Consider the following 57,274-nt stretch of genomic DNA (forward strand, 5'->3'; position numbering starts at 1 on the left):
GCGCACACTCATCGTTGCCATGGGGCTCTTCCTGGTCGGAGCCGTGGCGGCCGGCCTTTCCGTCGACCCGTACACCCTCGGCGCGGCCCGGCTGCTCTCCGGGCTCGGCGTGGGCGGTGCCGTCACGACCGCCCTCGCCCTTTCCCGCTCCCAAGGGCACGCGGGACAGGCGGGAGTCATCGTCACTCTCACCATGGCGGGAATCCCGCTGGGCGGCACGATCGCCGCTCTGGCGGGAATTCCGATTCTGCCCGCCCTGGGTTGGCGGGCGATGTTCTTCGTTGGCGCGGTGCTCACGGGGGTGATTCTGCTCATCGTCATCGCCGTGCCGCTCGAGCCGCGCGGCCGCGCGGCATCTGCCTCGTCCGGGCGATCGAGACCGGGCATCGCGGCGCTGTTCCATGATCGTCGAGCAGTGTTCGCCCTCGTCGTCGCCCTCGCCGCAATCCCCAACATGTTCACCTGGTACGGCTTGAACACCTGGCTCGTCGCCGTCATGGGCGACCTGCACTACTCGCTCACCAACGCCTTGCTGTTCTCGTTCACCTTGACCGGGGGAGCGATCGTCGGCTCCTTTATCACGATGCGCTGGGCGGACGTTTGGGGAATCGCGAAGGTGGGCACCATGATGGCGAGTCTCACGGTCCTGGGGCTCGTCGGGATCTCGACGGGGCCGAAGACACTCGTGTTCTCGCTCGTCTGCGTGGTCCTCATGGGGGTAGGCGGGCACTCGACGATGAACCTGATCAACGCCGCCACCACGAACCTGTTCCCGCCTCACCTCCGCGCCACAGTGCTGGGATGGGCGAACGGCACCTCGTACATCGGCGCGATCGCCGCACCGACCGCGGGGGGACTGATCCTCGCTTCACCGGTCGGGCCCGTTGGCGTCTTCATCCTCTACGCCGTTTCGGCCGCACTGGCCGCATCGGCGATGCTGGCCCTGGCGGTCGTCACCTCACGGCGCGTCGCGACTCCCTTGGGCGGAGGCGCCTGATGTCGATCACCACACGCGGGGCGGTCGTCGAGGAGGCCGGTGCTCCGTTCACCATCGAGAACCTGCAGCTGGAAGCGCCACGCGAAGGGGAAGTCCTCGTTCGCATGGTTGCGACAGGGCTCTGCCACACGGACCTCAACGTCGCAGGCGGCAAGGTCCCGTTCGCATTCCCGGCTGTGCTGGGGCACGAGGGCGCCGGTGTGGTCGAACAGGTAGGCGATCGAGTGCGTCGGGTCGCGCCGGGCGACCGCGTCCTGCTGTCCTTCACCTCGTGCGGACGATGCCGGCAGTGCCGAGCAGGCCGGATCGCCCTGTGCGACTTCCATCTGCCTTGGAACCTCCTGTCAGGCCGGAGACCCGACGGCACCACGGCGATCACGCGCGACGGCCAGGAGCTGTCCGGGCACTTCTTCGGACAGTCATCGTTTGCGGAGCGAGCCGTCGTGAGCGAGCGAAGCCTGGTCCGTCTGCCCAAGGGGTGCTCGGATGCCGACCTGGCGACGTACGCGCCCCTGGGGTGCGGGTTCCAGACCGGCGCGGGTGCCATTCTCAACGTCCTTACGCCCAAGCCCGGCGAATCCGTGGTGATGGCCGGTGCCGGTGCGGTGGGTCTTGCGGCCGTGATGGCGGCGGCGCTGACGCCGGCGAGGCAGATCATCGTGCTCGACAGGGTGGCCTCCCGACTCCAGCTCGCCCTCGAGCTCGGGGCCACGCACGTCGTCGACACGACGGATCGGGACGCGTCTACCGCAATCAGGGAGCTGACACGCCGAGGCGCTGATGTCGCGGTCGACTCGACCGGGAACATCGCGGTTATCGAGTCGCTCCTGGATGCTCTGGCCATCGGCGGCCGGTGCGGACTGATCGGCGCTCCTGCCGCCGGTAGCAGAGCGAGCCTGGACGTGAACGCCTTCCTCCCCGGGCGCTCCGTCGTCGGGATCACGGAGGGAGCCTCGGATCCCGAGACCTTCATCCCGGAACTCATCGAGCTGCACAAGGCCGGAAGGCTCCCCATCGATCGCCTCCTGCGCAGCTTCCGCTTCGATGAGATCGACGCGGCCGTGCGCGCGACCGTCAGCGGAGCCGTCGTGAAACCGGTTCTGCTCTTCTGATCCACGGCGTAGTGGAGAGAGGAGGGGAAGTGAGCAGTCGCTCGCCTCCCCTCCTCTGTTGTGCCCGCCTACTTCGAGTTCCAGTAGTCGCAGTGGTGCGACTTCTCGAAGGTGGAGATCATCGCGCTTCCGCCGGCCTTCCGGGTCTTCAGCTCGAGGACGCCCGTGCCGTCGAACGTCTCCCACGCCGCTGTCTTCTTCGCGGTCGGGTTGCCGTTCGTCGCGAACGAGGTCCAGCGGGTCACCATCTCGTCGGCGAGGGCGGTCTGGTCGCTGTTCAGCGATCGCTGTGCGGCCTGGTAGTTGAAGAGGTATTGCAGCTCGGTCGTGTGGGTTGCGCCGAGCGGCCGGGTGGAGGGCGGGAACGGGTCGCCGAGGCTTCTCCAGCCGGGCGCCGTCTCGTCGGCGAACTCGTAGAAGTGGACGTCGGCGCCGGCGTTCGTCAGGACCTGCGCGCTGTCGAACGCGGGGCAGGCGATCAGCTGATCGCCCACGAGCCATCCGAGCGACATGCTCGGGTCATCGCCAAGATCTGCCGGGTACATCTGCTGCAGCTGAGCGGCTTCGGCGGCGCCGTACTGATCCGTCACCTTCTTCTCGTAGTCCGCGGGGGAGAGCGGGTAGCTCCCCGATTCGAACCCGAGCCATTCGTCCCGGTTCGCGCCGATCATGACCGGGACGTCGGCGAGTGCGCCGGCGTGGGCCGCATCCAGCGGCGGCACGGGCTCGTCGGGGCCGCCAGCGACAGGATGCGCGATCTGGAACCCGGTGGTCGCCTGGACGATCGTCGCCGGGTCGACGTGGCGCAGGCAGGACATATCCGCCGGGGCACACCCCCACTTCGCCGCGAAGTCGGACGCTGTCGAAGGACCGGTGGGGATGTCGCAGCCGCTGGATTCGACGACGGCTTTGTGGAAGAGTGCGCGCGCAGTGGGGGAGGCGAGCTGGAAGCAGACGGAGTTGCCGCCAGCGGACTCTCCCACGATCGTGACGTTCTTCGCGTCGCCGCCGAATTTCGAGATGTTCTGCTGCACCCATTTCAGCGCCTGCTGCTGGTCGAGCATGCCCCAGTTGCCCTGCGCACCGAACTGCCCTTCGGATGCGGTCCCGGGTGTGCCGAAGAATCCGAACAGGCCGACGCGGAAGGCGGGGATCACGACGACTGAGGAGCCAGTGGCTGCGAACCGGTGCCCATCATAGATGTTCGGGGTGCCGTAGACGTGTCCGCCGCCATGCAGAAAGACCACGACTGGCAGCTGCTTGGCGTCCGGCTTCGCGGGCGTGTACACGTTGAGGTATAGGCAGTTCTCGCTGAGGGATCCGTCCGAGTCGCCGTTGGTGCCCTGCGGGCAGTCAGGTCCGGGTTTGGTGGCGTCGAGCGTTCCCTCCCATGGCTTCGCCTGCTCGGGGGCGCGCCACCGCAGGTCGCCGATGGGCGGCGCCGCGTAGGGGATGCCGAAGTAATCGGTCGTGGTGGCGGTGTTCAGGCCGGTCAGCTTTCCCTGGGCGATCGTCACGGCCGGGGCGTCTCGGTTCGGCCCGCCGCTCTGATTGTTCGCGGGCGCCGAGGAGGCGTAGCCGCTGAGCGCCAGCGTCAGCGACGCGGCGGCGGCCATGGCCGGGAGCAGTCGTGTCAGCGACGACCTCATTGTCGGATGCATGGGTGCGGTTCCCTTCGTCATTGTGGAGGAACAGGGGCGTGGAGAAACGGGGTGCGTGGCAGCGCTGCAGGCGAGGCGGTTCAGCTGTGTGCAGGGGGCAGCGGTCAGGGCTTCAGAACGATGCGCCCGACGGGCGCGGCGCCCGACTCGTGCAGGGCGTGGGCCGCAGCGGCTTCGGCCAGGGGAAAGCGGGCGGCGATCCGCGGTCGGATCAGGTCCTGCGCGAGAAGATCGAGCACAGCGAGCGCATCGGCATGACGCGCGCCGCGGATGCCGATCATGGTCAGCTCCTTGTGGGTGAAGTCGTTGACGCGGATCGGCGAGGGAGCGTCGCGCGGTACCTGGGTGCCGGACGCGGGGGAGAAGACACCGCCCAGCCGCAGTGCGTCGATCGCGAGGCGGATCTGCGCCCCGTCTCCGGTGTAGTCGACGGCATGGCTGACGCCGTCCGTCCCCGACCATCTGCGGACCTCGTCGACCACGGTCCTCGGATCATCGGTCACGATGACATGCTCGACACCGAGTTCGTGCAGCGCGTCGGCCTTGGCAGCATGCCGGGTCGTGGCGATCACGCGAGCACCCGACAGCCGGGCGAGCCGGATCGTCGCCTCGCCCATGCCGCCGGTCGCGCCGCACACCAGCAGGGTGGCACCCACGTGCAGGTGCAGGCGGTCATGCACCAGCCGATGCGCCGTGCCATAGGACCACAGCGTCACCGCAGCCAGCTCCAGCTCGACGTGCGGGGGGAGGGGGATCCAGAGCCGCTCGTCCCGCACGACGTACTTCGCGTAGGATCCGAGCCCCACGTGCCCCGGCACGTCGATTCCCGAGGAGAGGTTCCCGAGACCCCGATAGGTCTCGGCGTCGTACGGGTTCTCCGGATGCACTACGCCGACCACGCGGTCGCCGGGAGCGGACCTGCGGACCTGCGGACCCACGGCGATCACGACTCCGGCGCCTTCTCGACCGAGCTGCTGCGGCAAGGGCAGCGCGCCACGTCCGGGCAGGGTATTGCCGGAGAGCCGACCGGCGCGGTACTTCACGTCCCAGCCGGAGACCGTGGCGGTGTCGATCTGCACCAGCACATCGGCGGGCCCGATCGGCGCGAGCGGATAGTCGGCGAACACCAGGGCGTCGGGTCCGCCGACCGCGTGCACGCGTACTGCGGGCGTGCTCTGCAAACCGGTCACCATTGTCCGGTCACTCTTGCCTGGTCGCGATCATCTCGGTGCTGTCACCGTGTCCGCGAGCCGTGCCCGGGCAGGCATCAGTGCCCGCCCTCCATGGCGCGGCGGTCGATCTCTTCCTGGTCTGCGACATAGGGAGTGCCGTGGGTGTGGAAGGTCGGGACGGTCTTCATGCCCCAGGCCTGCCCTTTCGCGCGCTCCGCTTCGCTCCATTCCACGACCGGCCAGTCTGGATCCAGGAGCAGGCGGGCCTGCGCATTGGCGAATTCGATGCGGTTGCCGCCGGGTTCCCACACGTACAGGAAGAACGTCTGGTTTATGGCGTGCTTGTACGGTCCGTACTCGATGTAGATGCCGTTCTCGAGGCAGATGTCGGCCGCCTTGAGGATGTCCTCGCGGGAGTCGGGAGAGAACGCGAAGTGGTGGAAGCGGCCGCGCTCCCCCGTCCAGTCGGCGGAGTAGACGACGTCGTAGGACTTCTGGTGGAACCGGAACCACCAGGCGCCGTAGCCGCCCTTGTCCAGACAAACTCGCTCGGACTCGCGGGCCATCATCACGTCTCGCCAGAACTCGCCGGCGGCGTTGACGTCGCGCGCGAGGTAGTTGATGTGGTCGAGGCGGCGGGCGTTGATACCCCGCCCGGGGTATGCGGCGGCCTGGTTCTTCAGGGCGGGCCGATCCTCGTCATCGGGGACGTAGAGGTCTGTGTCGTAGTAGAGGGCCATGAGGTGCCCGTCCGGATCCTCGAACTCGAAGGACCGGCCGACTCCGACTTCGGGATCGCGCCAGCCGTGGCCGAGCCCGGCCTTCTCGATCGCCGCGACCCGGCGCAGCAGTGCCTCTTCGCTGCTGGCCCGGTACAGGGTGCGTCCGACGCCGTTCGTGTCGGACGCGGTGAGCTTGAGGGAGTACTGCTGGTATTCGTCCCAGCAGCGCAGATAGGCGGAGTCGCCGACGCGGGCGACTTCGCGCATCGCGCAGATGTCGCGGAAGAAGTGCAGGCTCTCCTCGAACTTCGGGGTGAACAGCTCGACGGCGCCCAGGTGGGCGAGGTCGTAGTTCTCGGGAACGGCCATGTCATGCCTCTCGGTTGGTCAAATGCGGGCCTGGTGCCCGGAGTGGTGGCTCGGGCTACCGGCGGGGTCGGGGGAAGACCCGGCCGTCGAAGATCTTGCGTGCGGTGCGCAGGGAGAGCGAAGCGGCGCGCCAGTGGCCGTCCGCGTCGCGCGTGACGCGCACCTCGGCGGGGAAGGATCCGCTGGGATGCTCCAGCAGGGTCGGTCCGGTCTCCGGAAGGCGGGCGTATGCGGATCCCACCGCGCCGGGGATCCGGATCCCGGCGGCGACCGACGCGGCCATGAGCACGCCGATCGAAGGGTGCAGCCGGGCCGGGATGAACGCCCGCACCGAGATCGCGCCATGGTCCGCGGGCGGTGCGACGAGGACCAGCTTCGGCACGGTCTGCGCTGCGACGTCACCGAGGCCCAGGAGCGGTCCCGCGGCGAGACGGATCCGCTCGAGCTCCGCGGCGAGACCGGGCCGCGCCTCGAGCTCCTCGATGGACTCGGTTCCGGTGACGCCGAAGTCGGCCGCGTCCAGGAGCACGACGGGCATGCCGTTGTCGATCAGGGTCGCAGTGTGGTCGGCGACCTGGTCTGTGACCCGGCTGGTCGGCAGCAGCCCCTTGCCCGGTCCCGCGGACACCTCGAGCTCGATCGGGCAGGCGGTGCCCGGCACGCCGTCGATGTCCACGTCGCCGTCGTAGTCGAGCACGCCATCGCGCGTGCTCAGACGCACGCGGGCGCGGTCGCCCGTGTTGATCAGGCGGACGACGGCCTCGGTCGCCGGGGCGGTCGCCGGGATCAGGCCGCGCTCAACGGCGAACGGAACGACGGCCGCGAGCAGGTTTCCGCAGGTCTGCGCGTCGCCGACGAACGGCTCATCGACGGCGACCTGCAGGAACAGGTAGTCCAGATCGGCGCTGGGATCCTCGGAGCACGAGACGATCGCGACTTTGCTCGTCAGGGGGTGTGCGCCGCCCAGCCCGTCGATCTGGGTCGGGTCGGGGCTGCCCATGATCCGCAGCAGCAGGTCGTCACGGAGAGCTGGGTCGGACGGCAGGTCCTCGGGGAGGAAGAAGGCGCCCTTCGAGGTGCCGCCGCGCATCAGCATGCACGGCACCCCCTCGTCCTCAGCGCGCACCCAGGTACTCCTGCTGCGTGAGGTATACGACGCCGAGCTCCGCGAGTAGGGGACGCAGGCCCTTGCGATCCAGGCTGAGCTCGGTGCCGGCGGCGTAGGCCGTGCGATCGGCCGCCTCCTTCGCGACCCGCGCGTCCGCTGCGACCAGCACGTCGGCCGCCCGGCGGCGAGGGACGATCACCACGCCGTCATCATCGGCGACCACGACGTCGCCGGGCTCGACGTTCACCCCGTCGACGACGATCGGGACGTTCACGGATCCTGCCGTGGCTTTGACCGAGCCCTGCGCATGCACGGCGCCGGACCAGGCCGGGAACCCCATCGCGCGCAGATCTGCAGTGTCGCGGATGCCGCTCGTGGTGACGATGCCGCGTGCGCCGCGCGCCTGCAATGCGGTTGCGAACAGATCGCCGAACAGGCCGTCCGTGCACGGGGAGGTCGTGGTGACGACGAGGATGTCGCCAGTCTGGCATTGCTCGATCGCGGCGTGGATCATGAGGTTGTCGCCCGGCCAGTTGAGCACCGTGACCGCGCTGCCGGCGACGCGCGCGCCGGTCTGGATCGGGCGGATGCCGGGGCCTACGACACCAGTGCGGCCAAGGGCCTCGTGCACGGTGGCCACGCCGTGCACGCCGAGCGCATCGACGACTTCCGTGTCGACGCGGGCGATGTCGGTGATGATGAGGCCGGTGCTCGGCATGGCGGCTCCCTGGTCAGGGTCGGTCCGCGAGGGCCCGTCGCGGCGGTCCTTCACTATAGGCGTGAGGAGGATAGAATTGTCAACAATATTGCTGACGATATTTGGAGCGTTCGATGCGACGTGCGGGAACGCCCGTGCGGCACAATCGGAGAACGCGAGGAAAGGAACGCTGTCGTGACCGAGGGCCCGGAAGTGCGCGAGCAATTGCGCGACGCGATCCTGCGAGGCGACTACGCCCCCCGTCAGCGCCTGATCGAGGCGGAGCTCGCGTCCGAGTTTGGAGCCAGCCGCTTCGCTCTGCGCAATGCCCTCATCGCGTTGGCCGCCGAGGGGCTGATCGAACTGCAGCCGAACCGCGGGGCGCGGATCCGTGAGATCAGCGTCGAGGAGGCCGTCGAGATCACCGAGATCCGCCGAGCTGTGGAGGGTCTCGTCGCGGCGCGGGCCGCGGAGCGCGCGACGGACGCCGATATCGAGTTCCTGCGCGGGCTCGGCGATGACATGCGGCGCTCGGTCGATGAGGGGGAGCTGCTGCGCTACTCCGACCTCAACGCGACCCTGCACAGCACCCTGCGCGAGATCGCGCAGCACACCACGGCGACCCGCATGCTGCTGCAGTTGAACGGGCAGATGGTGCGTCACCAGTTCCGGCTCTCCCTGCGCCCCGGACGCCCCACGCAGTCGCTGCCGGAGCACCTCGCCATCATCGACGCCGTCGTCAGCCGCGATCCGGCCGCCGCAGAGGCTGCCATGCAGGCGCACGTCAGCAGTGTGATCCGCACCCTCAGCGCGCCGGAGGACGCGGAACCTCGTCGCGCCTCGGCGCGGTCGGATCAGGCCTCGACGCCGTCGTGACCCGCTCGCGCCGAGCCGGAGCCGCGGAGCCCTGCGACCTCCGTCTCCGGCGCATCGAGGATCCGGTTCAGTCCGTGATGTAGCTGGGCCAGCTCGGAGGGGGAGATCCCGGCCGTGAGCGCGGCCTCGAGGTCGTCGACCCTCGGGCGGAGCCGGTCGAGTTCGCTGCGCCCGAGGTCGGTGAGCGCGACGACGTTGCGGCGTGCGTCGGCGGCGGACCTGCGCCGGGAGAGCAGGTCGCGGCGCTGCATGCGCCGGACCAGATCCGCGATCGTGGAGCGATCCAGATCCACGGCATCGCAGAGCTCCCGCTGGCTCGTCTCGCCGCGTCCGGCGAGGATGGAGAGGATCGAGAACTGCACGCTCGTGGTCTCGGTCGAGACGATGCGCGACCACAGCGCGACGTGTCGCTGCTGCGCGCGGCGGATCAGATAGCCGGTGTGAACGGTGAGGGCCATGGGTACGATCATCGCGCCTCGCGCAGCACCCCGGCGAAGAAGGCGCCGAGCTCGTCGCGTGCCTCGAGCGGCAGGACGTGGGCGACGTACTGATCCGGGCGCACGACGACGAGCGCGCCCTCGGCGCCGATGCCGCGCGCGGTGAAGATGTCGTCGCGCGGATCCGTCGTCCAGATCTTCTCCCAGTCCTGCAGGCCAAGTGGGCCCGATCGCGGCGTGAGCAGCGACGGCAGGGCGGTGCGGTCGACATCGTGATGCGCGCCGCGGAAGATCCCGTGCACGTCGAACACACCGTCGATGTCCGCGCGGTCCGGGGTGAAGCGACGCACCGGGGACGAGTCGTCCTCGCCGAGCCACGTGAGTTGCGCCTGCATCGATGCCGGGTCGTTGCCCGCGAACGCGTACAGGCGCCAGCGGCCGTCCGCGCGATGCGCATGCCCGAGCTGGGTGCGCCGCGCATCGGCGACCCGGATGACGGGCGCGGAGTGGAAGCGCTCCCCGATGCCGAAGCCGGCGGCCAGGTGCTGATACGCGTCGGACCCGATGAGCGCGGACGGCGGGTAGACCGTGGCGAGACCGGCGAGGTAGCGGCCCTGCCGGGCGTATTCGGCGCGCAGCCGGCCGGAGGTCACGCCGCCACGCTCGGGATGGGCGGGGTCGACTGTGGGCTGGGCGATGAAGTCCGACCAGTACCTGTCGAAGTCGATGAGATCCTTGGCGACGGGCCGCCGCTCCTGGGCGTACGTCCCGAGCAGCGCCGCATCCGCGCGACCCTCCAGCACGGCGGCGAGCTTCCAGCCTAGGTTGAACGCGTCCTGCATCGAGACGTTCATGCCTTGGCCGGCCTTCGCGGAGTGCGTGTGGCAGGCGTCGCCCGTGATGAACACGTGCGGACCGCGGGATCCGTCCGCGGGGGCGTCGTCGAAGGCGTCGGCCAGGCGCTGGCCGACTTCGTACACCGAGGACCAGACGACCTGGCGCACGTCGATCGAGTACGGATGCAGGATCGCGTTCGTGGTCCGTGCGAGTTCGTCGGCTGTCGTCGAGCGGACGTCGGCGCCGCCGCCGGCGGGGATCTCGCCGAGGTCGACGTAGATGCGGACCATGTTTCCGCCCTCGCGGGGGATCATGATGAGGCTGCCCCGACCCGCCGACTGGACGACGTTCTTGGTGCGCCAGTCCGGGAAGTCAGTGGTCGCCAGCGCGTCGATCACGCCCCACGCGTGGTTGGCCGCGTCGCCTTCGAGCGCGACGCCGATCGCGCGGCGCACGGCGCTGCGCGCGCCGTCGCAGCCGACGACGTAGCGCGCCCGCACCGTGACCTCCTCGCCCGCCCGGTTGCCGGTCTTGCGCTGGAGCGTCGCGAGGACGGGGTGCTCGCCGTCGCGGACCTCGAGGCCGGTCAGCTCCAGGCCGTAGTCGGGTTCGAGGCGGCTCGCCGAGCTAGCGGCGTGCTCGAGCAGGAACTGCTGCATGCGGGCCTGGTTCACGATCACATGCGGGAACTCACTGAGGCCCTCCGGGGTGTCCTCGACCCAGCCGGTGCGCTCGATGCGATCGCGGTCCGCCTCCGACGGCGCCCAGAACCGCACTTCGTTGACCCAGTAAGCCTCCCGCAGCAGCGCATCGGCGAGCCCGAATGCCTCGAACATCTCGACCGTGCGCACGGCCACTCCGTCCGCATGGCCGAGCTCGAGCGGGCCCCCGCGGCGCTCGACGACGCGCGTGCTGATGCCGGGGAAGGCGGCGAGCTGGGCCGCGAGCACGGTGCCGGCTGGTCCGGTGCCGACGATCAGCACGTCGACGGTCTCCGGCAGATCGACGGGGCGGCTCAGCGCCTCGGGGGCGGCCGGATGGATGTCGGGGCTGCCTGCGCGGTAGCCGTCGCGGTAGAACTGCACGTTCGATCTCCTCGGTGAGATATGGCGGGGGGCGTGCACGGGAGGCTGCGCCGGGGCTGGTGGGCTCGACTATATCCTCAGTACCCCAACGAATTCAACTGTTGGACCACTACCGGACGGGGCCGGGCTCAGCCGCGTTCCGCGAGGCGGACGAGGTAGTCGTACCCGGCGCGAAGCTGCGCGGGCGGCCACACATTCCGCTTCTTCTCGGCGATCTCCGCCGGATCCGAGGATGACACGGCGCCGCCGGACCCAGCGGCGGCCACCGCCATGCGGCAGGCCTTGGTGAGCAGGACCGCGTGCATGACGGCCGCCGCCTCGTCCACCCCGACCGCCACGATCCCGTGGTTCGGCATCAGGCAGGCCGGGGCGGATCCGAGGGTGTCGGCGAGTGCGGAGCCGAGCTCGCCGGTCCGGACGAGATCGCCGGTGCAGGTGAAGCGCGGCACTTGCGGATCCGCGAACAGCACCCCCTCGTGGGAGAGCGCCGGCATCGGGATCCCCAGAGAGGCGAACACGTTCGCGTCTTCGGGGTGCGAGTGCACGGTGGCGGTCACCTCGGGGCGTCGGCGCATGATCTCGGTGTGGATCGGGTACTCGACGTGCCGCGCGCCGTCGCCCGCCAGCACATCGCCGTCCCAGCCGACGAGCAGGATCCGTGATGCGTCGATCTCGTCGAAGCCCCAGCCGGCGGCCTTCATCCATACGCCCCGGCCCTCCGGATCGCGCAGCGCCAGATGGCCCCACACCAGATCGGCCTGCCCGGCGGCGCCGAGCGCCCGATGTGCCCGTGCGGCGCGCTCGCGGATGTCATCGTCCATGCCCAGCCTCGTCCCGTGCGTGTGCGGCGACCCGGAGCAGGGCCGCCGTCTCAATTGTTATCCAAATTGTTGACAATTTGTTGACCAATCCGTCGCCGTGTGGTTGCGTAGTCGCTGTCGGGGCCGTCGTCGCCCCGGATCCTTCCCGAGAGGACCACCTGTGGCTCAGCAAGATCCTGCCCTGCTCGTCGTCAGCGCGCACGCCGGAGATTTCGTGTGGCGTGCCGGCGGCGCGATCGCGTCGGCCTCGATGCGAGGGGAGCGCGCCGTCGTGGTCTGCCTCTCCTACGGAGAACGCGGCGAGTCCGCGAGTCAATGGCTGGCGGGCAAGCCGCTCGAGGAGATCAAGGCCGTGCGGCGCGGCGAGGCCGAGGCGGCCGCCGCCGCGTTGGGCGCCGAGATCGAGTTCCTCGACCTCGGCGACTACCCGCTGGTCGAGTCCGAGCACGCGCTGCATGCCCTGGTCGACATCTACCGGCGCGTGCAGCCGACGGTCGTCCTGACGCATCCGCTCGCGGATCCGTACAACGGCGATCACCCGGCCGCGGCGCGCATGGCGCTGCAGGCGCGGGTGCTGGCGCAGGCGATCGGCGTCGTCGGGCTGGACGGCAGGGCGCCCTCGGTCGAGGAGATCATCGGGGCGCCTCCGGTGTTCTTCTTCGAGCCGCACCAGCCCGAGCAATGCGATTTCAAGCCGAACGTTCTGCTCGACATCACCACGGCCTTCGATCGCAAGCGCGCCGCGATGGAGTGCCTCCCCGCGCAGAAGCACATGTGGAGCTATTACACCGACCTCGCGGTACGCCGCGGGGTGCAGGTCAAGCGCAACGCCGGTCCGAACCTGGGCCTCGCGCACGACATGCGAGGAGAGGCGTACATGCGCTATCTGCCCGAGGTCACCACCGAGCTGCACTGACTTCCCGCAGCGAACCACCCGCACCACCGGATTGCACCATCTCAAGGAGGAGACATGGCACGTAAGACTCTCAAGGCTGCAGCGGCTTTCGCCGGCGTGGCCCTCACCCTCGGGCTCGCCGCCTGCTCGGGCGGCGGTGCTCCTGCTGCATCCACCCCCGCGACCGCGCCGACCGAGTCCGCCAACCCGGCGCTGAAGGCGCTCATCGAGAAGGCGAAGACCGAGGGCGCGCTCACGATCACCTGGGCCGTCTACAACGACGCGGTGAGCAGCAAGCTCATCGACGCGTTCAAGAAGCAGTACGATCTCGACATCCCGATCCACATCGCGTTCAACGACAGCGTCGACGCGGTCGCCGCCAAGCTCACCCAGGAGGAGGCGGCGGGCGTCACGCCCTCCAGTGACCTGTCGCTGACGACGTCGGCGACGGCGGCGACGATCGGCTCGTCGGGGTCGAAGCTCATCGAGCCCCAGGACTGGGCCTCGTTCTCGCCCTGGAACAAGGACTTCTCCGAAGAGGGGGGCGACTTCCTCGTGATCGGCCACCAGTTCCCCGGCTTCATCTACAACACGAACACGGTCGACAAGAAGGACCTGCCGAAGAAGGCCGACGACGTGCTCAAGATGACCAAGTACTCGATCGCCTCGACGCCGTACGGCGCGAGCTTCAACACGCTGGCGATCGGCATGGGCGGCCCGGACGCCGTCAAGGCGCACCTCGCGAAGTTCACGCCCGCCGGTCTGATCAACTGCGGCGAGACGAGCCGGATCGCCTCCGGCGAGTTCGATGCGATGTGGGTCGGCTGCGGCAAGTCGTTCGTCGACCAGGGGGTCAAGGACGGCGCACCGCTCGGCTTCGCCGGGGTCTCCGACGGCGCCATCGCGAACTCCGTCTACGTCGCGGTCCCGAAGAACTCCGCGCATCCGGCCGCCGCCGCGCTGTTCGGCGCCTGGCTGAACACCCCCGCGGCGCAGGCGATCACGTGGGACGGCTCCTCGGTCGACAACGCACAGCTCAAGGGCACGCACTCCGCGGAGTACCTCGCGAAGCTCGAGAAGGACGGCACCGATCCCACGATCGTGAACGTCGCGTACGTCGTCGCCCACCCGGAAGACTTCAGCCGCGAGTTCAAGGGCGCCATCGTCGGACTTCTGAAGAAGTAAGGCTGGATCAGCACCGATGCTCACCGACACCAGCACGATCTCGCAGGACGCGCTCCGCACCCAGGAGCGTCTCCTGCGGGGGAGCGAACTGCGCCCCGAGCGTGGCGCCAACCCGCTCACGCGGTTCTTCGTCGTCGTGGCGCTCTTCCCCGTCGTCGGGATCGTCGGGCTGCTCCTGGTGATCCTCTCGCTTGGGTTCCGCGAGAACGGGATCCCGAGCGGCGCGATCACGACGCGCAACTACGCGGCTCTGGTGTCGGATCCCGCTCTGCTGCAGGTGGTCCTGAACACGGTCGTGTACGTCGCGGTGACCGTGGCCATCGCGGTGGTGCTCGGCACGGTCCTGGCCCTGATCGTGGAGCGCACCGACTTCGGTCTCGCGCGCACCACCGGCGGCCTGATCCTGCTGCGCGTGCTGATCCCGAGCTTCTTCACCGCGATGGGGTGGCTGTTCCTGCTGCACCCCCGCATCGGCGCCGTCAACGTCTGGCTGAAGAACGCCTTCGGGCTGGATCACGCCGTGCTCGATGTCACCACCGTGGTCGGGATGGGCTTCGTGGAGGGGCTCAGCCTCTCCGGGCTCGTCTACATGATGGTCTCGGCGAGCCTGCGCAACATGGACGGGTCTCTCGAGGAGTCGGCGCGCACCGCAGGAGCGAGCGCCTTCACGGTGGTCCGCCGGATCACCCTGCCGCTGGTGACCCCCGCCCTGCTCAGCTCGTTCATGTTCGTCTCGACGATCGCGCTGTCGGCCCTCGACGTGCCGCTCGTGCTGGGGCTGTCGAACCGGACCCTCGTGTTCAGCTCGTTTCTGTACCTGCAGGCGAACCCCGCGGCGGGCATCTCGGACTACGGCGTCTCCACCGCGTTCTCGTCGATCCTCATCGTGCTGGCCATCGCGCTGAGCCTCTGGTACATGCGCGTGCTCCGCTCTGGCGGCAAGTACCGCGTGCTCACGGGGAAGGGGCATCGCCCGGTGCGCAACCGGCTCGGCACCGGGGCGCGGATCGCGGCGTGGGTCTACGTCGTGGGCTACTTCCTGCTGTCGATGGTGCTGCCGCTGCTGATGGTGGTCTGGGCCTCGCTGCTGCGCTACCTGCAGCCGCCGTCGCTCGAGGCGCTGAAGAACGTCACGTTCGACAACTACACCCAGCTGAACTGGGACAACCTGCTGCGCGGCTTCGGTAACAGCATCGAGATCTCGCTCGTCGCGCCCACGCTCGCCGTCGGCTTCAGCATCGCGATCTCGTTCCTCCTGATCCGCAGCCGGCTGCGCTCCCGGTTCGCGTTCGACCTGGCCGCGTTCTTCCCGCAGGCCGTGCCCACCACGATCTTCGCGCTGGGCGCGGTGGTCGTCGCGATCTACTTCTTCCGCGGCTGGCTGTACGGATCCGCGGTCCTGATCGCGATCGTGATGGCGCTGGTGCAGATCCCCCTCGCGAACCGCAACCTGTCCGCCGCGCTGCTGCAGATCCATCCGGAGCTGGAGGAGGCGGCGCGGATGTCCGGCGCCACCGCGTGGCAGGTGATGCGTCGCGTCACCCTGCCGCTGCTCATGCCGACGGTGCTGTCGTCCTGGCTGTGGATCGCGCTGCTCGCGATGCGCGATCTCACCGTGCCCGCGCTGCTCGCGTCGCCGGAGAGCGCGCCGCTGGCGCTCGTATCGTGGTCGCTGTTCCAGGGCGGCGCGATGGGCAGCGCCTCGGCGGTGACGCTGATCATGATCCTCGTCATGTCGCCGATCGTCGCGATCTACCTCTTCCTCACCCGTAAGAACGAAAGGCCCGGCGCATGACCGAGAACGCCCTTCCGCTGCAGGTGACCGGCCTGCGCAAGACCTTCTCCTCGAAGGTCGCGACGGTGCACGCCATCGACGACGTCGCCTTCGAGATCGCGGAGGGCGAGCTCTATACGCTGCTCGGCCCTTCCGGATGCGGCAAGACCTCGACGCTGCGCTCCGTGGCCGGGCTGGAGCACCCCGACGACGGCGAGATCTCGATTGCCGGACGCACGGTGTGCAAGGGCAGGCTGTCCGTTCCCCCCGAGAAGCGCGGCCTGGGCATGGTGTTCCAGAACTACGGCATCTGGCCGCACATGAGCGTCTTCGACAACGCCGCGTTCCCCTTGCAGGTGCAGCGCGGACGTCTCGGCAAGAAGGAGATCGCCGAACGCGTCGAGGAGGCACTGGCCGCGGTGCACCTCGAGGGCTTCGCCGGGCGCGCCTCGAACCAGATGTCCGGCGGGCAGCAGCAGCGCCTCGCCCTGGCCCGTGCGCTCGTCGGCCGTCCCAAGCTGCTGCTGCTGGACGAGCCCCTGTCGAACCTCGACGCGAAGCTGCGCGAGGCCATGCGCACCGAGGTCGTGAAGCTCCAGCGCGAGCTGGGCATCGCGACGCTGTTCGTCACGCACGACCAGGACGAGGCGCTCAGCATGTCCACCAGGGTCGCGGTGATGAACGCGGGGCGGATCGTGCAGGAGGCCAAGCCGCGGGAGATCTATCAGGATCCGGCGGATCGGTTCGTCGCGGAGTTCGTCGGGCGCACCAACTTCCTGGACGGGACGGTGCGCGGGGACGGCGTGGAGACCGCCGTCGGCACGTTCTGGACGAGCACGCCGGGTCACGCCGCCGGCGACGCGGTGTCGATCTCGGTCCGCCCCGAGGCCATCGCGGTGACCGCGCAGCGCCCGACCGACAGCACGCCGAACGTGGTCGAGGGCACTCTGGTGCGGTCCATGTTCATCGGGGATCGGCTCGAATGCCACGTCCGGGCGGGCGAGCACCGCTGGCTTGTCCGCGTCGACCCCTACTTCGCCCCGCGCGTCGACCAGACCGTCTGGCTGCAGCTGCCGCCGGACCGCATCATCGTCATCCCGGCCTGAGCCGCCGAGCACCCCCACCACGGAGGAATCCATGACCACCCTGACCCTCACCCCGCTCGGCCACTCCTGTGTGCTGATCGAGGTGCCCGGCGAGAGCGGGTCCACCCGGATCCTGCTCGACCCGGGCAGCCTGACCCCGCCGCTCGCCCCGATCGACGGCCTCGACGGGATCCTCATCACGCACGCGCACCCCGACCACCTCACCGCCGAGCAGATCCGCGCGGTGCGCGGCGACGCCGACGTCCCGGTCTACGGCGACGCCGCCAGTCGCGCGGTCGCCGAGGACGGTGGGATCGACGGGTTCCAGGCCGTCGAGCCTGGCTCCTTCAGGATCGGGGACGTGGAGATCGAGGTCTCCGCCTGGCAGCACGAGGAGATCTATCCCGGGGTGCCCCTGCCGCAGGATCTCGGCTACCTCGTGGCGGGCACCGTGTTCGCCCCCGGCGACGCGTTCGCGAACCCCGACCACGATGTCGAGGTGCTGCTGCTGCCCACCGGCGCACCGTGGATGAAGCTCTCCGAGACCATCGACTACCTGCGCGCCGTGGCGCCGAGGATCGCGATCCCCGTGCACGACGGAGGCCTCGCGCCCGCGCACCGGCAGATGCACCGCAGCCTCATGACCAGGTTCGCCCCCGAGGGGACCACCGTCCTCGCCCCGAGCATCGGAGAGGGCATGCACATCCCCGCCGCCTCGAAAGGATCCTTCTGATGACCGCTGTGGAAGAGCACTGGAGCACGTTCCCGTTCGACGAGCCACCGCAGAGCTGGAAGCGCGAGGAGGAGCTCCTCCTCGCGCCCCACCTGCCCAGCCGAAAGGTGGTCCGCGACGCCCCGCTGCAGGTCGTGCACTTCCCGCCGCAGTACGAGCCCACCAAGATGGGGCACCCGCGCCCCGTGTACGAGAGCCGGTACCTGCGTCTCGAGTGGCAGACCATGCCGGATTCCCGCCAGCCGTTCTACCACCGCAACACCGACGTCGACGAGCTGTCGCTGCAGGTGTCGGGGGAGCGCTCGCTCGTCACCGACCGCGGGACCGTCGAGATGCGCACCGGCGACTACGTCAGCATGCCGACGGGCACCGCGCACGACAACTACGGCCGCGGCGACATCCACGTCCTCTTCTACACCCCGGCCGGGGTGGAGGAGCTCGGCCCGGTCGACCGACGCAGCGAGGTCGTGATCCCGCCGTCCACCTGGGAGCCGACCGTCGTGAACGAGCTTGTCACCGAGTGCCTCGGCGGCCCCGAGCACGACATCGTGATGTACCCGGCGAACGAGATCGACATCTGGGAGAACGCGCTGCGCACCGAGGCCCGGCTCAACGTGATCCGCACCGACCCCGATGCGCGGGGCACGACCTGGCTGTACCGGTCGGAGAACATCATGATCGGCGAGACGCACCTGGTCGAAGAGCCGGGGCTGGACTACATCGTGCACCGCAACTGCGAGGAGATCCAGTACCAGATCAGCGGCGAGCGTCTCCTCGTCTCGCAGCGCGGCATGGTGCGGATCCAGCCGGGCGACTTCGTCAAGATCCCGATCGGCGTCGCCTTCACCAGCATCGTGCGCGAGGAGTCGAAGCACGTGCGGGTCTGCTCGGCGACGGCGTATCTGCAGCAGATCGAGGGGCAGGAGTGCGTCCGCGCCTTCGTGCCGCAGATCGCGGAGACCACGAGCGAGGCGGTGCCCGTCGACCTCGACGTCATCGCTGCGGAGAGGAACGGCTGGTGAGCACACAAGCCATCCCTGACACGATGCGCGCCTGGGTCGCGACCACCGCGGAGGCCCCCCTGGAGTTCCGCGAGGTCTCGGTGCCCGAGCCCGGTCGCGGCGACGTGCTGATCCGCGTCGTCGCCGCCGGCATCTCGCCGATGCTGCTGAAGCTGCTGCGCATGGGACGCTATGGGATCCTCCCGACGGTCCTCGGGCACGAGGTCGCCGGAGTCGCGGTCGCCGTCGGGGCGGATGTCGATCCGGCGATGCTGGGCCGGCGCGTGCGGGTGCACCCGATGCTCTCCTGCGGGCACTGTGAGTTCTGTCTGAGCGACCGTGAGCAGATGTGCGCCGAGTCGGCGATGATCGGAGCGGCCGCGCACGGCGGCTCGAGCCCGTGGTACCGGGAGTACCACGACGGCGGACTCGCCGACTACGTACGGGTGCCGGAGTTCCTCGTGGACGAGGTCCCCGACGACGTCTCGTTCGAGGTCGCGGCGAAGCTGCACGACCTGGCCAACGCGTATCGCGCGCTCATCGCCGCGCAGGTGCCCACCGGCGGCACGCTCGTGATCACGGCCGCGACCGGGGCGATGGCCACCGCGTCGATCCTGCTCGCGCCGCACCTCGGCGTGGGTAGGGCGATCCTCGTGGGCCGGTCCCGGGAGCGCCTCGAGCAGGTCGCGGCGCTCGGGGCGGATCGCATCGCGGTCGATCTGATCGCGACGGACGAGCTGCCCGCGGATTGGGAGCAGACGGACGCGCTGACCTCTGCCATCCGGTCTGTGGATCCCACGGGCCCTCATGCCGTGCTGGACTTCCTCGCCGTCGGCACCGGGGCCGCGCAGGCGCTGAAGTCGCTGCGGATGGGCGGCACGCTGGTGCATATGGGCGGGCTGCCCACGCCGATCGACGTGCCGCTGCGGGTCCTGATGAACTACCTCTGGACGGTCACCGGCACCCGTGCCTGCACCCGCGGGGACGTCCGCGCGGTGCTGCGCCTGCTGGCCCACGGCGCCCTGCGAGCGGACGCGCTCATCACCCACCGCTGGGCGCTCGCCGAGGCCGACCTCGCTTTCGACACCCTCATGTCCCGGCGCGAGCCGATCTGGATGGGCGTCGTCACCACCGAACGCTGAGCTCGCAGAGCCCCGCGCCGACACGACAGGGCACCGGCTCCGCCGAAACCCGAGAGAAGGACGCTCCATGACCGACGTCTCGCACGTGCGCATCCTCTGTGCCGGACAGAATTTCATGACCATCGGCAGTCTCATGGCCAACGGCATGGGCGGCTACCACGGGGTGCTTCCCCCGGGGAGCACCATCTCGGCGATCACCGGCACCCCGCCATCCGCACTCGCCCTCGCCGGTCCCTGGGAGGTGGCGCGCGGGACGTACGATTTCGGTATCACCACGCCCACCTGGCTGCTCGACCAGGCCCGGCGAGGCCTCGGCATGTTCGAGGAGCCGCTTCCACTGCGCGCGATCGCGGCGTTCCCGCACGATGACCGGCTCGCCTTCGCCGTTCGGGCGGAGACGGGCATCACCTCGCTCCGCCAGATCGTGGAGGAGAGGCGGCCGCTCAAGATCTCGATGCCGACCCGCGACCAGGGACACCCCGCCGGGTGGCTCCTGGACGAGATCTTCGCGCAGTCCGGGTTCTCCCAGGACGACATCGTCTCGTGGGGTGGTGAGATCCTCCGCGACCGTCCGCGCTCGCAGAACTCGCCCGACTCGATCCCCGTCGACCCCCGCTTCGACGCCGTGTTCGACGAGGCCATCATGACCCTGCGCTGGAAGCGGCTGACCACCGACTACGACCTGCGCTTCCTGCCGCTGGACGAGGACGTGCTGCAGTGGTGTGAGGAGCGCGGGATGCCGCGCGGCACGATCGCCCGCGGGCGCTTCCCCGGCGTGGAGGAGGACGTACCCACCGTCGACTTCTCCGGATGGGTGATGTACTGTGCCGAGTCGCTCGCCGACGACCTCGTCTACCTCGCGGTGCAGGCGCTCGACGAGCAGAAGGCGCTGATGACCGCGCGCTTCCAGATGAGCCCCACACCGCCGATGACGAGCGCGTTCGATCTGACGGCAGCGCTCGAGCTGGGCGGGATCCCGCTGCATCCCGGCGCCGAGCGCTACTACCGCGAACACGGCTTCCTGGCCTGACACGGTACCCGGCGGACGCCCGTGTCCGCCGGGTATCAGCCCTCGACGCGGGCGGACTCCTGCCGCACGTCGGCGTCGACGGAGGTGAAGCCGCGGACGGCGTCGTGCAGCACAGCCGCCGCGTCGACGACGCGCGCGCCCGTCCAGGCGATGTGCTGGTCCGGACGGACGAGAACGACGGGGCCGTCGTCGGCGACCGTGTGCAGGGGCAGGCCGATCCGCGCGGCCTCCGCGGCGAGGGCCGCGGTCTCCGCGGCCGGACCGAGCGCGGTGAACTCCCGCCCCAGCAGGTCGTGCACCGGGACACCGTGCAGCAGGCGGTGCGGCAGCCGCGCGCCCGCCTCGACGCGCGGCGTATAGACGCCTGCGGCGAACGGATGGGCGGCCGCGGGGCCGTAGGCATAGCCGAAGACGAGGCCGTCGGAGTGGAACTCGGGCGACTTCTCACGGCGAATCCTCGCGCCGAGATCCTCCGCGGCACCGCTCTCGGCGAGGTCGATCGACAGCGTTGCCATGTTGCGGGCCGCGATGCGGATCGTCTCGGCAGCGATCGGACGTCGTTCGGTCTCGTAGCTCTCGAGCAGTTCGGCAGGTGCCCAGCCGTGCAGTACGGCGGCGATCTTCCAGGCGGCGTTGACCGCGTCCCCGACCCCTGTGTTGAAGCCGTGTCCGCCCCACGGCGGGTTCTGATGCGCGGCATCGCCGACGAGAAGCATCCGCCCCGTCCGGTACCGGTCGGCGAGCAGCATGCGCGCTTGCCAGGGGTCGGTCGCGATGATCTCGACGTCGATATCGGCGCCGGCGAGACCGCGGACGATCGCCACGGCCTCGTCATCGGAGTCGATGCGCGCGGTGCCGGTCGAGATCGCCCACCAGGATCCGTCCATGTCGAGCGGACCGATGACGCCGGGGGAGGCCGGGTTGATCGCCCAATAGTGGATCGACGGCGGATGCGGGATGAGGCGCGCCAGGCGCCTCGAACGGAACGACACGTTCACGTTGGGCCGTCCGCCGGACTCGCCCTCGTAGCGGGCGCCCATGGCGGGGCGGACGATGCTGCGCGGTCCGTCGGCGCCGACCAGCCACTCGGCGGTCAGCGTGCGCCGGAGGCCCGAGGCCTCCTCGATCACGACGTGCGCGAGATCCGTATCCTGGCCCGCCTCGACCGCCGTCCAGCCCAGCAGCAGGTCGATGCCCTCGCGCTCGGCGATGAGGTCGCGCAGCGCGACTTCGACGAGTCCCTGGCTGATCTGCTGTCCGCGCTCAGGCGACACGTGAGAAGGAGTGGCCAGGCCCAGGCAGGCGACGATGTGCGTGATCTCGGCACCGGTGGCGGTCTCGGCGAAGGTGGCCCGGTGCGACCAGTCCGGACTCAACGGCGCGATCCGGCGGATGCGTTCCGCTCCGCCCCAGCGCCGCAGCAGCTCCATCGTGCGCGCCGAGGTCGTCTTCGCCCGCGGGCGGGAGTGCTCCACGACGACGCGCGGCTCGATCACGACGCAGCGAACGCCGTGGTGGTTCAGCTCGAGGGCCGTGGTGAGGCCGACCGGCCCACCTCCCACGATGATCACCGGATGGTCGGCCGTCATCGGATCTCCTGTCTTCGTCACGTCGGGCTGGCGAGCACTCGGTCGTCGTGGAGGCCAATGCGCCGGATCTGGCATGATCCTGGACTGCGGGTGGCGCGGAGACCGGGAAGGTTTCATTGAGTGGTAACGTCGCGCCATGACCTCGGAACCGCGGCGCGGCGGACGCCCCGCGCAGGGCGAGCCCGTGCTGGACCGCGCGTTCCGCCTCCTGGACGCGTTCACGGGTGCCGAATCCGCCCTCCGGCTGAGCGACCTCAGTGCGCGGGCGGGGCTGCCGATCAGCACCGCGTTGCGGCTGGCGCAGCGGCTGGCTCGGCTCGGCGCCCTGGAGCGCCTGCCCGACGGCACGTTCACGATCGGGATCCGCATGCTGACCTATGCGGCGCGCGCCCCGCGCGGGCACGGGCTGCGCGCGGTCGCTCTCCCGTACATGGAGGATCTGCACCGTGCGACCGGTCAGCACGTGCAGTTCGTGGTGCAGGAGGGCACGGATGCGGTCATCGTCGAGCGACTCTCCGCGCAAGACGCAGTGAAGGCTCTGTACGGCCCTGGCGCGCGCATTCCGCTGCACGGGACGGGGGCGGGCACCGTGCTGCTCGCGCACGCCCGTCCGGAGTTCGTCGCCGCCTATCTGGAGCGCCCGCTCGTGCTGGAACCGGAGGGGATCGTCGTCGAGCCCGCCGATCTGCGCGAGCGCATCGCGAGGATCCGCGCGCAGGGGTACGCGCAAATGGAACGGTCGGTGCCGGCTGCGGCGACCGTGGCTGCACCCGTGTTCGACCGCACGGGCGCCTGCGTGGCCGCCCTCTCCGTCGTCGGCATGCCGGGCTCGGTGGAACTGCGGATGGCGGGGCCCACCGTGGTCGCGGTCGCGCGGGNNCCCGCGCAGCCCCGGTCGTCGAGCACTGACGCGTCCCCGCGTGCTTCGCCGGGTCAGGGCGGCGCCGACTCGGAGCGCGATCGTCGTATTTCAATCATTGAAATCCTGGATCCGCATCTCCTCTCCCGTTTCCTACGGTGGGAACCAGCATTGAAGGAGATACAGACATGGGCGAAGACACCGGAGGCGTGCGGCCGAGGCTACGGTTCCAGGGCGACTGGGGCGGGGCCAACCTGCACCGCGCCTCGGGATGGCTCGCGCAGTGGGTGTGGGACAACAGCCACGATCATCGCTTCTCCGTGGTCTACACCGGGCGGGGCATGGGTGACAACGTCGCGGCGGTGTCCCGCGGCGACGTCGACATCGCGTTCGCCACTCCGGCAGCGTTCGCGAAGCTCGCTCTCGACGGACGCGGTCCGTTCCAGGACCGCCCGTTGGCGAACCTCCGCGCCCTCGCCGTCCTGCCGCATCGGGACGCGATGATCCCCGTCGTCCGCACGGACCTGGGCATCGGCACCCTCGCCGAACTCGCCGCCTCCGACCTGCCGCTCCGGGTCTCGCTCGGGGTCGACGATCCCGACGGCTTCATGGGCTTCGGCGCCGACATCGTGCTGCAGGCGGCAGGTGTCGACCTCGACAGGATCATTGCCCGCGGCGGCACGGTGACCCGTCACGAACAGCCCTTCGATGCGATCGCGGATCTGCGTGAAGGACGAGCCGACGTCATGGTCTCCGAGGCGATCATGACGCCTGACTGGCGTGCGCTCGCCACAGAGCAGGACGTGACCTTCCTCAGCCTGTCCGCCGCAGAGGCTGCCGCGCTGCAGGACCGCTGGGCGCTCGGCACCATCGAGATCCCGGCTGGCTACTTCCCCGGCACCGAGCATCCGATCACGGCGCTGGACTACTCCGACTGGATCTGCGTCACTACGACCGCGCTGGACGACGAGACCGCCGCGCTGCTTGCGCGGGCCGTCGTCGAGGACAGCGAGCAGTTCGCGCGCAGTTACCGCCACCTGCCGGTCGACTACTCGCCGTTGCGGTATCCGATCGACGCGCGCGCCGCCTCGACGACCCCGATCCCGCTGCATCGGGCCGCCGCCGCCGTCTACGCGGCCGCGCTCGAGTCCACCCAGACCGGCTCGCACGCCCAGAACGACTCATCCACCCGGAACGACTCACCTGGACAGAGAGAAGGGGATCGACGATGATCGCCGCCGTTGCCAAAGCCGAGGATCTCAGCCGGCTGTTCCTCGAGGAGGTGCCCGACCCGGTGCCCGGTGCGGACGATGTGGTCGTGCGCGTCGGCGCCGCGGCGTTCGCGGCCGGCACCTTCCGCCTGCTCCCCACACCGGCCTTCCCGCTCCTGCCCACGATCCTGGGGCACGAGATCGCGGGGGAGGTCGTCGAGATCGGCGCGGACGTCGACCCCGGGCTCCTCGGCGCGCGGGTCCGCGTGCATCCGCTGCTGGGCTGCGGAACCTGCGAATACTGCGCCGCGGACGACGAGATGCTCTGCGCGGAGCATTCGATGATGGGGCACGCCTCGTTCGGCCCTCGTGCCATCACGCATTATGAGCGCTACCACAACGGCGGTCTGGCCGAGAAGGTGCTGGTGCCGGCGGCCAACATCGACGTGCTTCCGGATGACATCAGCACCGACCTCGCCGCGAAGATCCACGACATCGCGAATGCGTACCGTGCGCTCACCAAGGCTCGGTTGCGGCCGGGCAGCACGCTCGCCGTCACGGCCGCGACAGGCGCGATGGGCACGTCGACGATCCTGCTGGCGCCGTACTTCGGTGTGTCCCGCGTCGTCGCCATCGGGCGGGACGCGGCCCGCCTCGAGGACGTGCGGCAGCTCGATCCTGACCGAGTGGTCACCGTCGAACTCGACGACGAGGACAGTCCGGAGACCGTGGTCGGCCGGGTCCGGGCTGCGGCGGGCGGTGGCGTCGACGCAGTGATCGACTTCCTGCCCAGCGGGAACGGATTGACGAAGGTCTTCGGCAGTCTCAGGGACGGCGGTCGGATCGTGCATATGGGCATGAACAGCGATCCTCTGTTCATCCCCCAGATCGCGATGTCGGTGCGCTGCATCAGCTTCATCGGGACGCGTAGCTGCACGCGCGCCGATGTGAAGGAAGTGCTGCGCATCGTCGCCGCCGACCCGGCGTCGTTCGAGCGCCTGATCACCCACCGTTATCCGCTGAGCCGCGTGAATGAGGCCCGCCGGGTCCTCGAATCCCGATCCGAACCGGTCTGGATGTCGGTCATCCACCCGGACGATGAGTCCGATTTCACCGCATCCCGAGGACGACAGGAGACGAGCGCATGACGCGCATCGAAGAGCACTGGAGCACGTTTCCCTACGACAAGGCGCCGCGAGTGATCCGTCGCGATGAGGAGGGCATCCTCACGAAGCCGGAACTCAGGTTCAAGCCGATTCTGGATCACCAGCGGATCCAGGTGATCCACTTCCCAGCGACCTTCGAGCCGACCGAATTCGCGATTCCGCGCCCGGTCTACGAGAGCCACTACCTCCGCATCGAATGGCAGACGATGCCGGGCAGCCGGCAGCCGTTTTACCACCGCAACACGGATGTGGACGAGCTGTCGTTCCAGGTCGACGGCACGCGCAGTCTCATCACCGAGCTCGGTCTGGCGACGCTCCGGCCGGGAGACTATACGCGCCTGCCGGTCGGCATCACGCACGACAACTACTCGCCGGACGACATCCACGTGCTCTTCTATTTCCCCGCCCCGGTCACCGAGCTCATCGGATCCCATCGGCAGAGCGAGATCGTGATCCCGCCACAGTCCTGGGAAGCGTCGAACCGGCCCGAGCTGGTGACGGAATGCCTGGGCGGTCCGGAGCACGACATCACGCTGAGCGAGCTGCACGAGGACAACATCTGGAATCGTGTGCACGAGACCGATGAGCGTCTGGAGATCCTGCGCGTCGACGAGGACGCCCAGGGCACCACCTGGCTGTACGGCTCGGATGAGCTGCTCATCGGCCAGAGCGATCTTCGTGACGACAAAGGGCTCGTCTACCTGCGCAACCACAACGCGGAAGAGATGCAGTACCAGATCAGCGGCGAGCGTCTGCTCGTCACTCAGCGCGGCATGGTCCGACTCGTTCCGGGCGACTTCGTGCGGATCCCGCTCGGGGTCGCGTACACCAACATCGTCAAGGGCGCCAGCAAGCACATCCGCGTCTGCTCGGCGAAGACCTCTCTGCAGGTCGTCGACGGCGTCGAGTGCGTCCGGGCCGCGGTGCCGCAGATCGCCGAGTCGACCGGAGAAGCCGTGCCGGTGGACTTCGAGGCGCTCGCCGCGGCCCGCGCCGAGATCGGCTGACCCGTGCCCGGACACCAGAACGTCGGCGCCGTCTCCGAAATCGGCTACGTGTCGATGCGCACCCGCGACCTTTCGGAGTCGATCGCGAACGCGGTCGACGTATTCGGCCTGCACGAGACAGCGTCAGACGGGCGGAAGGCGTTCATCACGGCGCAGAACAAGCATCACGAGCTCGTCTACACCCAGGCTGACGAGGATGCGATCGATCACATCGGGCTTGTCGTCTCGAGCGCGGGGGAGCTCGACGCCGTCCGCGCCAAGGTGGACCGAGGAGGCTACCGGGTCGTGTCGGAGCAGCCGATCGAGGACCACATCGAGCAGGGGTTCGCGTTCGTGGGTCCCGAGGGCTACACGTGGCAGCTCTACACGGAGAAGCTCGACTACTGCATGCGCAAGCGCGGTTCGCTGACCCCGGATCGGCTGGGGCATGTGAACATCAAGTCACGCAATGCGCCGGCGATGCGCGACTTCCTGACCGAGGTGTTCGATTTCCGCGTGTCGGACGCGATCGGCATCGACAACTTCTTCATGCGCTGCAACGACGATCACCACGGCATCGCGATCTTCTCCTCGAGCGATCTCGGTCTGCACCATCACGCCTGGCAGGCCGGGAACGTCATGGATCTCGGTCGGCTCGGCGATCGTCTGGCCCGCCGGGGAGCGCGTCTGGCATGGGGACCGGTGCGGCACGGCGCGGGCGACAACATCGCCGTGTACTTCATCGAGCCGAACGGCGCTGTGATCGAGTACTACTGCGACATGGAGACCATCCGCGACAAAGAGCGCCCTGCACGGGTCTGGGACCCGGAGGACCTGTACTGGATCAACCAATGGGATGGTCAGGTCCCCGCGGGCATCCTCGACTTCGGCGTCGTGCCGGTCGAGCGCTGACCGGGTCCGATCTCTCCTTCCTTAATTCTGGGTAGAAAGCAGCAGGACATGCGTCTCGCGAATCTCGACGGCCGTGCCGTCATCCTCACGACCGACACGACCGCCTTCGACGTCGCCGACGCGAGCGAGGGGCGCTTCGGCCCTGACATTCAGGGCATCTACGACGACTGGGACGACTTCACAGCGTGGGCCGGGACAGCGTCGAGTGCGGAGATCGCCCTCGAACAGGGCAGGCTCGGCCCGGTCTCGCCGCGGCCGTTGCAGTCGCTCGGGATCGGACTCAACTACGCCGACCACGTGACCGAGAGCGGATTCGGCCGTCCGGAGAAGCTCCCGCCGGTCTTCCCCAAGTTCCAGTCGTCGATCGTCGGTCCGTACGAGACGGTCGCGCTCGTGCCCGGCGGGCGGACGGACTGGGAGGCGGAGCTCGTCATCGTCATCGGCCGGACCGCTCACAGCATCGCGGAGGGCTCCGGCTGGGACTACGTCGCCGGGGCGACGGTGGGCCAGGACCTGTCGGAGCGCGCCACGCAGCTGGAGGGTCCCGCGCCCCAGTTCGGGCTCGGGAAGTCCTTCCCCGGATACTCGCCGCAGGGGCCGTGGCTCGTGACGCCCGATGAACTGCCGGACCGTGACGACCTCGGCATCACCGGCACACTGGACGGCGAGGTCGTACAGACCGGCCGCACCAGCCAGATGATCTTCCCGGTCGGGGTGCTCATCGAGAAGCTTTCGCAGATCCTAGTGCTGCAGCCCGGCGATGTGATCTACACCGGAACGCCGTCTGGAGTCGGCTTCACGCGCGAACCGGAATGGCTCATCCAGCCCGGGCAGACTCTCGTCACCACGATCGAGGGAATCGGGACGATCCGGCAGACCTTCACCGGATAGCTGTCTCGTCAGCCATCGGGATCGTCGCCGGCGAATCCACAGTCTGGCTGGCCCCACAGATCCAGCGATGACGAGCTCACCGCAAGACGAAGGTGTTCTCCGGCGACGCCCTCGGGGACCCGGCTCCGGTCCTGTACTCACGACACAATCAGCAAGGGACCTCGTCGCGGAGCTCACGTCGCACACGGATCCGGGTCGGGTGCTCTCGGGCCAAGGTCTTCGACGCCGGCGCACACTCTTACTGATCGACGGACTCGGACGTTCGTGCCAGGTGTCGGAACGGTGGCGCCGCCCAGGGGAGTCTCAGGGGAGCGGGGGACTCCGCGCACGCCGAAATACCGCATGCATGAGCCGCCATTCGCCCGCAGGATCACGCGACCTGAGTGCCTGAAAAGGCCCTGCTAAGGTGGAGTCCTCGCAAGGGGACTGAGGGTTCAAATCCCTCCGTCTCCGCCATTTTTTACCGGATCAAAGACTGTTTTCCGTGTCTTTGATCCCTTCTCGTCCTCGTTGCTGTCGTCGTCTTCGCTGGCACAGGGGTCCCGAGGGAGCCCGGCTGGCGATTGAGGCGTTTCAGCGCCTCGATGTTCTGCTGCTCTCCGAGCACGTGGACATAGGCGGGGAGGACGGTTCGCGGGTCGTCCCCGAGCCGTTCAGCGACCTGGGCGGACTTGTAGGCTGGCGTCGTGGGGAGCCAATGGAGGACCGAGGATGCCGGGGTCCTCGCGGTGCGGAAAGCGGCGAACGAGGCTGGGGTCATCAGTCGCGAGCAGACAACGCACGACTTCGGCGTGGACATCCATTTGGAGTTCACGGACGAACGAGATGATGCGACTGGCAGGCTGCTTGCCATCCAAGTCAAGACCGGCAGCTCGTACTTTGCCCACGCAACTGAAGCCGGTTGGTGGTTCTACGTCGATGAGAAGCACGAGAACTACTGGCTCGGACACTCGCTTCCGGTCGTCCTCGCGTTGCACGACGACCGAGACGGCAACACCTATTGGGCCCGTGTCGTGCCTGAGACGCTCGAGCGCACGATGAGTGGCGCTTCCAAGATTCTGGTGCCGTCATCACAGGTACTCGACACAGGCGCATTCGAGCGGATCTCGAGGTTCGCGACACGCCGCGCGGTGGCCGCTACTGGCGCCTTTCGCGACTCGCCAAATCGCCATCGCGTCGTGATGCGGGAGGCGATGCAAGGGGCTGCTAGGGATGACGCACGGATCGCCTTCGAGTTGTCACGAGGCACTGGCTCGCTCAAGACGACGCCGACGATGTACCACATGGGCGACCCGATGGGACGTTACGTCCTGACGGCCTATCGTGAGTTCGACGAGTTCCTGGCGATGGTCATTGTTGTCGAGCACCTGACTGCCCTCAACAAGCTGGTGCGGTCGGCGAACGAACCGCCGGTTACGCTGAAGGAATTGCTCTCCGGCTTCGGCTTTGCGATGCCGAACGACGCACATCCCGACGAGACAGACAACCTGAAGCAATACATCGTCGCGAACGCCTCCATCTACTGGGGATCGCCCCTATAGCGCACCATCTGGCGCTGGTTCGGCTCACGTGCACGACGGGTACGAATTCGGCCAGGCGTGACGGATGTCGGGTCTGGTCGTACTCCCGGAGCAGATCGGTGTACGTACGCTTCTCGATATCCCAGCCACTATGGGGCACCACTGAAGAGCACCACGGCTGGTCATCCGGCTTGAAGAACTCGGAGTCCCCGGCACAGGTGGCGGGGACCCGAAGGATCACCCGTCGCGCGGCCCGTCGATCCGGGATGCGGCCTCTGCCTCGGCGCATCTTCGCGACCGCAGCCGGAGACGGGCGAAGAAGTCCTCGATGATGAGCCGCCCCTCCACCCGATCGCAGACGAAACGGTGGGGTCCATCCGGCCGGTAGGTGGCAGCCTGCGGTCCCAGTGCCGAGAGCGCAAGAGGCGCGCTGTCGCCGAGGGGCCAGATCGGGTCCACCACGATGCCGGGAGGCAGCGGCAGGTTCGCGTAGCGCTCCCAGAGCCACGCGCCGATCGCGCCCGCCGAGGTGAGCCGGTCTTCGAGCTCCGCCACGGTGAGCGAGATGCTCCGGTACGCCTCCAGCGGGAATGAGCAGATGGTCAACGCGTCGTGCGAGAAGACGAAGTCGTGGGCTGCCGGGTCGGTGTCGCGGTTGTACTCGAACTGGCCGGGGTCGGCGGACCCGCCCACCCACGCCAGTGTCACCGCGTCGACGATGCCGGGATCGGTGCGGAGGGCGTCGGCGACGTTCGTGAGCGGGCCGCCGCAGACGATGAGCAGCGGGGAGCCTTCGCGACTCCCGCGCGCTTCCTGAACCATTCGTGCCGCAGCAGCCGATTCACGACGCTCTCCGCGGAAGACCTCATCGCGGCCCGGGGCGGTCGCGCCCGGACCATCCTCACCCATGAGTCGCAGCAGCTGATCTGCCGCTGTCGCGCCCTGCAGGGCGGTTCCGGCCGGGTCGCCGAAGACCGGACTGAGCGAGGAGCTCGTCACGGCGACGACCTCATCGGTGGGGGACAGCAGATGATGGGCGAGCGCCGCGAGCCCGTCGGGGTCGCCCGCCCAGTCGTTGTCGATCAGGACACGGTGCCGCTCGAGGTGGTACCGCATCCGCTCACACCGAGACGGGCGCGGAGCGCAGCCGGGAGACCTGCTCGGCGAAGACGCCGGCACTCGGCTTCGCGGTCCTCTCGAACGTGTTCCGGTCCACGGACAGAAGGCCCAGCTCGGGTCCGTAGCCGAAGATCCACTCGAAGTTGTCCATCAGCGTCCAGTGGCAGTAGCCGAGGACGGGCGTGCCCCCGGCGATCTGCTCGCCGAGCGCGTCGAGGGCGGCAGGGATGAAGCCGGCACGCAGCTCATCGTGCTCGGTCTGGATCCCGTGCTCGGTCACCAGCACGGGCACGCCGGAGACCTCGTGCGCGTACCGTACGGCTCCCGCGAGCGACGCGGGCTCGACGGCGGTCCCCATCCCGTTGCGGGGCCCGTCGGGGACGACTTCACCGTCCGGGCCGTGATACGTGCGCTCGTAGTTCTGGACGCCGATGAAGTCGTCGTCGCGCGCCACCCGCAGCCAGTGGTCGTACACGGCCGCACGTCGCGCGTCCCGGCGGTGCTCGCCTCCCGGGAGGGCCACCTCATCGCTCATCGCGATCGAGACGCCGACCGGGAGGTCGCCGCGGCGCGCCTTGATCGCCTCCCGCGCTGCGCGATGCGCGACGGTGAAACCCGCCTGGAAGTCGTCCTGGGCTGCCGCCGGGATCACGTTGGAGGCGAAGTACCTGTCGCTGCCGGCAGCGCGAGCCGCGGCCGCGAGCATCTCGATCTTCACCGCCTCCGCCTCGGCAGGCAGCTTGCCGCCGGCCTGGAGGAGCTGCTCGAGGTTGGGCTCGTTGAGCGTCACTGCCGCGGTGATCCGATCGCCGAACCTGCCCATGACCCGGTCGCACTGCGCCGCGAAGAGCTGCGCGGCGTCCGGCGCGAGCCAGGAGCCGGCCGCCGAGAACCAGTGCGGCGAGGCGAAGTGGTTGAAGGTGACGATCGGTGCGAGACCTCGCTCGTGACAGCCGTCGATCACGCGCTCGTAGTGGTCGAGTGCCGCTTCGGAGACCTCTCCCCGCCGCGGCTCGATCCGTGCCCACTCGACGGAGAACCGGAAGGCGGTCAGACCCATGCCGGCGACCGTGTCGAGGTCGGCGGGCCAGAGCTCGTAGCCGTTGCAGGCCGAGCCGCTCGGCTCCCGGAAGAGGGTCGGCGTCGTGTGCTCGAGGAACCAGATGTCGCTGTCGACGTTGCCCCCCTCGTTCTGATGACCGGCCATGGCGACGCCCCAGAGGAATCCGGGCGGGAATGCGGTGCTCATCGAGCCCCCTTCACGAACAGGATGACGATGCCGCCGAGCACGGCGGAGATCGCGCCGGCGAGGAACAGGGCGGCGAAGTTCTGGTTCCCGGCGGTGACCACACCGACCGCGAGGAGCGCAGGCGCGAGCGCCGACACGATCGAGACGGGCAGGTTGTCTGCCACCTTGATGATGCCGAGATCCTTGGCCGGGTTGTCGGGGTCGGGCAGCACGCGTGTCGCGAGGGCGAGCTCGACCGCGAAGTACACGCCCTGGCCGATGGCCACGACGCCGCATGCCACGAGGTACAGCGGGAAGGTGGGAGCCATGGCGGCGAAGATCAGCCCGGCGCCGAGGATGATCGCCGCGACGACGATGAAGGGCTTGCGCACGCCGAGACGGTCGCTGAGCTTCGCGATCAGCGGAGCGATGAGCAGCGAGATCACGACGTTGATCACGACGGTGGCGAGGATCGCGCTGCCCAGCTGGGCGGGCTTCAGGTGGAGGTGCATGAGCAGGAAGATCGCCTGGTATCCGTTGAGCGCGGCCACACCCGAGAAGACCAGCATGCGGCTCGTGAACACCCACGTGAAGTCCGGGAACCGGACCGGGTTGACCCAGTAGACGCTGAGGAGTTTGCGCAGGTCGACCTTCGCCCGCACGACCCGGACCTGGGGGTCTGCGACGACGAGGGCGAGGAGCAGGTTGCCGATGATCCCGAGCGCCGTCGGGATGCCCACGAGCGGGAGCAGGTCGGCGCCGAACGGCTGGGCGACGGCCATGCCGAGGAGGGCGCCCATCGCGGTCGAGAGGCTCACGAAGGCCGAGGCGGGGCCGCGACGGTTCGGCGGGAGCTGGTCGGCGATGAGCGCGGTGACGGCGACGACGGAGGCCACGTTGCCCAGAGTCAGGAACACGTGCGCCAGCACGTACAGCGCGACGTTCGGAGCCGTGATGAGCAGGATGCCGCCGAGCGCGAAGAACGCGGCCGAGGCGATGAGGAGGGGGCGGCGCCGCCCGATCCGCAGCTGGGAGCGGTCGCTCAGCGCGCCGAGAGCGGGCAGCGCGACCAGCGTGAGAACGCCGACGATGCTGCTCGACAGCGAGATGATGCTGGTCGCGCTCCGGGCGTCGATGGCCTCCGCCTTCAGCGTGAGCGTGAGCAGCGCGGCTGTGAGCAGGGCTGCGCCCGAGCCGACGGAGGCGGCGACGAGGAAGAAGACGAAACCGCGTCGTGGGCGGACCCGCGGGTCGAACGCTTCGGTAGGGGTGGGGTCAGCGAGCGAAGACTCGCGGGAGAACGGGGAGGTGGTCATCGGGCTTCCTTGCCTTGAGTTCCAGCCGCTATCGGCGGTTGACGGCGAAGCTAGCACGAAAATCTGAAGGGTTTCAACTTTTTGTTCCGATGGTGCTACCGTGCTGGCATGGCAGGTCCCAGAGGCGAGTACCGCAAGTCCGCCGATCGACGCGCGCAGATCATCGAGGCGGCCTTCGACGTCTTCTCCCGCGGCGGTTACACGGCGACCTCCGTCAACGAGATCGCGAGGACGGTCGGGATGACGCAGACCGGCCTCCTGCATCACTTCGCCGGCGGCAAGCTCGCCCTTCTCGAGGCGGTCCTCGACAGCCGCGACCAGAAGGCCGAGAGCACCCTGCAGGGACGGACCGGCCGCGATTTCCTGGCGGGCCTCGTCGACATCTCGCGCGCCCAGGCGGGACAGCGCGGGGCCGTCCAGCTCTACACGATCCTCTCCGCGGAGGCCACGGACCCGGCGCACCCGGCGCACGATCACTTCCGCGAGCGGTTCCAGCGCATCGCGGACGCGGTCACGGCCGCTCTCGAGGAGACCCGTGAGAGCGGCGGGCTCCGCGCCGACGTCGATCCGCGCAAGGCAGCCCTGTCCATCCTCGCCATGACCGAAGGTCTCGAGCTCCTCTGGCTCAACGGCTTCGACGTCGACATGGCCGAGGACGTCCGCCGGTTCATCGGCGCGTACCTCGTCCAACCCCTGTAGGAGCAGCATGAGCATCGTCACCCGCCCGGTCACCGTCGAGCACCACCGCGAGCCGCTGGGGATCGGCGAGGCAGAGCCGCGCCTGTCCTGGGTCACCGACACCGACGAGCCCGGGTGGGCCCAGGCCGCCTATGAGCTGGAGGTCGCCGACCCGGACCACGTGGTTCCGGTCTTCACGACGGGGCGCGTGGAATCGCCGGATCAAATCCTCGTCGGGTGGCCGGCCGAACGGCTGGGGAGCCGCGCTCGCCGCGTCGTCCGCGTGCGGGTCTGGGGAGGGTCCGCAGGCCGGCCGGGGCCGTGGAGCGAGCCGACGGTGCTGGAGATCGGCCTGCTCGATCCGGATCTCTGGCAGGCCGTGCCGATCTCGCCGGTGCTGCCGTCCGCCGGCGACGGCGGTGAGCCCGCGGCGTGCCTGCGCGGGGTGGTGACGATTCCCGGTGACGTCGCCCGCGCCCGCGTGCGCGCGACCGCGCACGGGGTGATGACCCTCCGGCTGAACGGCCGCCGAGTGGGCGAGGACGTCCTCCACCCGGGATGGACGAGCTACGCGGAACGGCTCCGCTATCGGACCTGGGACGTCACGTCCCAGCTCCGCGAGGGCGCCAACGTCCTGGCCGTCCAGCTCGCCGACGGATGGTACCGGGGCTACCTCGGCTTCGGCGGCCTCCGCGACGTCTACGGCGACACGACCGCCGCTCTGGTGCAGCTGGAGGTCGAGCACCGCGACGGTTCCCGCACCGTCGTCGGCACCGACGGATCCTGGCGTTCGGCTCTCGGTGCGGTCACCCGCGCCGATCTGTACATGGGCGAGACGTACGACGCCCGGCGTGAGCTCGCCGACTGGGCCGAGCCGGGGTTCGACGACAGCGATTGGGACCCGGTCGCGGTGACCTCCTTCGACCTCTCCCGTCTCGTCGCGCCGGACGGGCCGCCGGTCAGGAGGACCGAGGTCCTCCCGGCCCGGTCTCTGTTCCGGTCGCCGTCGGGCAAGCTGCTCGTGGACTTCGGACAGAATCTGGTCGGGCGCCTGCGCGTCCGCGTCCCCGCCGCCGAGCCGGGAACCGTGATCACCTTCCGCCACGCGGAGGTCCTCGAGGGCGGGGAGCTCGGCGTGAGGCCCCTGCGCCGCGCGCGGGCGACCGACGAGGTGATCTGCGCGGGGGAGGCGTTCACCTGGGAGCCGGAGTTCACCTTCCACGGGTTCCGCTACGCCGAGGTCGAGGGATGGCCAGGCGAGCCGACGGCCGACGACCTGGAGGCCCTGGTGCTGCATACGGACATGCGCCGGCTCGGCACGTTCGAGACCGGGCATGCTCTGCTCGACCGTCTGCACGAGAACGTGGTCTGGGGGATGCGGGGCAACTTCCTCGACGTCCCCACGGACTGCCCGCAGCGCGACGAGAGGCTCGGCTGGACGGGTGACCTCCAGACGTTCGCACCGACAGCCGCCTACCTCTACGACACCGGCGGAATGCTCAGCGGCTGGCTCGCCGACCTCGCCGCGGACCAGCGCCAGGACGGGGACGTCCCCGTCTACATCCCGTGGGCCGACGTCGACCCCCAGCTGCCGCCGCTGGAGGCGGAGGCCGGCTGGGGCGACGCGGCGACCGTGGTGCCGTGGACGCTCTACGAACGGTACGGCGACGAAGGAATCCTGCGTCGTCAGTGGGCCTCGATGACCGCCTGGGTGGATGCGCTCGCCGCGCGCGCCGGAGCGCGCATCGACTTCCCGGGTGGCGGCATGTCGTTCGGGGACTGGCTCGACTCGTCCGCGCCCGACGACCAGCCGTGGGCCGCCCGTCTGCCCTGGCAGGCGGTCGCCACGGCCTATCTCGCACGCTCGGCCCGGATCCTCGCCGGCACCGCCGACGTCCTGGGCGAGACGGACGCCGCCCGACGTTACGCGGAGCTCGCCGACCGGTGCGCCACCCGCTACCGCGACGAATACGTGACGCCGACCGGCCGCGCCGCTTTCCCCTCGCAGACCGCCTATGCGCTGGGCATCGCCTTCGGCCTCCTCTCCCCGGAGCAGCGCGATCACGCCGGCGAGCTCCTCGCGGGTCAGGTCGCCGCGGACGGCTTCCGGATCGGGTCCGGCTTCCTCGGCACGCCGTGGGTCTGCGACGCACTCGCGGACACCGGTCACGTCTCGACCGCGTATCGGCTCCTGCTCCAGACGGAGTGCCCCTCCTGGCTGTACGCGGTCACCATGGGCGCGACGACCGTGTGGGAGCGCTGGAACTCGATGCTGCCCGACGGGCGCATCAACCCCGGCGAGATGACGAGCTTCAACCACTACAGCTTCGGGTCGGTGGCCGACTTCCTGCACCGCCGCGTCGCCGGTCTCGCGCCGCTCTCGCCGGGCTACCGGCACAGCCGGATCGCACCGCTGCCGTCGCCGGATCTCGGCTGGGTCCGCGCCTCGCACGAGACGCCCTACGGCCGGCTGGCCGTCTCCTGGTCGCTCGAGGGGCAGCGGTTCTCGCTCGAGGTGGTCGTCCCTCCCTCGACGACGGCCGAGGTGCTCCTCCCCGACGGCTCGGCGCCCGCGATCGTCGCCTCGGGCGTTCACCGCCTCGAATGCCGGTTCGTGCCCGACGAGGCGGCGGCGCCTCCGGAGACCTTCGAAGCCCCGTCCGTGGCCTGAGTCCGTCCTACTGCCGGGCCACGGTGGACCCGCGGATGACGAGCCGGGCCGGCAGATGGTGCACGCCGTCGCCGATGTCGGCTCCGTCGATCGCTTCGAACACGCGGCGTGCGGCCTGTCGTCCTAGTTCCTGGAGGTTGGCGTCGATGCTGGTGAGCTCCGGGCGGGAGTTGGTGGCCAGCACCTCCCAGTTGTCGTAGCCGACGACGGCGACATCCTCCGGGCAGCGACGGCCCGTGTCGCGGAGGATGTCCAGCACGCCGCGCGCGATCTGATCGGAACCGCAGAACACCGCGTCCACGTCGGGATGCCGCTCGAGCAGCATCGCGGCGGCGTCGCGGCCCCAGTGCTCCGTCCAGGCCGAGAACATCGGCTCCCCGACGAGCTCGAGGCCGGCGTCCGCCAGCGCGGCGCGCGCCCCTTCGAGGCGGTCCTGCGCGGCGGCGTAGGCGGGGTCGCCGGTGATGTGCGCGATCCGCGTGCGGCCGCATGCGATCAGATGCTCGATCGCCGCGCGCCCGCCGGCCCGGTTGTCCGGAGTGAGGGAGAGATCGCGCGGGTCGTCGGATGGTGCGTAGGCGTACACGACCGGAACGGGGATGTCCTCGCCCAGTGAGGGTCGCGGGTCCGTCTGCCGACCCACCACGATGATGCCGTCGACGCGGCGGCTGAGCAGCGCCTTGAGGTGGTGCTGCTCTCGGATGCTGTCGCCCCGGGCATCGCACAGGAAGACGCTCACCTGACCGGCACCGAAGGCGTCTTCGGCTCCCATCAGGATCGGGATCATGAAGCGGCCTTCCAGGTCGCTCGTGAGCAGCCCGACGGTGCCCGTGCGCCTGGCCAGGAGCCCCCGTGCCACTGCGTTGGGCGTGAACGAGAGCTCCTCCGCGATGGCGAGGACGCGCGTCCGGGTGGCCCGCGAGACGTCGTCCCGATCGTTCAGAGCCTTCGACGCGGTCGCGATCGAGACGCCCGCCCGACGTGCGACGTCACTCAGTGTCGCCGCTCGGGGAGCCGATGCGTTCATCTCCACCCTCGCTTTCGTCCCTGTCTAAACGTTATCGCGAAATTCTCTTGACATCATCCCTGGGCCCCGGTTAGCGTACCGAAATGGGTTTCGGAAATTTCGAAACCCGGCACCCAGCACCGGCGGCCCGGTCCCTTTCCCGGGGGAGGTCCGCTCAAAGACGAGCAATGAGGAGACCAGCACCATGATCCATTCCGCACGCCGCTGGCGGGCCCTGGCGGCGGTCGTCGCCACCGGCGCGCTGATCGGCAGCCTCGCCGCGTGTTCCAGCGCCGCCACCTCTCCCGGCACGGCCGCCATCCCCGCCGGCGGAAAGGACGACGGCGCGAAGCTGACGCTCTGGACGCGCGCACCCCTGGAGAAGCAGGCGAAGCTGCTGGTCGCGGCCTACAACAGCACCCACAAGAACCAGGTCCAGCTCACCGTCGTCCCGAACGACGACTATGTCGCGAAGGTGGGTGCCGCGGCCGGATCGCACGGCCTGCCCGACCTGTTCGCGGCCGACATCGTGTACGTGCCGAACTGGGTGAAGCAGGGCCTGTTCCAGGACATCACCAAGCAGGTCGACGGCCTGTCCTACAAGGACTCCATCAACAAGGGCCACCTCGCCGCCGGCACCTATCAGGGCAAGGAGCACGTTCTGCCGTTCGTGCTCGACCTGTCGATGATGATGTGGAACAAGCAGATCTTCAAGGACGCCGGTCTCGACCCCGAGAAGGCTCCCACGACGATGGCCGAGTACGCGACCGATGCGAAGCAGATCCAGTCGAAGCTGGGCAGCAAAGGCATCTCGGGCACCGCGACGGGCCTGAACTGCGGCGGATGCCTGGTCTTCACCTGGTTCCCGCAGATCTGGGCGGCGAAGCAGCAGGTGATGAACAGCGCGGGCAGCAAGTCCATGCTCGCCAGCGACACCGCCAAGTCGGTGTACTCGACGTGGGCGGACATGTGGAAGGCCGGTGCGGTGCTGCCCAGCTCGAAGGACGAGTCCGGCGCCACGTGGACCGCGGGCTTCACCCAGGGCAAGGTCGGCCTGATGCTCTATCCGGCCAGCCTGCTGTCCTCCACGCCGTTCGACGCGGGCGTGGCCGGCATCCCGAGCACGACCGGTGGCGCCTCGACGTTCGTCGGCGGTGACGGCATCGGCGTCTCCAAGGATTCGACCAAGGCCGCCGAGGCGTGGAACTTCCTCAGCTGGATGATGTCGGAGAAGGCCCAGGTGGGCGTGCTCGCCAAGGACGACGACGTCGTCTCGCGCTCCGACCTCGCGGACAACCAGTACTCCGCGAAGGATCCGCGCCTGATCACGATCAACAAGGTCGCAGGTCAGGGCGAGACGCCCGTCGCGCTCAACTTCCAGCAGGCGTTCAACGCGCCGGGCAGCCAGTGGGTGACCCTGGTGCGCGACGCCGTCCTCGGCGACACCGACAGCAAGGTCGCATCCGACAACGACGCGATCACACAGGTGCTCGGCCAGCAGTGACACCTGTTCCCGGGGGCGCGTCGCGGCGCGTCCCCGGGACCGATCCGGCTCCGACCAGGAAGGTTCCCATGTCCACCGATGTCGCCGTGCGCGCCACCCAAGCGAAGCCGCGCCGGTCCACGCGGGCCCGGCGCGAAGCCTGGCAGGGATGGGCGTTCGCATCCCCGACCGCGCTCTTCGTCGTCTTCGTGTTCGTCCTGCCGCTGCTGCTGGTGTTCCGGATGTCGGCATCCGACTGGCCGCTGCTGGCCGGCGATCAGGGCTGGAACATGCCCACCGACTACGCACAGGCCGTGGCGCACCGCCTGTTCTGGCCGTCGATCGGGTTCACGGTCGAGTACACGGTCATCACCACGATCCTGCTGCTGCTGATCGGCCTCGGACTCGCGATGCTGGTGCAGGAGTCCACGCGGTGGAAGTCGATCCTGCGCACGTCGTTCCTGGTGCCGAGCGCGCTGGGTCTGGCATCGGCATCCCTGCTGTTCTACGTGCTGTACTCGCCCTACGCCGGCCCGTTCGCGAGCCTGATGAAGGCGTGGGGCTTCGACTTCCTCGGCACGCCCCAGTGCGCGCTCTGGTCGACGGTGTTCCTCGTCGTGTGGAGGTATGCCGGGTTCTACATGCTGCTGATGCTCGTCGGCCTCCAGGGCATCCCGGACGAGGTGTACGAGGCGGCGCGTATCGACGGCTCGTCGCGCTGGCAGACCTTCCGGCACATCACGATCCCGCTGCTGCGCCCCACCCTGGCGCTCACCACGATCATGTGCGTGACCGGGTCGCTGCTCGCCTTCGAGCAGTTCTACATCCTGACCAAGGGCGGCCCCGACAACAGCACGATGACCGTCGTGCAGCTGATCTACCTGGTCGCGTTCCAGGGGCAGAACAACCTCGGCATCGCCGCGGCGCTGTCCGTCATCATCCTGGCCGCGCTCATCGTCATCAACATCTTCCAGCTGCGCGCCTTCCGCCGCCCGGACGAAAGCTGACCGCAATGACCACCATGCAGACCCGTTTCCCCGCGACCGAGCTGGTGCGCGTCGATCCGCCTCATCGGCGTCCCGGCCGCTCCCCGCTGCGGCGGGCCGCGCTCGGCACGCCGTACGGGGTGCTGACCACTGCGCTGGCCATCATCTTCCTGTATCCGCTCGTGTGGACCGCCGTCTCGTCGGTCTCGCCCGCGGCCGGCACCAGCCAGGTGCACGGCTGGGGCTTCGGGAACTACGCCTCGCTGGCCCGCTACCAGGCCGGCATCTGGGTGTATCTCGGGAATTCGCTGTTCGTCTCGCTGCTGACCGTGCTGCTGACGCTCACGGTGTCGCTGCTGGGCGGCTACGCGTTCGCGCGCTTCTCGTTCCCGGGCAAGAACGCCCTGTTCCTGACGACCCTCGCGATCCTCATGGTGCCGTACGCGACGCTGCTGATCCCGCTGTACGTGATCCTCAACGCGGTCGGCCTCAGCAACTCGCTGGTCGGCGTCGCGATCGTGCTCACGATGTTCCAGCTGCCGTTCGCGATGTTCATGATGCGCATCTCGGTCGAGTCCGTTCCCCGCGAGCTCGACGAGGCGGCCATGGTCGACGGATGCTCCGTGTTCGGAGCGCTGTGGCGGGTGCTGCTGCCGGCCGTCAAGCCGGGGCTCATCACCGTGGGGCTGTTCGCGTTCCTCGCGGCCTGGAACGACTTCATGGCGCCCCTCATCCTCATCACCGACACGAACAAGATGACGCTGCCGCTCGCGGTCGCCAACCTCCGCGTGCAGGTGCAGGGAGTCATCGACTACGGCGCCACCGAAGCCGGAGTCGTGGTGCTCGCGCTGCCCTGCATCGTCCTGTTCCTCGTTCTGCAACGCCACTACGTGCGCGGATTCATGTCCGGCGCCTTCAAGGGATGACATCCATGAGCATGACCACTTCCGCCACCCTCGCCGCACCCGTCGTGCCTTCGCGCAGTGCGCTGCGGCCACTCGGTCTGGGGCAGGTGCACATCGACGGAGGCTTCTGGGGGCACCGGCAGGACGTCAACGCGGCGGCGACCCTGCCGCACATCGCGGCGCGGCTCGAGTCCGAAGGCTGGCTGCCGAACTTCGACCTGGCCGCTCAGGGACTCCTTCCCGCGGGCCGTCGCGGGCGGGAGTTCGCCGATTCGGAGGTCTACAAGTATCTCGAGGCCGTCGCGTGGGAGATCGGACGCACCGGGGACGAGGAGCTGGAGGCCGGGTTCCGGGCGGTGGTCGCCCGGGTCGCCGCGGCCCAGGAGGCCGACGGATACCTCGACACCGAGTTCGGGCGACCCGGTCAGGCCGCGCGGTGGTCCGATCTGGAGTGGGGGCACGAGCTGTACTGCTTCGGCCACCTGTTCCAGGCCGCGGTCGCACGGCATCGCACCCGGCCCGACGCCGGCGACGGCCTCGTGGACGTGGCCGTCCGACTCGCCGATCTCGTCTGCGCGACGTTCGGCGAGAACGGCAATCAGGGCATCTGCGGGCATCCCGAGATCGAAGTCGGGCTCGTCGAACTCGGCCGGGCCCTCGGCCGGCGCGACTACATCGACCAGGCGGCGCTGTTCGTCGCGCGCCGTGGCCACGGCACCCTCGCCGACATCGAGTACGGCCGGGCGTACTTCCAGGACGACCAGCCGGTGCGGGACGCCCCGGTGCTGCGCGGACATGCCGTGCGGGCCAACTATCTCGCCGCCGGTGCCGCGGATGTCGCCGACGAGACCGGGGACGCGGACCTGCGCGATGCTCTGCGCCGGCAGTGGGAGCGAACGATCGCGCGGCGCACCTACATCACGGGCGGCCAGGGGGCGCACCACCAGGACGAGGCGTTCGGCCACGACTGGGAGCTGCCGCCGGAACGGGCCTACTCCGAGACCTGTGCCGGCATCGGCTCGGTGATGTTCGCCTGGCGGATGCTGCTCACCGACGGCGACGCGCGCTACGCGGATCTCATCGAACGCACGCTGTACAACGTGGTCGCCACATCGCCGAGCGCCGAGGGCACCGCCTTCTACTACACCAACACGCTGCACCAGCGTGTGCCGGGCACTCCGCCGGACCCCCAGGAGACGTCGCCGCGTGCGGCCTCCTCATTGCGGGCCCCGTGGTTCGAGGTGTCGTGCTGCCCGCCGAACATCGCGCGCACCCTCGCGAGCCTCGACGCCTACCTGGCGACGGCGACCGACGACGGAGTGCAGCTGCATCAGTACGCGCCGGCATCCGTTCGGACGACGCTCTCCGACGGGACTCGTGTCGCGTTCGACATCGACACCGCATACCCCGCGGACGGGGTCGTGCGGGTGCGGATCCTCGAGCCGGGGGAGTGGACGCTGGGCCTCCGCGTCCCGGGGTGGGCTGCAGGTGCGACGCTGACCGACGCCGGCGAGACGCGGGCGGTCGACCCGGGGTACGCCGCCGTTCGCCGCACCTTCGCCGCCGGCGATGTCATCGAACTGACCCTGCCGATGCAGCCACGCGTCGAGCGCGCCGATGGCCGGATCGACGCCGTGCGGGCGTGCTTCGCGATCGAACGCGGCCCGGAGGTCCTCGCGCTCGAATCGACGGACCTCGCAGCCGTGGGGGTCGCGGATGTCGCGGACCTGACCGGCGATGCGGCGCCCGTCGAGCACGATGGGGCCGTCTGGATCCCCGTGCGTCCGGTGCGACGGAGCGAGGCGGCGTGGCCCTACGGTGGTGCCGAGGAGCCGACGAGCTCTGCCGGCGAGGTGCGGCTGATCCCGTATCACGACTGGGCGAACCGTGGTCCCTCGACGATGCGGATCTGGATCCCGGAGACGTCCTCGGGCGACGTCCGCTGACGTCGAGCCAGTGGGCTGCCGCGTGCCGGCCGCGTGAAGGCTCGCGACCGGCGCGTCGTGTCTGCGGAACGGGTCGCCCGGATGGCGGATGTCGCCGACCCGTCCGCGGCGGCATCGTCCCCGAAGACGAAACCCGACCGCTCGCCGCGTTCCTCACGCGGTAGCGTTCCCTGAGGCGCTTGCCTCGGGCGGCAGGGGACAGCGGAAGGGCGCACACGATGACAGTCAGTCCCGGTATCTATCAGCACTTCAAGGGCGCCCGGTATGAGGTCTTCGCGGTCGCGCGGCACAGCGAGACCGAGGAGGAGCTGGTCTTCTACCGCAAGCTGTACGACGACTACAGCCACTGGGCCCGGCCGCTGGCGATGTTCGAGGAGCACGTCGATCGGGACGGCTACAGCGGGCCGCGGTTCGTGCGCATCGCCTGAGCCGGCTCGACACGGGGCGACCGGGGTGCGGATCTGGTCCCCGAGTGTTGACGCGCCTCTCCGGCAGGAGTAGGCACGGGATCAGCCCCACGACCACTCACCGAGGTGACCCCATGTCGACCGATCGCGCCGCAACCTTCCTCGCCCTGCATCAGGGCAGCGGGTTCGTCCTCCCGAACGCGTGGGACCCCGGATCCGCGCGGATCCTCGCCCAGCTCGGGTTCCCGGCTGTGGCCACCACGAGCGCGGGTGTCGCCTGGTCGCTCGGGGTTCCCGACGGCGGAGCGCTCGACCTCGAGACCATGCTCGAGAAGGTCGCCCCCATCGTCGCCGCCGTCGACGTGCCGGTCACCGTCGACCTCGAGTCGGGCTACGGAGACGACCCCGAGGACGTCGCGCGCACGGTGCTGCGCGCGACCGAGGTCGGGGCGGTCGGCGGCAACCTCGAGGACACCGCGGCCGGAGTGCTGTTCGGCGTCGACGAGGCGACCGAGCGGATCGCCGCCGCCCGCGACGCCGCCCCGCGCGGGACGTTCGTGCTGAACGCCCGCACCGACGCGTACTTCTTCGGGGGAGCGGCGGATCCGTTCGCCGAGACCGTCGCCCGCGCGCACCGCTACGTCGAGGCGGGGGCGGACTGCGTCTTCGTGCCGGGCGTGAACGACGAGGAGACGATCCGGCGGCTCGCCGCGGAGATCCCGGTGCCGCTCAACATCGTCGCCGGTCTCGCCGCGAACCTCATCCCCGCGCCGACGCTGTTCTCGCTCGGGGTGAAGCGGGTGAGCCTGGGCGGCAGCCTTGCGCGCGTCGCGCTCACCGCGCTCGAGCGCGCCGGCCGCGAGCTGATCGAGACCGGCACGCTCGGCTTCCTCGACGGGGCGCTGCCCTACGCCGAGGTGCAGGGCCGCTTCGCGGTGTGAGCGCCGCGGCAGCTGTGAGCGCCGCCGCAGCCGTGAGCGCCGGCCCGCGGAACNCTCGGCCGGCGGGCTCTCAGCGCCCGATGCTCGACATGTCCGCGTAGCGCTCCCCGGCCGCGGCCGGAAGGGTATCGAGCGTCGCGAGCTGCTCCGGCGTGAGCACCAGGGCATCCGCAGCGGCGTTCTCCTCGAGTCGCGAGACCCGCTTGGTGCCGGGGATCGGCGCGACGTCCTCGCCCTGCGCGAGCACCCAGGCGAGGGCGATCTGCGCGGGCGTCGCCTCGATGTCGCGGGCGACGGCTTCGACGGCGTCCACGATCCGCAGGTTCGCGTCGAGGTTCTCGCCCTCGAAGCGGGGGTTGCTGCGGCGGAAGTCGCCGGCGTCCAGCGCCTCGGCCGAGCGGATCGCGCCGGTGAGGAAGCCGCGTCCGAGCGGCGAGTACGGCACGAGGCCGATCCCGAGCTCTCGCAGCACGGGCAGCAGCTGCTCGGCGGGCTCCCGCGTCCACAGCGAGTACTCGGTCTCCAGCGCCGTCATCGGGTGCACGGCGTGGGCACGGCGGATCGTCTCCTCGCCCGCCTCGGACAGACCGTAGTGCAGGATCTTCCCCTCCGCGACGAGCTCGGAGAGGGCACCGACCGTCTCCTCGATCGGCGTGGCGGGATCGACCCGGTGCTGGTAGTAGAGATCGATGCGGTCGGTGCCGAGGCGCTGCAGCGAGCCCTCGACCGACCGGCGCACGTTCTCGGGCGTGCCGTCGAGCCGGCGTCCGCCGTCAGCGCCGGCCCGGATCCCGAACTTCGTCGCGATCACGACCTCGTCGCGGCGTCCGGCGATCGCGCGCCCGACGAGCTCCTCATTCGTGTGCGGGCCGTACAGCTCGGCGGTGTCGAGCATCGTGACGCCGAGATCGAGCGCGCGGTGGATCGTGCGGATCGACTCCGCCTCATCCGTGTCGGCGCCCGAGTAGAACGCGGACATGCCCATGCAGCCGAGGCCGAGGCGGCCGACGGAGAGGGTGCCGAGCTGTGCCTGCTTCATGAGGAGAGCCTTTCGGAGTAGAGGGTGATCTTGCGATCGATGGCGCCGAGCGCGTCGTCGTGTCCTGCATGCGCCCCACGCCACGACTTCGAGTGCGCTCGAAGTCAAGCCGTGTCGATCAGCGCGCGGCGAGCACCGACAGCACGTTGCCTGCGGGGTCGGTGAACCATGCGATGTCGGGGCCGCGGTCCGGTCCGCCGTGCGCGATGCCCTTCGCGTCGGTGCCGAAGTCGGGATCCGTGTAGATCTTCGTCACGACGCCGCGGGCGTTCAGCTCGTCGACCGCTGCCTCGACGTCGTCGACGGGGAAGTTCAGGATCGTGAAGCTCGCCGGCGTGTGGTTCGGCTTGGCGTAGACGAGGATGGACCCGCCCTGCGGCAGGCGGAGGTCGAGGAAGCCCATCGGATTCGTGGAGACCTCCATGCCGAGAGTCTCGCCGTAGAAGGTGCGGGCCGCGTCGATGTCGTCGACGCTGAAGCCGCTGAACGCGTGCGTGGTCTGGAAAGCCGTCATGGGTCCAGCATGCGCCCGGTGGAGGCGCTGGTCCAGAGGCGGGCGCGTTGTGGCGCAGGACGGAAGAGGGACGGAAGAGCCGGGCCGGTGAGCGAGCACCGTCCCGGCTCCGTCCCTCCGTCCGAAGGGCGGGCGCTACCGCAGCGTCAGAGTGACGTACTGCGAGGCGTCGCCCGGCGCCTGCTGCTCGAGCCGCATGCGCTCGTTCACGTACTGCAGGGCCAGACCGCTGTTGCGGTTGACCAGGCGGTACGTGGCGGAGCCGTCCAGCGAGGTGCCGCTCGTGGCGACACGCTGCAGGTACCACTGGTCGCTGCCGCCCGGGGTGCCGAGGCTCGTCGCGGTCAACGGCTGCGCGTCGGCCTGCTGCGCCCCCACCGCGACGACGGCGTCGACCGCGCGCTGCTCCGCGGGAGTGCTGCCGGAGACCTGCAGCGTCTTGCCGGTGGACGGGTCGACGAGGCGGTAGAAGCCGCTGTTGTCGCCGTCCGCCGACCGCGGATCCTTCACCGGGACCAGCTTCCAGCCGGAGGCGGCGGTCGCCGCGCCGTTCCCGCCGTCCAGGCCGGGGCCGCGGTTCGCGGTGACGGCCTTGCCGCCGACACGGAGGACGTACGACGAGTCCTGGCTCACGGGATCGCCGGTGACGTCCTGCGGCAGGTACTCGGAGCTGACCGCCGCAGTGCCGGAGCCGGCCGTCTGCTCGACGTCGACCACTGTGCCGCTCAGATCGGAGATGGTCAGGAACGAGCGACCCGTGACGTTCTGGTTCGTCAGGCTGCCGTTGTCGAGCGATGTCAGGTAGCCGCCGTTCGATCCCGCGGGCATGACCCCGACGACCTTCCACGAGTTCGGATCCCCGAGGTCGGCCGTCTCGTAGACGTTGCCGTCGTAGCCGACGATCCGGTACTTGCCCGAGAACGCGTTGTACGAGATGGCCGATTCGTTGTTGGCCGCCGGCAGGTACAGGTGGTTCGAGACCGGATCCTTGTAGTAGGCGCTGTTGGTGATGAGGTCGACGGTCTGCGAGGCGCCGGAGGCCGGGTCGGTCTGCGTGACGTAGATGCCGCCCGTGACGACCTTGACGCCGTTCTCGTACCTGTCGTCGACGGCCCTGAGCGTCATGTCCTGGCCGGTCACCGCGTCGTGATAGCCGACCGTGCGATCCGGCGCGGACTGCCCCGTCGCGTTGTTCACGATCGTGTGCGCGAGGGTGTTCGCCGTGTAGGTGTTGCCGGCGTCGTCGGCGAACACGATGAGGTGATCGGCCTGCACCCTGGCCGCCTCATACGAGGCGGAGGCGTTCGCGCCGGATCCCTGCCAGGCGATCCGATCCGTCGCCGGGTCGTAGGACACGTTCAGCCCGCCGACCGGGTTGACGTTCCCGTCGATGCCGCCGATGCCCGGCTCGGACCACGACCCGTTGCGCCACTTCTGCCACGTGCCGCTGGCCATGCCGCCGCTGATCGGCGCGCGCGCCATCTCGGTCCAGCTGGCGAGCGTCGCCGATGCGGGCTTCTTGTAGATCTTCACGTTGTACGTGATGTAGAAGTAGCCCGTCGAGTAATCGATGAACAGCCGGCAGCCGGAGTTGCCGAACGGGTAGGACTGGCCGGGGGAGGCCGTGGCGTCGATCACCTGGTCGTCGTCCCACGCCGAGGTGAGAGCCGGCCCCGCGTACTGCCAGGAGGCGCCGGCGTCCTGGGACGTGGCGAGCAGGATCCGGTTGTTGTGATGTCCCGTCGAGACCTTCTCTGCGATCGTCGCGTTCGCGCCCTTGGTCTGCCACGGGTCGAACTGGTACTCGTCGTTGAGGAGCGCGTGCCATGTGCCCTGCGCATCCACCCAGACGCCGATCACGTCGCAGTGATCGTCCTGCTGCGGCGACGGGATCGGGAAGGTCGGATCCTTGTCGAGCTGATGGCAGATCGTGTTCGGATCCGCGTAGTAGGCCGGTGCCTGGTTCAGCTGGGTCGTCGAGCCGATTCCCGCCGTCACCGCGCCCAGATCGGTGTTCGTGAACGTCCTCGCCCAGTGGTGCGCAGGGTTCGAGTCGTACGGGGTGTCCCCGTTGGACCAGTGGAACTGGCCGTCCTTGCTCACGAACGCCGATCCGGCGATGTCGCTCAGCAGGGACCCGCTGATCTTGCCGGTGGCCGCCGCGGTGTACTGCGGCGGCGTGGGGGTGGTGTCGGCGCCGGCGGCGGCCGGGACGGCGAGGGCCGCGACGGCCCCCATCGCCAGGGCCGGCGCCAGACGCCGCCATCGGGCGTTGCGGAGCGCGGAGCGGTGTTGTTTCATGGTGATGCCCTTTCCTTTTCCTCTTCGAAGCGGAGGGTTTTGGGTGTGTCCTTCCCGTTCCTCACGTCGCAAGCGCGGAACGGGAAGGCGCCCGCTCGTGCGTTGCTACACGAGCGCGACGTCGGGATTGGGCTCGCGCAGCGCCGGATCCTCTCCGGCGGGTCCGGTCTCGAGCGCGAACACGACCGGCATGCCCGTCGAGGCGGGAACCGGGAACTGGACCGTGCGCGCGTCGAGCACGGTGAGCGGGACGGCCGCGCCGTCGGAGAGCTCGCGCACCGAGCGCAGCGCGAGCCCGGCGGGGACCTCGATCGTGAGGATCCCGGACACCGGGATCCGGGTCACGATCGCGTGGACGAGCCCCGTGTCGGCGCGGGCGGTGTAGAAGCCCCAGCCCGGGTAGGTCCACTGCTCGGCGACGCCCGAGTCGTGGATCGCGGCGCCGTTGACGTCCATCCAGGCCCCGGTCTCCTCGGCGAGTACGACCTCGGCGGGTGCCAGGGATCCGTCGCCGCGCGGACCGAAGTTCAGCAGCAGATTGCCGCCGAGGCTCACCGTCTGGGCGAGCTGCTCGACGATCTGCGCCGGCGTCTTGCGTCCGCGGTCCGCCCACGCCGAGTCGTGGAAGCCCCAGGTGGCCTGCGTGATCGTCGCGCACGCCTCCCAGTCGTGCGCGGTCACCGAGCGGTCCCAGGGAGCGGGCAGGCGACGCTCGTAGCCGCTCTCGTAGTCGCCCATCAGCGCGCCGTTGGAGTCGAAGTGCCGGGCGCCGAGGTCGTCGGCACGGAGCCGGCTGTTCACGATCGCGCCGGGGATCCGCTCCTTCAGGATCCGCTCGATCTCGGCCGTCCAGCCTCCGTTCGCCTTGACGGACTCGTCCCAGGTGCCGTCGAACCAGAAGCCGCGGACGTCCGGATACCGCTCGGCCAGCTCGGTCAGCTGCGCGGTCGCGAACGCCAGGTAGCGGTCGAACGCGGCACGATCCTCGTCCGTGTCGAGCGCGTACCGCCAGTCCGGATGATGCCAGTCCAGCACCGAGTAGTACAGGTGCACGGCCAGGCCCTCGGCGCGGTAGGCGGCGACGATCTCGCCGAGGACGTCGCGCTTCGAGGGCGTCGCCGCGACCGTGAAGTCGCTGTAAGCGCTCGGCCAGAGGCAGAACCCATCGTGGTGCTTGGTGGTCACGGTCACGTAGCGCGCGCCCAGACGCCTGGCCGTGCGCGCCCAGGCGGCCGGGTCGAAGCCGTCGAGCGTGAAGTCCCCGGCGAGGGCGGCCCAGTCCTCCCGGCTCACGTGCGCGGAGTGCATCAGGAACTCGGCGGCGAACTCGATCGTGCGCCCCTGCCAGGTGCCGGCCGGGATCGCGTAGAGGCCCCAGTGCACGAACTGACCGAACCGGTCGGCGCGGAAGGCCCGCATCGCCGCATCCTGACGGCGCTCCTGTGCGCCCGCGCCGTGCCGCAGCGCGATCATGCCGCTTCTCCGCGGGGGCCGGTGAGGCCCGGATGGCCGTCCCAGGGCACGAAGGTCGCCAGGTCGAACTCGGCGGACCCGCCCGCGGCCCAGTCGAGCCGCACGAACGTGCCGTCCACGCGCACGGCGACCTCGTCGCGCCACGACTGCGGGTCCGGCTCGCCGCCCCGCTCCAGCAGGTGCAGGGTGACGACGACCGTGCGGCCGACGCCCGTGCGGCCGCACAGGGCCGGGGTGGCGGAGTGCGACCCCATCGCGTTCGCGTCCCGGTAGTCGTGGACGCGGGCCCCTGCGGCGGGCTCAGGGGCCGGAAGGGCCCAGCCGTGCAGGCCGACCACGGCCGAGAGGAGTCCGTCGCGCCCGCGCGTCCAGGCGCCGCCGTCGAAGGTCCCGCTTTCCAGCGGTGCGTCGTCGGCGACCGCATAGCCGCCCTCGCGCATGGCCCACTCCCGGTCCGTCTCGACCAGGTGCGCCCGCACCTCGTACACGTCGTGCGCGGCGGTCACGGTCGTCACCGCGCACCCGGGCAGGGCGCGGCGGGCGAACTGCGGCACGTGCACCGAGCCGGAGAGCGCGCCCTCGACGCGGCTGGCGCGCAGGGTGCTGCGCCGGCTGCCGTTGCCCTCGGCGTCGAGGAGCGCGAAGTGGGAGTCGATCGCGTCGACCCAGGCCGGTCCGGTGCCCGGCGCGGTGTGCGTGGTGTACCCGAACTTCGCGTAGTGCGGGTCGTCGCGGTCGACGTCGTCGCCCACCGGCAGGGTGGCGTGGTCGGAGCCGTGGTTCGCCATCCGGACGATGCCGTCGGACGCCGCGCGCAGCACCCACCCCGCTGGCTCGATCGGCCGGGTGAAGCCCCCGCGGTCCGCGGGGTGCGCCTCCTCGACGTCCGCCCACACCGGAGCGGTCGCGGGCCGGGCGAGCCCGAGGAACCCGATCCCCGCGAGGTAGGGCGATCCGAAGCCGCTGTAGTCCTGGCACATCGGCTCGAACGGGCCGTACCAGCCCAGCGAGAGCGTACCGTCGACGCCGACGCCCTGACTTGTGAAGCGCGAGAGCACGCCGGAGGCGATCCGGCGGGTCTGCCCGGGCGTGAGCGCACTCGCCCCCGACGCGTCGGCGCACCAGAGCGCGGCGAGCAGGGCCGTGCGGTACGTGAGTGAGCGGCCCTGGTGCAGCACGGATCCGTCGGCGGCGAAGAAGTGCGCGAGGGACGCGGAGAAGTCGTGCAGGCGCTCGAGGTGGCGTTGCCCTTCCGGGCTGTGCACCGTGTCCGTCATCCGGTACCAGGCCCACAGGTAGGGGTGGATGGCCCACGCGTTGTAGTAGTCGATCGCGTGCTCGGGGCCGTCGGTGTACCAGCCGTCCCCGAGATACCAGGACTCCACCCGCGCCACGTTGCGCGCCGCCTGCAGACCGCGCACGTCCTCGCCGACCGAGCGCAGGAATCCCTCCGCCATCGCCGGGAAGAGCTGCCAGTTGTTCTGCCACACCTCGCAGCGGGCATGGTGACGCAGCCAGTCGGCGAGCTGCCGCTGCTCGGGCCGGGTCAGCCCGTCCCAGAGGCGCTCCCGGCTCACGTGCAGGCCGAAGGCGATGTTGGCGGCCTCGACGATCGAGTTCGTGATCCCGGTGAGCGGGAGCCGGCAGGTGACACCGAGCGGCCACGCCTCAGGACCGCCCGGCTCCGTGCCGGCGAGCAGGGCGCGGGAGTACCGCTCCAGATGGCTCTGCACGGCCGGATCCGAGGGGTCGTCCGCGCCGGCGATGCGGGGCGCGGCGAGCAGGAACGACCGGCCCACCGTCTCCATGCCCTCGCGCCGCACCCCGTCGGCGGTGACCCGGCCGGGCAGGCGGGGCAGGGCGCCGCCGGGGCTGTCGTGGGCGGCGATCCGGCCGAGCCAGTCGTCCGCCACGGTCTCCCAGTGCGACCGGCCCCACCCCGTGAACGGGGAGAGCACGGCATCCGTCGCCGTCGTCGACGCGATGTCGTCTCTCGCCGTGCGCACTCCCACGCCGTCCTCTCCCGCGCTCACGGATCCGTGCCGGGTCAGGCCGACGGAGACGGGCTCGAGGTCGGTCCGTTCAGCGCCGCCTGGAACTCGGAGCGGATCTTGTCGCCGCCCGCGCTCTTCCAGTTCGCGATCGCGCTCTTCACGTCGTTCAGCGATCCGCGTCCCGCGATGAAGTTGGTCACGGCGTCACTGACCGGCTTGGCGATGGTCAGGCCCTGCTGGGCGTTGGTGGGGCTGAACAGGCCCTGGGTGGGATCGGCGACGCCGAGCGGAATCAGCTTCGCGTAGGCCTCGTGCAGGGTCTTGATCGCGTCGGGGAACTGCGGCGAGTAGAGCGTGTTGGGGCCCGCCGTCAGGTACCGCCACGGCACGGCGGTGTCCAGCGCGGCCTGCGGGGTCGGCACGGGGTTGCCCTTGGCGTCCTTCGCGTAGTCGGCGCCCTCGACGCCGTAGTTCATGAGCAGGTACTCCTCGCTGCCGAACGGGGATGCGAGGAAGTTCGCGAGCTGCAGCACGAGCTTGATGTGATCCGTGCTGCCCTTCTTCACCATCGTCCAGGCGAAGTCGATGTTGTCCAGCCACACCATCGCCTTGCCTCCGTGCGCGCTGAACGGCACGAACGGCACGACCTTGTTGGCGGGGTTGGCGGCGGGCACGGTCTGCTGGTATCCGCCCGGCTTGCCGAAGGCGGGCAGCCCGTCGTAGATCTGCGCGACCTGACCCGAGATGAACGCGTTCTGCATCTGCGACTTGGTCCAGCCCTCGCTGCCCGGTGCGAAGCAGCCGGCGGCGTACAGCTTCTGCACGAAGCTGATCGCCTCGAGGTACTCCGGCGTCTCGATGTCCTTGACGAGCTTGCCGTTCTTCAGCGCCCAGTTGTACGGCACGTGGAAGATGTGCTCGAACGGGACCAGCCCGAACTTCGTGCTGCCGAGCGCCCAGCGGTTCGCGCCGGTGAGCTGCTTGGCGAGCGAGAGGTAGTCGTCCGCGCTCTTGATCGTGCCGGTGTCGGTCACGCCGGCGGCCGCGAAGAAGGTCTGGTTGATGAACCCCGATCCGCCGGTCATGCTGCGCGGGATCGGGATCCCGTAGAGCTTGCCGTTCTGCACGGTCGGCTTCCAGAACGCCTGCGGGATGTTGGCCAGGTTCGGGTAGGCCTTGACCTTGTCGCCGGCGAGGAAGGGCGTGAGGTCCTGGCAGGACGACTCCAGGAACCCGATGATGTCGGGGATGGCGGCGCCGTCGTTGAGCATGAGGTCGGGCATGTCGCTGCCCGCGATCACGGTGTTCAGCTTGGTGTCGTAGTCGTCGCTCGACACGGCGGTGAGGTCGACGGTGCCGCCGAGGCGCTTCTGGATCTCCTGCCAGGCGGGGTTGTTGTCGGCCGGAGTGGGCGGCGGGCCGAAGATGTTGGTGATCGCGGTGATCTTCTGCCCTTTCAGGAAGGGCGCGGAGACCGCGCGGAACGGCTTCGCCGGGTAGTTGTAGAACGCGGCCGGGACGCCGGCGGCGTTGCCGGGCAGGTCGGGGGTCGCACCGCTGAGCGGGATGTACTTCGGCAGCACGCCGGCGGAGGCCGCCGACGCCTTCAGGGTGCTCTGGGTGCCGCAGCCGGCGAGCGAGCCGGTGGTGACGACGGCGAGGGCACTGAGTGCGGCGAAGGAGAGGAAGGTCCGCCGGTTCGTCTCGAGAGCCACGAGGGGCTCCTTTCTGTCGGGTGTTGCTGTGCTGAGGGGGTTGTCGTGTTGCGGGAGGGTGAGGTTCGGGTGTCAGCCCTTGACGGCGCCGGTCAGGACGCCCTTGGTGAAGTACTTCTGCAGGAACGGGTAGACGAGCAGGATCGGCACCAGGCTGATCACGACGACGGCCATCTGGATCGCCTGCGAGGGCGCCGAGATCTCGCCCACCGAGGCGGTGTCGAGCGGGGATCCGAGCAGCACGTACTGGCGCAGGATCATCGACAGCGGCCACTGATCGCTCCGCAGGTAGAGCATCGCGTTGAAGAACGCGTTCCAGTAGGCGACGGCGTAGAACAGGCCGACCACGGCGAGCACGCCCTTGGAGAGCGGGAGCACGATCCTCACGAGGATCCGGAAGTCGCCGGCGCCGTCGATCCTGGCCGCCTCGAACAGCTCCTGCGGCAGCCCCATGAAGAACGAGCGCACCACCACGAGGTTGAACGCCGAGATCAGGGTGGGCAGCACCAGGGCCGCGTAGCTGCCGAGCAGGCCGAGCTGCTTGACCATGAGGAAGCTCGGGATGATGCCGGGGCTGAACAGCATCGTGAACAGCGCCGTCAGCAGGATGAACCGCCCGAAGGCGAGATCGCGCCGGGAGAGGCCGTACGCCATCCCCACGGTCGCGGCGAGCGAGCACAGCGTGCCGATCACCGTGATGAGGATGCTGCGGACGAGGGCGGCCGTGACCACGCCCCCCGCGAAGATCGTCTCGTAGGCGGCGAAGGTCGGATGCAGCGGGATCAGCACGAGACCGTTCGCGTTCGCGATGTCGGTGCTGTCGGACAGGCTCGTGGAGAGCACGGTGAGGAACGGGTAGATCGTCACGATGCAGATCAGGGTGATCACGACCGCCTTGCCGGCCCTGCTCAGACGGCTCGGCTTCTCCATCCAGGCGGGGCGCGCCGACTCGGCCCTGCGCGCGGCGCGCCGGTCTTTCGGCATGAGGACCGCCCTGGTCGTCAGCTGCGCGTCACTTGCCACTGGAGTACACCCCTTCCTGGCCGAACAGATGAGCGACCTTGTTGGCGCCGAGCACGAGCGCGAGCCCCACGACGCCCTTCACCAGGCCGACGGCGGCGGCCGGGCCCCATTGCCCGTTCTGGATGCCGTTGTAGTAGACCCAGGTGTCGAGCACCTCGCCGGCGCCGGCGCCGACGTTGTCGCGCTGCAGCACGATCTGCTCGAACCCGACGGACAGGATGCTGCCGAGGTTCAGGATCAGCAGCAGGATGATGACCGGCATGATCCCGGGGATGGTGATGCTGCGCATCCGCTGCCAGGGCCCGGCGCCGTCCACGGCCGCCGCCTCGTACAGCTCCTGGTCGATGTTCATGAGGGCCGCGAGGAAGATGATCGTGCCCCATCCGGCGTCCTTCCAGGCCGATTGCATCGACACCAGGAACGGGAAGAACCACGGCGTGGTCATGGCGTTGAACGGATGCATGCCGAACAGCTCCATGAGGTGCGGGACTACGCCGGTCGCCCCGAGCACCTGGTTGAAGATCGAGACGATGATCACCCAGCCGAGGAAGTGCGGCAGATAGACGACGCTCTGCACGAACTTGCGGATCCGTCCCGACATGATGCTGTTCAGCAGCAGCGCGAGCACGATCGGGATCGGGAAGAACAGCACCAGCTGCAATCCGGTGATCACCACGGTGTTGCGCAGGGCCTGCCAGAACGTGGGGTCGGCGAAGATCTTCGTGAAGTTGTCGAGGCCGGCCCAGCTGCTCTCGATGAAGCCGAGGTAGGGCTGGTAGTTCTCGAACGCGACGATGTTGCCCGGCAGGGGCAGATAGTGGAACACCACGAAGTAGAGGAAGCCGGGGGCGATCAGCAGCAGCATCATCCGGTCGCGCTTGATGCGCGCCCAGAGCGTCCGCTTCTTGCGGACCGGGATGCCGTCGACCACCGTGGTGCGTCTGCCCGCCTTCGGCGCGGGGCGTTCCGGCTTCGCGCCGGGGGCACCGTCGATCGGGGCTGTCGTGCTCTGCACGAGGGCCTCGCTGTAGCTGCTCATCTTCGACCTCGACATGCGACGCAACGGAGGAAGCGTCATCGGTTCTCCGCAAGCTTTAGTAAGCGCTTGCTGTTTTGCGACCGTACAGGAGGGTAGGCACCGTGTCAACGTTCGCGGCGGAATCTCTGAGAATCTCGACTTTTGCGGTGTCTCCGATGGGGATTTCGCGACCGAGGTGGACGCGCCGCATAGTATGCGCTTACTATCGAGCGTGAAAGAAAGGATCGATGTGGATCAGGATCCCGTTCCCTCCCGGCCGCGCGCCGTGATCGTCATGGCCGAGGAGACCTTCCGCACGGTGTTCACCGCAGATGCTCTCCTCCGGCTGCGCGACGTGGTCGACCTGGCGGGGCCGCTCCCGATCACCGACTTCGCCGCGCCGTCCGCCCGCGCCGCGCTGAGCGACGCCTCGGTCATGCTGACCGGATGGGGTGCGCCCCGCATCGACGCCGCGGTTCTCGATCTCGCACCCCGGCTCGAGCTCGTCGCGCACACCGCGGGCACGGTCAAGACGTTCCTCGACGCGGAGGCGTTCCGGCGCGGAGTCAGGGTCAGCACCGCCGCCTCCGCGAACGCGACGCCCGTCGCGGAGTTCACCTTCGCCGCCATCGTGTTCGGTCTCAAGCGCGCGAGCCGGTTCGCCGATCAGCTGCGCACCACGCGGCGGCGCCGCTCCGTCGCAGGCGTGCCCCCGATCGGCACGAACGGCGTCACGGTCGGCATCCTCGGCGCCTCCCGGGTGGGGCGCGAGGTGATCCGGCTCGTGCGGCTGCTGCAGGCGCGGATCCTCGTGTGCGATCCCTATCTCACGCCGGAGGACGCCACGCTGCTCGGCGTCGAGATGGTGCCGCTGGACGAGCTGTGCCGTCGCAGCGACGTGCTCACCCTGCACGCGCCGAGCACGCCCGAGACGCATCGCATCATCGCGGCCCGCGAGCTCGCGCTGCTGCGCGACGGGGCGGTGATCGTCAACACCGCGCGCGGGGCGCTGATCGACACCGCCGCGCTCGCCGCGGAGGCGGCGACGGGCCGGCTGGACGCCTATCTCGACGTCACGGATCCCGAGCCGCTGCCCGCGGACTCGCCGCTGTACGCACTGCCGAACGTCGTCCTGACGCCGCACATCGCGGGGGCCCTCGGCAACGAGATCCATCGGCTGGGCGACTCGGCCGTGCGCGAGGTCGCGCACTACGTTGGTCGAGGGGCCCTCGTGCACGAGCTGCGCGCCGAGGAGCTGGCGTACACCGCCTGACGCGGCAGAGCGCGGACCTGTAGGGCGCCTCGCGAGAACGCGGCGATCAGGATCGAGGAGAGGAGGACAGGATGACGACCCAGAGCGGGATCACGACGCCGGGCGGCGACGCCTCGGTGCGGGGCCTGCACGCCGTCACGATGTCCGACGTGGCCGAACGGGCCGGTGTCTCCTCCGCGACCGTGTCGCGCGTGCTCAACGGCAACTACCCGGTGGCGCAGGCGACCCGCGACGCCGTCAAGCGCGCGATCGACGACCTCGGCTACACCGCGAATGCGCACGCCCGCGCCCTCGCGAGCGCGGCCACCCACAGCGTCGGCATCATCGTGAACGACCTCGTCGATCCGTTCTTCTCGTACATCGTG

Annotated in this window: 48 protein-coding genes and 1 pseudogene (2 of these 49 only partly in view); 28 read left to right on the forward strand and 21 right to left on the reverse strand. The window is 69.5% G+C overall.

The features are described from left to right. Positions 1 to 997, forward strand: partial view of an MFS transporter gene (locus tag ACTJJZ_RS13435; protein WP_440721689.1) — the 3' portion only. Its footprint begins 269 nt before the window's first position; only the last 997 of its 1,266 coding nucleotides appear in the window; its start codon lies off the left edge, out of view; it ends in the stop codon at positions 995 to 997. Continuing rightward, a complete protein-coding gene (locus ACTJJZ_RS13440; protein WP_440721744.1) occupies positions 997 to 2,109 on the forward strand; it encodes an NAD(P)-dependent alcohol dehydrogenase in 1,113 nt (370 codons plus the stop codon). The genes ACTJJZ_RS13435 and ACTJJZ_RS13440 overlap by 1 nt, the downstream gene beginning before the upstream one ends. Before the next feature lie 68 nt (positions 2,110 to 2,177). Here ACTJJZ_RS13440 and ACTJJZ_RS13445 read toward each other — a convergent pair whose 3' ends face one another. The 5 genes from ACTJJZ_RS13445 to ACTJJZ_RS13465 form a co-directional block, all read right to left on the reverse strand. Next, the gene (locus ACTJJZ_RS13445; RefSeq protein WP_440721690.1) at positions 2,178 to 3,758 is read right to left on the reverse strand and encodes a carboxylesterase/lipase family protein; all 1,581 of its coding nucleotides are present in this window, start codon (positions 3,756 to 3,758) and stop codon (positions 2,178 to 2,180) included. Positions 3,759 to 3,874: 116 nt separating this feature from the next. After that, entirely contained in the window at positions 3,875 to 4,963 is a 1,089-nt protein-coding gene (locus tag ACTJJZ_RS13450) for a quinone oxidoreductase family protein (RefSeq protein ID WP_440721691.1), read from the reverse strand. A gap of 74 nt (positions 4,964 to 5,037) precedes the next feature. Beyond that, the gene (locus ACTJJZ_RS13455; RefSeq protein ID WP_440721692.1) at positions 5,038 to 6,033 is read right to left on the reverse strand and encodes a VOC family protein; all 996 of its coding nucleotides are present in this window, start codon (positions 6,031 to 6,033) and stop codon (positions 5,038 to 5,040) included. 55 nt (positions 6,034 to 6,088) lie between these two features. Beyond that, positions 6,089 to 7,159 (reverse strand): PrpF domain-containing protein, encoded by a 1,071-nt coding sequence (locus ACTJJZ_RS13460; RefSeq protein WP_440721693.1) that lies wholly within the window; start codon positions 7,157 to 7,159, stop codon positions 6,089 to 6,091. Then, positions 7,149 to 7,859 (reverse strand): 4-carboxy-4-hydroxy-2-oxoadipate aldolase/oxaloacetate decarboxylase, encoded by a 711-nt coding sequence (locus ACTJJZ_RS13465; protein WP_440721694.1) that lies wholly within the window; start codon positions 7,857 to 7,859, stop codon positions 7,149 to 7,151. Before ACTJJZ_RS13465 ends, ACTJJZ_RS13460 begins: the two co-directional genes overlap by 11 nt. Before the next feature lie 174 nt (positions 7,860 to 8,033). Between ACTJJZ_RS13465 and ACTJJZ_RS13470 the strand changes: the two genes are divergently transcribed. Then, complete coding sequence (locus ACTJJZ_RS13470; RefSeq protein ID WP_440721695.1) at positions 8,034 to 8,714, forward strand: GntR family transcriptional regulator; 681 nt, start codon at positions 8,034 to 8,036, stop codon at positions 8,712 to 8,714. On the opposite strand, the gene ACTJJZ_RS13475 is transcribed toward ACTJJZ_RS13470, so the two are convergent. The 3 genes from ACTJJZ_RS13475 to ACTJJZ_RS13485 form a co-directional block, all read right to left on the reverse strand. Then, positions 8,693 to 9,172: a MarR family winged helix-turn-helix transcriptional regulator gene (locus ACTJJZ_RS13475; protein WP_440721696.1), complete on the reverse strand. Its 480-nt coding sequence runs from the start codon at positions 9,170 to 9,172 to the stop codon at positions 8,693 to 8,695. The two genes, ACTJJZ_RS13470 and ACTJJZ_RS13475, sit on opposite strands and share 22 nt — an antisense overlap. Before the next feature lie 8 nt (positions 9,173 to 9,180). After that, a complete protein-coding gene (locus tag ACTJJZ_RS13480; RefSeq protein WP_440721697.1) occupies positions 9,181 to 11,073 on the reverse strand; it encodes an FAD-dependent monooxygenase in 1,893 nt (630 codons plus the stop codon). A gap of 128 nt (positions 11,074 to 11,201) precedes the next feature. Next, the gene (locus ACTJJZ_RS13485) at positions 11,202 to 11,894 is read right to left on the reverse strand and encodes a class II aldolase/adducin family protein (protein ID WP_440721698.1); all 693 of its coding nucleotides are present in this window, start codon (positions 11,892 to 11,894) and stop codon (positions 11,202 to 11,204) included. 160 nt (positions 11,895 to 12,054) lie between these two features. Between ACTJJZ_RS13485 and ACTJJZ_RS13490 the strand changes: the two genes are divergently transcribed. The 8 genes from ACTJJZ_RS13490 (at position 12,055) to ACTJJZ_RS13525 (ending at position 20,739) form a co-directional block, all read left to right on the forward strand. Further along, on the forward strand, positions 12,055 to 12,810 hold the full coding sequence (locus ACTJJZ_RS13490) for a PIG-L deacetylase family protein (RefSeq protein ID WP_440721699.1): 756 nt from the start codon (positions 12,055 to 12,057) through the stop codon (positions 12,808 to 12,810). Between the two features lie 54 nt (positions 12,811 to 12,864). Then, a complete protein-coding gene (locus ACTJJZ_RS13495; protein ID WP_440721700.1) occupies positions 12,865 to 13,974 on the forward strand; it encodes an ABC transporter substrate-binding protein in 1,110 nt (369 codons plus the stop codon). 16 nt (positions 13,975 to 13,990) lie between these two features. Continuing rightward, on the forward strand, positions 13,991 to 15,769 hold the full coding sequence (locus tag ACTJJZ_RS13500) for an ABC transporter permease (RefSeq protein ID WP_440721701.1): 1,779 nt from the start codon (positions 13,991 to 13,993) through the stop codon (positions 15,767 to 15,769). After that, on the forward strand, positions 15,766 to 16,854 hold the full coding sequence (locus ACTJJZ_RS13505; protein WP_440721702.1) for an ABC transporter ATP-binding protein: 1,089 nt from the start codon (positions 15,766 to 15,768) through the stop codon (positions 16,852 to 16,854). The genes ACTJJZ_RS13500 and ACTJJZ_RS13505 overlap by 4 nt, the downstream gene beginning before the upstream one ends. Before the next feature lie 31 nt (positions 16,855 to 16,885). After that, positions 16,886 to 17,566, forward strand: coding sequence for an MBL fold metallo-hydrolase (locus ACTJJZ_RS13510; protein ID WP_440721703.1), 681 nt, complete (start codon positions 16,886 to 16,888; stop codon positions 17,564 to 17,566). Then, entirely contained in the window at positions 17,566 to 18,588 is a 1,023-nt protein-coding gene (locus ACTJJZ_RS13515; RefSeq protein ID WP_440721704.1) for a hypothetical protein, read from the forward strand. The genes ACTJJZ_RS13510 and ACTJJZ_RS13515 overlap by 1 nt, the downstream gene beginning before the upstream one ends. After that, positions 18,585 to 19,709, forward strand: coding sequence for an alcohol dehydrogenase catalytic domain-containing protein (locus tag ACTJJZ_RS13520; protein ID WP_440721705.1), 1,125 nt, complete (start codon positions 18,585 to 18,587; stop codon positions 19,707 to 19,709). Before ACTJJZ_RS13515 ends, ACTJJZ_RS13520 begins: the two co-directional genes overlap by 4 nt. 115 nt (positions 19,710 to 19,824) lie before the next feature. Beyond that, positions 19,825 to 20,739 (forward strand): TAXI family TRAP transporter solute-binding subunit, encoded by a 915-nt coding sequence (locus ACTJJZ_RS13525; protein ID WP_440721706.1) that lies wholly within the window; start codon positions 19,825 to 19,827, stop codon positions 20,737 to 20,739. 35 nt (positions 20,740 to 20,774) lie between these two features. Here the strand turns inward: ACTJJZ_RS13525 and ACTJJZ_RS13530 are convergent, their stop codons facing one another. Further along, the gene (locus ACTJJZ_RS13530; RefSeq protein WP_440721707.1) at positions 20,775 to 22,328 is read right to left on the reverse strand and encodes an FAD-dependent monooxygenase; all 1,554 of its coding nucleotides are present in this window, start codon (positions 22,326 to 22,328) and stop codon (positions 20,775 to 20,777) included. A gap of 136 nt (positions 22,329 to 22,464) precedes the next feature. Between ACTJJZ_RS13530 and ACTJJZ_RS13535 the strand changes: the two are divergent. The 7 genes and pseudogenes from ACTJJZ_RS13535 to ACTJJZ_RS13565 all read left to right on the forward strand — a co-directional run. Then, positions 22,465 to 23,145 (forward strand): annotated as a pseudogene (locus tag ACTJJZ_RS13535) (IclR family transcriptional regulator); the annotation flags it as partial. A gap of 230 nt (positions 23,146 to 23,375) precedes the next feature. Further along, positions 23,376 to 24,419, forward strand: coding sequence for a TAXI family TRAP transporter solute-binding subunit (locus ACTJJZ_RS13540; protein ID WP_440721708.1), 1,044 nt, complete (start codon positions 23,376 to 23,378; stop codon positions 24,417 to 24,419). Then, on the forward strand, positions 24,416 to 25,546 hold the full coding sequence (locus ACTJJZ_RS13545) for an alcohol dehydrogenase catalytic domain-containing protein (protein WP_440721709.1): 1,131 nt from the start codon (positions 24,416 to 24,418) through the stop codon (positions 25,544 to 25,546). The genes ACTJJZ_RS13540 and ACTJJZ_RS13545 overlap by 4 nt, the downstream gene beginning before the upstream one ends. Further along, positions 25,543 to 26,571 (forward strand): hypothetical protein, encoded by a 1,029-nt coding sequence (locus tag ACTJJZ_RS13550; RefSeq protein WP_440721710.1) that lies wholly within the window; start codon positions 25,543 to 25,545, stop codon positions 26,569 to 26,571. Before ACTJJZ_RS13545 ends, ACTJJZ_RS13550 begins: the two co-directional genes overlap by 4 nt. A gap of 3 nt (positions 26,572 to 26,574) precedes the next feature. Continuing rightward, complete coding sequence (locus ACTJJZ_RS13555) at positions 26,575 to 27,462, forward strand: VOC family protein (RefSeq protein WP_440721711.1); 888 nt, start codon at positions 26,575 to 26,577, stop codon at positions 27,460 to 27,462. 48 nt (positions 27,463 to 27,510) lie between these two features. Beyond that, the gene (locus ACTJJZ_RS13560) at positions 27,511 to 28,353 is read left to right on the forward strand and encodes a fumarylacetoacetate hydrolase family protein (protein ID WP_440721712.1); all 843 of its coding nucleotides are present in this window, start codon (positions 27,511 to 27,513) and stop codon (positions 28,351 to 28,353) included. Between the two features lie 686 nt (positions 28,354 to 29,039). After that, the gene (locus ACTJJZ_RS13565; protein ID WP_440721713.1) at positions 29,040 to 29,894 is read left to right on the forward strand and encodes a DUF4365 domain-containing protein; all 855 of its coding nucleotides are present in this window, start codon (positions 29,040 to 29,042) and stop codon (positions 29,892 to 29,894) included. A gap of 216 nt (positions 29,895 to 30,110) precedes the next feature. On the opposite strand, the gene ACTJJZ_RS13570 is transcribed toward ACTJJZ_RS13565, so the two are convergent. The 3 genes from ACTJJZ_RS13570 to ACTJJZ_RS13580 are packed head-to-tail and all read right to left on the reverse strand — an operon-like array spanning position 30,111 to position 33,536. Further along, complete coding sequence (locus ACTJJZ_RS13570) at positions 30,111 to 30,989, reverse strand: nucleoside hydrolase (protein ID WP_440721714.1); 879 nt, start codon at positions 30,987 to 30,989, stop codon at positions 30,111 to 30,113. A 4-nt stretch (positions 30,990 to 30,993) separates the two neighbouring features. After that, a complete protein-coding gene (locus ACTJJZ_RS13575; protein ID WP_440721715.1) occupies positions 30,994 to 32,241 on the reverse strand; it encodes a family 1 glycosylhydrolase in 1,248 nt (415 codons plus the stop codon). Then, entirely contained in the window at positions 32,238 to 33,536 is a 1,299-nt protein-coding gene (locus ACTJJZ_RS13580) for an MFS transporter (RefSeq protein WP_440721716.1), read from the reverse strand. Before ACTJJZ_RS13580 ends, ACTJJZ_RS13575 begins: the two co-directional genes overlap by 4 nt. A gap of 108 nt (positions 33,537 to 33,644) precedes the next feature. On the opposite strand from ACTJJZ_RS13580, the gene ACTJJZ_RS13585 reads away from it, so the two are divergent. Together ACTJJZ_RS13585 and ACTJJZ_RS13590 are read left to right on the forward strand one after the other, a co-directional pair. Next, positions 33,645 to 34,235 carry a TetR/AcrR family transcriptional regulator gene (locus ACTJJZ_RS13585; RefSeq protein WP_440721717.1) on the forward strand — a complete coding sequence of 197 codons (591 nt, stop codon included), beginning with the start codon at positions 33,645 to 33,647 and terminating at the stop codon, positions 34,233 to 34,235. 7 nt (positions 34,236 to 34,242) lie between these two features. Then, positions 34,243 to 36,885, forward strand: a complete 2,643-nt coding sequence (locus tag ACTJJZ_RS13590) for a family 78 glycoside hydrolase catalytic domain (RefSeq protein ID WP_440721718.1) — start codon at positions 34,243 to 34,245, stop codon at positions 36,883 to 36,885. A 7-nt stretch (positions 36,886 to 36,892) separates the two neighbouring features. Here the strand turns inward: ACTJJZ_RS13590 and ACTJJZ_RS13595 are convergent, their stop codons facing one another. Continuing rightward, on the reverse strand, positions 36,893 to 37,912 hold the full coding sequence (locus tag ACTJJZ_RS13595) for a LacI family DNA-binding transcriptional regulator (protein WP_440721719.1): 1,020 nt from the start codon (positions 37,910 to 37,912) through the stop codon (positions 36,893 to 36,895). A 184-nt stretch (positions 37,913 to 38,096) separates the two neighbouring features. Here ACTJJZ_RS13595 and ACTJJZ_RS13600 point away from each other — a divergent pair, with 184 nt between their 5' ends. The 6 genes from ACTJJZ_RS13600 (at position 38,097) to ACTJJZ_RS13625 (ending at position 44,559) form a co-directional block, all read left to right on the forward strand. Then, the gene (locus ACTJJZ_RS13600; protein WP_440721720.1) at positions 38,097 to 39,395 is read left to right on the forward strand and encodes an ABC transporter substrate-binding protein; all 1,299 of its coding nucleotides are present in this window, start codon (positions 38,097 to 38,099) and stop codon (positions 39,393 to 39,395) included. 68 nt (positions 39,396 to 39,463) lie between these two features. Next, entirely contained in the window at positions 39,464 to 40,381 is a 918-nt protein-coding gene (locus ACTJJZ_RS13605) for a carbohydrate ABC transporter permease (protein WP_440721721.1), read from the forward strand. A 5-nt stretch (positions 40,382 to 40,386) separates the two neighbouring features. After that, positions 40,387 to 41,286, forward strand: coding sequence for a carbohydrate ABC transporter permease (locus tag ACTJJZ_RS13610; protein WP_440721722.1), 900 nt, complete (start codon positions 40,387 to 40,389; stop codon positions 41,284 to 41,286). Positions 41,287 to 41,291: 5 nt separating this feature from the next. After that, positions 41,292 to 43,211 (forward strand): glycoside hydrolase family 127 protein, encoded by a 1,920-nt coding sequence (locus ACTJJZ_RS13615; RefSeq protein WP_440721723.1) that lies wholly within the window; start codon positions 41,292 to 41,294, stop codon positions 43,209 to 43,211. A 218-nt stretch (positions 43,212 to 43,429) separates the two neighbouring features. Next, positions 43,430 to 43,639 (forward strand): DUF1653 domain-containing protein, encoded by a 210-nt coding sequence (locus ACTJJZ_RS13620; protein WP_440721724.1) that lies wholly within the window; start codon positions 43,430 to 43,432, stop codon positions 43,637 to 43,639. A gap of 113 nt (positions 43,640 to 43,752) precedes the next feature. Then, positions 43,753 to 44,559 carry an isocitrate lyase/PEP mutase family protein gene (locus ACTJJZ_RS13625; protein WP_440721725.1) on the forward strand — a complete coding sequence of 269 codons (807 nt, stop codon included), beginning with the start codon at positions 43,753 to 43,755 and terminating at the stop codon, positions 44,557 to 44,559. 70 nt (positions 44,560 to 44,629) lie between these two features. On the opposite strand, the gene ACTJJZ_RS13630 is transcribed toward ACTJJZ_RS13625, so the two are convergent. The 8 genes from ACTJJZ_RS13630 to ACTJJZ_RS13665 all read right to left on the reverse strand — a co-directional run bounded on the left by ACTJJZ_RS13630 (position 44,630) and on the right by ACTJJZ_RS13665 (position 55,657). After that, positions 44,630 to 45,598, reverse strand: a complete 969-nt coding sequence (locus tag ACTJJZ_RS13630; RefSeq protein ID WP_440721726.1) for an aldo/keto reductase — start codon at positions 45,596 to 45,598, stop codon at positions 44,630 to 44,632. Positions 45,599 to 45,716: 118 nt separating this feature from the next. Further along, positions 45,717 to 46,112 carry a VOC family protein gene (locus ACTJJZ_RS13635; RefSeq protein ID WP_440721727.1) on the reverse strand — a complete coding sequence of 132 codons (396 nt, stop codon included), beginning with the start codon at positions 46,110 to 46,112 and terminating at the stop codon, positions 45,717 to 45,719. 135 nt (positions 46,113 to 46,247) lie between these two features. Continuing rightward, positions 46,248 to 48,413, reverse strand: coding sequence for a hypothetical protein (locus tag ACTJJZ_RS13640; protein WP_440721728.1), 2,166 nt, complete (start codon positions 48,411 to 48,413; stop codon positions 46,248 to 46,250). Positions 48,414 to 48,518: 105 nt separating this feature from the next. Continuing rightward, on the reverse strand, positions 48,519 to 49,886 hold the full coding sequence (locus tag ACTJJZ_RS13645; protein WP_440721729.1) for an alpha-L-fucosidase: 1,368 nt from the start codon (positions 49,884 to 49,886) through the stop codon (positions 48,519 to 48,521). Then, positions 49,883 to 51,919, reverse strand: coding sequence for a DUF2264 domain-containing protein (locus ACTJJZ_RS13650; protein WP_440721730.1), 2,037 nt, complete (start codon positions 51,917 to 51,919; stop codon positions 49,883 to 49,885). Before ACTJJZ_RS13650 ends, ACTJJZ_RS13645 begins: the two co-directional genes overlap by 4 nt. 14 nt (positions 51,920 to 51,933) lie before the next feature. After that, entirely contained in the window at positions 51,934 to 53,595 is a 1,662-nt protein-coding gene (locus tag ACTJJZ_RS13655; protein ID WP_440721731.1) for an extracellular solute-binding protein, read from the reverse strand. A 72-nt stretch (positions 53,596 to 53,667) separates the two neighbouring features. Further along, positions 53,668 to 54,618, reverse strand: coding sequence for a carbohydrate ABC transporter permease (locus ACTJJZ_RS13660; protein ID WP_440721732.1), 951 nt, complete (start codon positions 54,616 to 54,618; stop codon positions 53,668 to 53,670). Continuing rightward, the gene (locus tag ACTJJZ_RS13665) at positions 54,608 to 55,657 is read right to left on the reverse strand and encodes an ABC transporter permease (protein WP_440721733.1); all 1,050 of its coding nucleotides are present in this window, start codon (positions 55,655 to 55,657) and stop codon (positions 54,608 to 54,610) included. Before ACTJJZ_RS13665 ends, ACTJJZ_RS13660 begins: the two co-directional genes overlap by 11 nt. A 229-nt stretch (positions 55,658 to 55,886) precedes the next feature. On the opposite strand from ACTJJZ_RS13665, the gene ACTJJZ_RS13670 reads away from it, so the two are divergent. Next, the gene (locus ACTJJZ_RS13670) at positions 55,887 to 56,909 is read left to right on the forward strand and encodes a hydroxyacid dehydrogenase (RefSeq protein ID WP_440721734.1); all 1,023 of its coding nucleotides are present in this window, start codon (positions 55,887 to 55,889) and stop codon (positions 56,907 to 56,909) included. A 71-nt stretch (positions 56,910 to 56,980) separates the two neighbouring features. Beyond that, positions 56,981 to 57,274, forward strand: partial view of a LacI family DNA-binding transcriptional regulator gene (locus ACTJJZ_RS13675; protein WP_440721735.1) — the start only. 828 nt of this gene lie beyond the right edge of the window; only the first 294 of its 1,122 coding nucleotides appear in the window; its start codon is at positions 56,981 to 56,983; the stop codon falls past the right edge of the window.

The sequence above is a fragment of the Microbacterium sp. 22242 genome, assembly GCF_052045495.1.
In the GTDB taxonomy this organism is placed as follows: Bacteria; Actinomycetota; Actinomycetes; order Actinomycetales; family Microbacteriaceae; genus Microbacterium.

Bases quoted from the DNA above. Each gene is read 5' to 3' on its own strand.
- ACTJJZ_RS13525 (WP_440721706.1), top strand. From the start codon at position 19,825: ATGACCATCGGCAGTCTCATGGCCAACGGCATGGGCGGCTACCACGGG.
- ACTJJZ_RS13605 (WP_440721721.1), top strand. From the start codon at position 39,464: ATGTCCACCGATGTCGCCGTGCGCGCCACCCAAGCGAAGCCGCGCCGG.
- ACTJJZ_RS13630 (WP_440721726.1), bottom strand. From the start codon at position 45,598: ATGAAGCAGGCACAGCTCGGCACCCTCTCCGTCGGCCGCCTCGGCCTC.
- ACTJJZ_RS13620 (WP_440721724.1), top strand. From the start codon at position 43,430: ATGACAGTCAGTCCCGGTATCTATCAGCACTTCAAGGGCGCCCGGTAT.
- ACTJJZ_RS13560 (WP_440721712.1), top strand. From the start codon at position 27,511: ATGCGTCTCGCGAATCTCGACGGCCGTGCCGTCATCCTCACGACCGAC.
- ACTJJZ_RS13580 (WP_440721716.1), bottom strand. From the start codon at position 33,536: ATGACCACCTCCCCGTTCTCCCGCGAGTCTTCGCTCGCTGACCCCACC.
- ACTJJZ_RS13500 (WP_440721701.1), top strand. From the start codon at position 13,991: ATGCTCACCGACACCAGCACGATCTCGCAGGACGCGCTCCGCACCCAG.
- ACTJJZ_RS13635 (WP_440721727.1), bottom strand. From the start codon at position 46,112: ATGACGGCTTTCCAGACCACGCACGCGTTCAGCGGCTTCAGCGTCGAC.
- ACTJJZ_RS13475 (WP_440721696.1), bottom strand. From the start codon at position 9,172: ATGGCCCTCACCGTTCACACCGGCTATCTGATCCGCCGCGCGCAGCAG.
- ACTJJZ_RS13510 (WP_440721703.1), top strand. From the start codon at position 16,886: ATGACCACCCTGACCCTCACCCCGCTCGGCCACTCCTGTGTGCTGATC.
- ACTJJZ_RS13545 (WP_440721709.1), top strand. From the start codon at position 24,416: ATGATCGCCGCCGTTGCCAAAGCCGAGGATCTCAGCCGGCTGTTCCTC.
- ACTJJZ_RS13455 (WP_440721692.1), bottom strand. From the start codon at position 6,033: ATGGCCGTTCCCGAGAACTACGACCTCGCCCACCTGGGCGCCGTCGAG.
- ACTJJZ_RS13540 (WP_440721708.1), top strand. From the start codon at position 23,376: ATGGGCGAAGACACCGGAGGCGTGCGGCCGAGGCTACGGTTCCAGGGC.
- ACTJJZ_RS13615 (WP_440721723.1), top strand. From the start codon at position 41,292: ATGAGCATGACCACTTCCGCCACCCTCGCCGCACCCGTCGTGCCTTCG.
- ACTJJZ_RS13625 (WP_440721725.1), top strand. From the start codon at position 43,753: ATGTCGACCGATCGCGCCGCAACCTTCCTCGCCCTGCATCAGGGCAGC.
- ACTJJZ_RS13445 (WP_440721690.1), bottom strand. From the start codon at position 3,758: ATGAGGTCGTCGCTGACACGACTGCTCCCGGCCATGGCCGCCGCCGCG.
- ACTJJZ_RS13595 (WP_440721719.1), bottom strand. From the start codon at position 37,912: ATGAACGCATCGGCTCCCCGAGCGGCGACACTGAGTGACGTCGCACGT.
- ACTJJZ_RS13665 (WP_440721733.1), bottom strand. From the start codon at position 55,657: ATGAGCAGCTACAGCGAGGCCCTCGTGCAGAGCACGACAGCCCCGATC.
- ACTJJZ_RS13645 (WP_440721729.1), bottom strand. From the start codon at position 49,886: ATGATCGCGCTGCGGCACGGCGCGGGCGCACAGGAGCGCCGTCAGGAT.
- ACTJJZ_RS13465 (WP_440721694.1), bottom strand. From the start codon at position 7,859: ATGCCGAGCACCGGCCTCATCATCACCGACATCGCCCGCGTCGACACG.
- ACTJJZ_RS13575 (WP_440721715.1), bottom strand. From the start codon at position 32,241: ATGAGCACCGCATTCCCGCCCGGATTCCTCTGGGGCGTCGCCATGGCC.
- ACTJJZ_RS13505 (WP_440721702.1), top strand. From the start codon at position 15,766: ATGACCGAGAACGCCCTTCCGCTGCAGGTGACCGGCCTGCGCAAGACC.
- ACTJJZ_RS13550 (WP_440721710.1), top strand. From the start codon at position 25,543: ATGACGCGCATCGAAGAGCACTGGAGCACGTTTCCCTACGACAAGGCG.
- ACTJJZ_RS13495 (WP_440721700.1), top strand. From the start codon at position 12,865: ATGGCACGTAAGACTCTCAAGGCTGCAGCGGCTTTCGCCGGCGTGGCC.
- ACTJJZ_RS13590 (WP_440721718.1), top strand. From the start codon at position 34,243: ATGAGCATCGTCACCCGCCCGGTCACCGTCGAGCACCACCGCGAGCCG.
- ACTJJZ_RS13610 (WP_440721722.1), top strand. From the start codon at position 40,387: ATGACCACCATGCAGACCCGTTTCCCCGCGACCGAGCTGGTGCGCGTC.
- ACTJJZ_RS13440 (WP_440721744.1), top strand. From the start codon at position 997: ATGTCGATCACCACACGCGGGGCGGTCGTCGAGGAGGCCGGTGCTCCG.
- ACTJJZ_RS13585 (WP_440721717.1), top strand. From the start codon at position 33,645: ATGGCAGGTCCCAGAGGCGAGTACCGCAAGTCCGCCGATCGACGCGCG.
- ACTJJZ_RS13515 (WP_440721704.1), top strand. From the start codon at position 17,566: ATGACCGCTGTGGAAGAGCACTGGAGCACGTTCCCGTTCGACGAGCCA.
- ACTJJZ_RS13600 (WP_440721720.1), top strand. From the start codon at position 38,097: ATGATCCATTCCGCACGCCGCTGGCGGGCCCTGGCGGCGGTCGTCGCC.
- ACTJJZ_RS13530 (WP_440721707.1), bottom strand. From the start codon at position 22,328: ATGACGGCCGACCATCCGGTGATCATCGTGGGAGGTGGGCCGGTCGGC.
- ACTJJZ_RS13450 (WP_440721691.1), bottom strand. From the start codon at position 4,963: ATGGTGACCGGTTTGCAGAGCACGCCCGCAGTACGCGTGCACGCGGTC.
- ACTJJZ_RS13640 (WP_440721728.1), bottom strand. From the start codon at position 48,413: ATGAAACAACACCGCTCCGCGCTCCGCAACGCCCGATGGCGGCGTCTG.
- ACTJJZ_RS13485 (WP_440721698.1), bottom strand. From the start codon at position 11,894: ATGGACGATGACATCCGCGAGCGCGCCGCACGGGCACATCGGGCGCTC.
- ACTJJZ_RS13570 (WP_440721714.1), bottom strand. From the start codon at position 30,989: ATGCGGTACCACCTCGAGCGGCACCGTGTCCTGATCGACAACGACTGG.